The sequence below is a fragment of the Ruegeria sp. BHSA123 genome, from assembly GCF_059613425.1.
In genome coordinates, this window is record NZ_JBXWSL010000018.1 from 1 (window position 1) to 53,574 (window position 53,574).

Here is a 53,574-nt window from a genome sequence, read left to right on the forward strand (position 1 = left end):
TCTCGGTGCATGAAACTGCGGACAGCCTGATCCTGATGCAGGGGGACACGCCGCTTTTGGGGGCTCCGCTGGGCACCAGCAGGAAAAAGCGCAAGAAAGCTGCGCTGAACACCTTTATCGGGGCCGCCGCCAAGGCGTTTGCAGATATCATCACGATGGCCATGGCCGCGCTGGGGGTTTATCAGGCGCTCGGAACCAAGACAGTCACGCGGGCCGGGGCCGGGATTGCTGTCAAATGCAGCGGCCCGATCAGCCGCCACGCCGGTGCAATCGCCAAGGCCGGAACGGCGGGCAGCGATCTGGCCATGATGAAGGCAATGCTGGGCGTCGCCAAGGCGTCCGTCGGGTTCACCAAACTTGCGGGCATCGTTCTGACCGACATGAGCGGCCTTGAAAAAGCCGCTGCGATTGCCACCTGCGTCGGCGGCATGACACTGGCCGTCGCCTCGGCAAGCGGGTCGTTCTGGCTGTCGATGCTGGCGATGGTAACCGCGGTTGCGATGTTCGTGATCGACACCGCCTTGGCGGTCGATACCTACAAAAAGTGGCAGGCAATCTGACCAGAGACATCAAAAGCCATACCGAGCGGCGTCGCGGATGGGCACCGCGGTGCCGTCGCGGCTGTTTGCCTAAGTGCTCATGCTTCTGAGAACTCGTTGATAGAAGGCGCCGTCCGCATCCTCATCTGCACGACTTGCGACCCATTCCAAATCCAAATTCAGTGCCCCTACGGGAACGATCTTCCGCGCGATTTCGGGCGGAGTGGTTTTGTCAGTCCTTCCATTCTTCCAATCGTGAAAGGCTGATGAGTATCGAACAACCGCCCCGCTGGTCGGCAAATCGAGCAACCCGCCCTCGGCAAAGAACATCAACCCGTCACCCATTTCTTCCCCGATGAGTTTGAGCCTGTTTCCCAAACGATGTTTGAGGATGGCCACAAACACTATCGCCGCGGAAAACGTGAATTTATCAACAAGCACAACAACCTGCTTGCTTGCGATTTGCGAGATCGCGTCTATCAAAGGCATAGTCAGAAGAAAATCGCCGCCGGTGTTTCCGCGAACGTCAATCAAAAGCATTCCGTTCGGACGGGCGCGCACGCGTTCCACCGCGGCTGAGACGGCTTTGTGCAGCGTTGTTTCGTTCGGAGCAAAAAAGCTCGGCAACGCTATTGATAGCCCAAGATCTTGCCAGTCCTTTATTTCCGCAAAAGTCTCAGGCACCCAGGTTGGATCATCCTTGCCGTGCTCATTTCTCGGGTAGAGCATCGATCCAGGAACAGTGTTTCCATTTGCCACTTTCAGATTGGTTATCTGCCCATTTTCGTCCTGCACACGGTACTCGGTCGTTCCACCGTTTGACGAAAAACCCAAACGTGCCAAGGCGTACGGCCAAGCCAAAAGAATCGGTCCGATGACTCGCTTCCTTTGGCATGTTCCCGCAAGAAACTGTTCCGCCTTTGCTTCAATCTGGCTCAAAGCTGCGCCGTTGACTGCAATCAGTTCTCCTCGCGGTGCAGTTATCTCTGGAAACGCGCCGACGAGTTGCACAGAACGCCCTACGCTCACGAACCTCAGCGGAAGCACTGTGATTGCATCGTTCGGGATAAGCCTTGTGTGCCCATTGTCGGGAAGTGCCAGTAGACGCATCGCGGACATCAAGAAGGCTTCGGTGGAGCCTTCCAAGGCGTATCGCCGGGTTTCACTAATGCAATTGTCTATCACCGCATATTCGATCTGCTGAAAGCTGGGATCGGTCGGCAAGACAGTTTCTAAAATTTGGTTTAGGTCTTCCGTGAGCGACATGCCTCACGATGCGCATGGCCACTCGTCAATGTCCAGATTGGGCTCACCTTGCCAACCGAGATTGAGTTTACCACTGCAGCTTTGGTCGGTTGGAATACTTGACATTCGTCCACATAAGAAAACGCCCGCCTATTGGGCGGGCGTACAAATCTTACAAACCGGGGTTCAGAACCGGTACAAAACGTAACAATTACGTTTAGCGGCGGATGCCCAGCTTTTTGATCAGGTCCTGGTAGCGCGCCTCTTCCTTGCCCTTCAGGTAGTCCAGCAGCTTACGGCGCTGAGCAACCATTTTCAGCAGACCACGACGACCGTGGTTGTCTTTCTTGTGGGTCTTGAAGTGCTCGGTCAGGGTGTTGATGCGCGAGGTCAGGATAGCAACCTGAACTTCAGGCGAACCGGTGTCGCCTTCTTTGGTTGCGAATTCTTGCATGACGCGTGTTTTTTCAGCGGCAGTGATCGACATCGGGGTCTCCTTTTAAGGTTAGGGTTGATGGCGCAGGCCGGGATGTCGTCCAGCACAGGCCCATGGAGAAGACCGCACCGATTCCGATGCGGATGGGCGCGTATAAGCGCATTTGACCCAAATGGCAAAGGGTTTCTACGGGCTCAGGCCATCTGCCCGTATTGCGCCAACTGGGCTTCGGTGATCAGCTGAATGTCGGCCGCTGTCATCCCTTCGGCACCATATACCTGCGCAACTTCCTGGCCATCTATGAAAACCCTTGTCAGGTTGGCGTTTTCGGCGTCGACCTCAACCTCGATTGCCGGGTCGGTCTCATCCTCCCACGTCACCAGCAGCTTGTCTTCGCCGGGTTGAAAACCCATCACGGTCACCTGATCGTCGCCGGGGTTCAGCACGATATCATCGGCCCCGGCTCCGCCCGTCACCACGTCTTTGCCGCCTGCCAGAATGGTATCGTCACCCGCACCGCCGTTCAGGAAATCCCTTTCGGCGGCACCTTCTTCGATCCCGAAAACAAAGTCGTTTCCGTCCCCGCCAAAGACAGTATCCTCACCTTCGCCACCGTTCAGAACATCATCCCCGAACCCGCCCTGCAACGCATCATCCCCTGCGCCGCCGTCCAGCCTGTCGTCGCCCTGACCGCCAAACAGTTCGTCCTCACCCGCACCGCCATCCAGAGTGTCGTCACCAAAGTGACCGTAAAGGGCGTCATCCCCGTCATCTCCGAACAAAAGGTCGCCATCCGCCTCACCGTGCAGGATGTCATTTCCCTGCCCGCCCGATATTTCATCCGCGCCGTCGCCCCCGTGCAGAACGTCGTTGCCCTTGGCACCGTTTATCGTGTCGTCCCCGCCGTAGCCGTTGATCTGATCGACACCGTCCTGCCCGGTAATCACGTCCGAACCATCGCCACCGGCAATCACGAGATCGCCTTCACATTCCGAGATCACAGTCCCGGTGGAGGGTGCCTCGCCACTGTCCGGCGAAGGTTCGGTGTTAGCGTTTTCCGGGTCTTCGACACCTTCACCGATGACCAGAAACTCACCGGTATCAACCTCAGCCGATGGCTCACCTTCCGGGTTTTCATCCGGCGTGTCGTCCTCTTCGATCAGAAAATCGCTCATCGCGTAAGCAGCGCCGCCGATGGCGGCCAGTCCAAGCAATCCGGCCAGAAACATTGAACCCCTCCGAAAGCATGATGCTCCGAGGGTGGAATATCCCATGTCGCCCGTCACCAGGTCAAAGGTAAACCTTTGAAATGGTTAATCCTTTGTCACCAGACCTCAGGCTGACGCGTGTATGCGATATAAAGCGGATGTTTGGGATGACCGTCTTTGGTCAGGCCCAGATGGAACAGCGATTGGCCGGTGCCTCGCAACAGGGTTTCCACCGCAGGGCCGCGTCCCAGATGCGCGCCGTGCGTACCCCAGGCCGCGATGACCTGATCGGCCCATCGCACACCGTCAAGAATGGCCGCGTCGTTCCCGGGCCCGACCGGATCGGCGGCAGCCCGCATCTTGCGCGGGTCGGTATCGCGCCAGGCAAAGATGTTCGTGACCTGAAACGCGCCGAACCCAAGCGCGCGTGCGCGCCGTTCACAGCGTTCCACCGTCGGGTCGTTCTGCACCTCGGTCGCGGTTGACGGGTTCAGCATCACAAACAGCGCCTTGCGCCCTTCAGGGTCCCAGATGCGGGTCAGGCTATAGCGGTATTTCTCGCAATCGGAATAGATGGCGGTCGAGGGCGCGTCGCCCTTGGTGTGGGAACGGGTGATCATGCCCTTCGCCTAACACGGCTCTCAGTCGACGAACACCCGGCTAGGGTGCAATTCACCGGATTTATAGATGCCCACGGCCACGGCCTTGCCGTCGAACGATGCCCAGGCCTCGTCGCCGTATTCAATGTCTGAGGCCAGCACCATGCCCGGATTGCCATTGCGCAGACGGGTTGCCCCCTCGGCGGTGCATTTCAGCTCGGGCAGGTCGGACAGGCCGGTTTCCAGTGGGTGCAGATATTCGTCCAGCGCGGTTGTTTTCGCCATTTCGTCAATCTGCTCGATGCTTAACCCGTCCTCGGCCTCGAAGGGGCCGGACCAGATGCGGCGCAGTTCCTTGACGTGGGCGTGACAACCCAGCGCCTCGCCCAGATCGCGGGCAATCGAGCGCACATAGCCGCCTTTGCCGCAGGTCATCTCCAGCACCACATGGTCTTCGTCGGGGCGGTCGACAAGGATCAGTTCCTCGACCCAGAGGGGGCGGGCGGTCAGCTCCACGTCCTCACCATCGCGGGCCAGTTTATAGGCGCGCTGGCCGTCGATCTTCACCGCCGAGAATTTGGGCGGCACCTGCATGATGTCACCCAGAAACCGGGTCAGCGCCTGCTTGATATCGTCATCCGAGGGGCGCGTATCGCTTTGCGCGATCACTTCGCCCTCGGCATCGTCCGTGTTGGTGGCCTGCCCCAGGCGCACAGTGAAGGTATAGGCTTTCAACGCATCGGTGATATAGGGAACGGTCTTGGTTGCCTCACCCAAGGCAATTGCCAGAACGCCGGTCGCCTCGGGATCCAGCGTGCCCGCATGGCCCGCCTTTTTGGCATCCATCGCCCAACGCACCTTGTTGACCACGGCGGTCGAGGTCATGCCCGCGGGCTTGTCCACCACCAGCCAGCCGGAAATGTCGCGACCCTTGCGTTTACGTCCCATCATGCACCTTGAATCTTGCTAAGGCGCGCGAGTTAGCGGATCACTCTGCCGCTGTCAATTTGCGGGCATTTCTTCGACCACGCCGACAATTGGCCCCAGCGAGAATCCCAGATCCGAGCGGTTGCTGGCCCGCTCATACATCCGCGAGATATTGCCGTCGAAAAACAGCGCGTTTGGTGTGCCAAGCACATCGCGGAACAGACGCCCGAATTCGTGGAAGGTGACATAATCTTCCGAGATCGCAAACACCGCTCGCGTACCGTCGGAACTGGTGCCGACCCCATTGCGAACATAAAGCGAGGTCGAATCGGGCAGGAAGCGCGGGTGCAGTTCTCCGTCGATCACCAGCATTGGACCGGATTGGGTAGCAAAGCGGCAGGTGGGGGCCTGATCCACGTAATCAAGCGTTTCAAACACATCCGCCCGACCCTTGCGGATGCAGAACACGCCATTGGGCAGCAACCCGAAATTGCCGGGGCCGGGGTTGGCGATCACACGCATCTGTTCCTGCCCGTCCTCGACATAGTGGCCAACGGGTGAACGGTCGTCGTGATACATGCCCGCGTTCATTGCAAAAGCCAGCCGTTTGCCTTCCGGGGCCAGCACTTCGTTGACCGCCGAAAAATGCCCCAATACCTGACCGTCTTCGCCGTTCAGAAACAGCCGCAGGTCTTCGTTGGCGGCATCAACGTTGCAAACCGTATAACGTTTGTCCTCATGGGTCAGCTTTTCACAAGTGACCGCGCCTGCCTGCGCGGCCCAGAGAAGCGTCGCCAATGTGACAAACGTGCGGATCACTCGTCCAGATCGCGGCGCACCGCGTCCTGTTCGAACATACGGCGGGTGTCGTCCAGACGGTCAAACGTGTCATCCAGCCGAAAGCGCAGATCGGGCGCGAATTTCAGGCCGACTTTCTTGCCGACCATGCGCCGCAGCTCACCCTTGTTGCGGGCCAGCAGCTCGATTACGTCCTCCTGCCCTCGGCCGCCAAGGGGCAGCACATAGGCGGTGGCGATCTTCAGATCGGGCGAGGTGCGCACCTCACCCACTGTGATCGACAAGCGGTTCAGGTCGGGGTCATGGACATCTCCGCGCGCCAGAACTTCGGACAGAGTGCGACGGATCAGTTCGCCGACACGCAGCTGCCGTTGGGACGGGCCGGGGCCATCATGGAATTTGTTCTTTGCCATGTCTTCGATCTAAGCCGAAAGCAGAGCTTTGCCAAGCGGGCGCGAACGGGGTAGGAGGCTTTGAGCCGACATTGCCGACCTGAACAAAAAGGACCAGCGCTATGACCCATATTCCGGGGATCGTCATTACAGGGGCTTCGGGCCGTATGGGGCAGATGCTGATCAAGACCGTGACGGACAGCGATCAGGCGCGCCTGGTGGGTGTGGTCGAGCGGAAAGGCCATGACTGGATCGGTCAGGACGTGGGCAAAGCGATGGGCGGCCCCGCGCTGGGCGTGACCGTGACCGACGACCCGTTGGAGGCGTTTGCACAGGCGCAGGCCGTAATCGACTTTACCGCGCCCGAAGCGACTCTGGAATTTGCCGCGCTGGCCGCGCAGGCGCGCTGTGTGCATGTGATCGGCACCACCGGCATGTCCGACGAACAGATCGCAGCTTTGGAACCCGCGTCGCGCCATGCGGTGATCGTTCGGGCCGGAAACATGAGCCTTGGCGTCAACCTTCTGGTGCAATTGACCAAAAAGGTCGCGGCCGCATTGGATGAGGATTTCGATATCGAGATCATCGAAGGTCACCACCATCACAAGGTCGATGCACCTTCGGGCACGGCGCTGATGCTGGGTGAGGCCGCAGCCGAAGGGCGCGGCGTCGAGTTGTCGGATGTGTCCGACCGGGGCCGGGACGGCATCACCGGCGCGCGCAAGCGCGGAGATATCGGCTTTCACGCTATTCGCGGCGGCGACATTGTCGGAGAGCATGATGTCCTGTTCGCCGCCCCCGGAGAACGCATCGTCCTGCGCCATCTGGCCACGGACCGCGCCATCTTTGCCCGCGGCGCGCTGAAGGCGGCCCTGTGGGGGCAGGGCAAGGCGCCGGGTCAGTATGACATGGTGGATGTGTTGGGGTTGTAGGCGCTGCTAAACATACGCGGTCAAATCAACTAATCGAATGAATGCGGTGCTCCAAAAAAGCACCGCAGCAACAAGCGGTGCTTTTCTTACAAGTCCCTGATCTTGTCGGCGCGCAGCGGGCAGGCGAGGTAGACGCCAAATTCCTGACCGATATCAGCGCTGACCCGAGCGTGCACCGCACCCTGCCGGTCGAGGAACCGCTGGTTGTTTTCAACCGGGAATATCCCCTCGTGCCAGATACCGGGATGGATATACAGCCCGCGCGAACCGTCGCACCAGAACGCCACCACCTTTTCCGGCGTCAGGTTGTCGCCGGGCAACGCGGCAGGAATGATGAAGGGTTTGTTGTCGAGCGGCCAGAACATCTGCCCGCCATCCGGGTGATAGTTCATGTGCCACAGCAGCACCTGATCGCGGGGCGCTGTTTGGCGGCTTGTCTGCGCCTGCTGCGGATCGGTTGACCATCCCAGGACATAGTGGCCATTGACCGCTTCGTTCTCGCCGTAAAGCACGTCTCCCTTCCACTCACCGCGAAAGGTGCCTTCGACCCAGCCGCCTTCATCGCCTGTGCCTTCGTCGATCGGCCGCCACCCCTGCTGTGGCCAGCGGGTGATCTCGATCTCGAACTCTTCGGGATCATCGACCAGACATCCATAACCTTTGACCGAGGCGTCCGTTGCGCGGATCAGGGGAACCTCGTGCCAGGGCAACGAGGGTTTGGTGCTGGCTTCAAAGATATATTCCGGGGCGTTCATGCGGCCTCCATGTACTTGTCGACCATACGCTGCACCATCGGCGCAAAATGTGCAAAGTCAGGGGTTTCCATATCCGCGCGTTTTCCGGCCTCATCCAGATAGCGGACCTGAATGATCTCTTTCAGGTTCGGGTTGGCTTCGAACGCGGCAACTTCTTGGGCGCTCATCGGACCACCTTGCAGTTCCAACGTGTGAACCGATGCGGCGGACAAGCGATTGAAGTACTCGGGCTTGGTGGCACACAGATACCGCTTGGCCGCCACGTGATAGCGGCAGCAATCGGTGATGACCGAAGGGAAGAACTGCTCCAGTACCTCGGCGCCTGCGTCCTCATGGTGGCGGTCTTCGGTGTCATCCGGGTGGTAGGTGCCGAACTCGGATGTGAAATGGCCGATGTCATGCAGCAATGCGCCGACGATGATTTCCTCGGGCATCCCGTTCTGCTCGGCAATGGTGGCGCCTTGCAGCATGTGCTGGGCCATGGTGACAGGCTCGCCCAGATATTCTTCACCGCCGCGGCGCGCAAAGATGTCACCGATGAAGGCAACGATATTGTCCCTGTTCAGGGTCGAGAAATCGGGTTTCATTCCGCTGCCTCCGGCTGCGCCATCTCTATCGCCGCCAGTGTGGACAGCAACCCGTCCTTGTCGGCGTAACATCCCTGCAACCAGCGCGATCCGGCTCCGGAATAGCCAAGCCGCGCGTGCAGGACGCGGGTGTTGTCGACGATAAAACTTTCCCCCGGTTCCAGTTTGAAGGAAACGCCCATCTCCGGATCGTCGATGATATTCCCCAATTGGCGATAGGCGGCGTAATAAGCCTCCATCTTGTCAAACGGCACGTCTACGAAGGGGGCAGAAGAGCGGTTGTTGAAGCGGATGCCGATCAGCTCGCCATCCGGCGACAACTCGATCATCGGACGGCGTGACCGCAGGCAGACCCCGTCCGAGCCCTTGTATTCGAACCGCGCCGGATATCCTGCCAGCAGGGCAAAGCCTTCGGGGTTTGCGTCACGCAGTTTTTCGATAGCGCGGAAGCCATCAACAACGATGGAATCCCCGCCTTCAGCCGAGTTTTCCAGACAATAGAGGATTTGCAAGGTCGGCACCGGGTCGCGATAGGGGTTGTCGGTATGCGCCTGAAGGCCAAGCCCGGTATAGGCAAGGTTTGTCGGGTTCACCTCGGTCCGCACCTCGAAATAGGGGCCATAATTGGTTTCGCGGACATAGCCGAATAGGTCAGCGACCTTCAGCAGCGATTCAGGCTCGGTCGGGCCGCCAGTCAGCTTGGCAAAGCCGAACTCGGCCACAGCGGCCAGCCAATTGCGCTTGGCAGCCGGGTTGGCATGGACCTCGTTCCAATCGCCGCTGGGCGCGGCGATGCCACTCTCCCAGGTCGTGATGCCGGCGGCGATGCGACCCAGCGCAATGTCATGATCGCGGTCATAGCCGTTTTCGGCCAACCAGTCCGCCGGGAAGGTAACGGTTTTGCCCTCAGGCTGGAACGTGACTTGCAGGTCGCCCGCGACCACCTCGGCTGAACTGACCGAGATGTCGGCAGGAATATCGCCGATGGTGATCAGGCGCTGACCGTTGCCCGGTGCGCGGGTATCAGCGTCCAGTGCGTTGTCGCGCAGCCAGATGGCGTGGAAACGGGCCTTGGTCCCGGTATCAAACGCGACTGTAACAATCGAGGTGTCGTGGGTGGCGGTGCGCAGCATTGGGGGTCTCCTGTTCGGCGCGGGCTTTGGTTGAGCAGATACGCCGTTCGTGGCATTACGACAATTAATCCTTATTTCGACTGAGGCTTGGAAAAACTAATGGCTAAGAATAAGACCGGATTACCGCCGCTGGATTGGTTGCGCGTGTTCGAAGCCGCCGGGCGGCTTGGCGGGTTCTCGGCCGCGGCGAAAGAGTTCGGGTTGACGCAGGCCGCTGTCAGCCAAAGGATCGGCAATCTTGAGGCGTGGCTGGGCCGGTCCCTGTTTGTGCGCGAGGCGCGCGGCGTGTCGCTGACGGTCGAAGGTGAAAGCTATCTGCCGCTCGTGCAGGACAGCCTGCTGGCGTTGGAACGCAACACCGAGGATCTGTTTGGAAAATCGCCACGCGAACTCAGGGTCGCCGGGTTGTCGTCAAACATTCACGCCCTTGTTGTACCAGCCCTGCCTGTGTTCCGAAATCTGCGCCCCGAGGTGCGGGTGATGACCGACTCGGTTGCGCGCCGGTCGTCGCTGGACGAGGAACGCACCTGGCTGCAAATCCGCTATGGCAGGGGGGTGTGGGCCGGGCGCGACGCGGTATTGATCGCGCGCGAGGTGCTGGTGCCGATGGCCGCGCCGGGTGTTGAATGGGGTGCCCCCCTGATCGATCTGCGCGGTGAACGTCCGGGCTGGCGCGAGTGGGTCCGGAAATGCGGGCATGGAGAAGTCGCGCCATCACATGTCAGTTTCGATTCGATGGAGCACGCCGTTTCGGCGGCAAGGCGCGGAATGGGGATCGTTCTGGGCTCGGTTCCGCTGGCATCCGGTGATCTAAAGGATGGCCGGTTGCGCAGGTTGGAGCTGCCAGAGCTGCAAACCAAGGACGGGTATTGGCTGACATGGCCTGAAGATCGGGCGCAGTCCAGGAAACAGCGCGCCCTGATCGATGATTTTCTGAAGGCCCTGCGCGGTTGAGGGCCTAGAAATCGATGGCGATGCCTTTCTTTTCCCAATCGCCGTAACGGGCGGGGTCCAACCCATCGCGTCCGCCCAGTTCCTTGGGCATTTCCCTGACCTCGGCCCGGGCTTTTTGGCGGCGTTCTTCCGCTTCAGCCAGCGCGCGTTGGGCGGCGGGAGGCAGGTCTTTGCGGTCGTCACTCATGACATCGGGTTCCTTTCCGTGCATAGCCTTGATATACGCCCGCGTCCGCCAATGGCAATGCGGGCACAGGTCACATGAAGGCAGTACCATGACAAACAGCGCGACAGCAGCACGGCGCAGCGCAATCTATCTATTGGATCAGGTTCTGGGCGAAGGCCGCCTGTTGTCTGAATGCCTCGCTGCGGGCGCTTTGGATCGGTTGGGGCCAGAGGATCGCGCGCGTGCCCAGCGGCTGGCGTCGGAAACCCTGCGCGGGCTGGAGCGCGCCGACCGTCTGCTGGACAACCACCTGAACCGAACACCCGCCCTGACCGTACACAACGCGCTGAGGCTGGGTGCGGTCGAACTGTGCAACGGGGAAGCCGCGCATGGGGTGGTGAACTCCATGGTTGAAATCATCAGCCGCTCGCGCAAGCACGGGCGTCTGAAAGGGCTGGTGAATGCTGTTTTGCGCAAGGTCGCGTCCGAGGGTCCCGAGGCATGGCCGAAAATGCGTGTCCCGCGCCTGCCGGAGTGGTTGCGAGAACCTCTGATCGCGGCCTGGGGTGCCGAAGCGGTTGCCGGTATGGAACAGGCGCATTTCGCGGGCGCACCACTGGACCTTACACTGAAGCCGGGGGCAGAAGGCCCCCCGGGCGAAAAGCTGCCCACCGGGTCTGTGCGTATTCAGGATGCGGGTCAGGTCTCGGCCTTGCCGGGGTACAAGGCTGGGGATTGGTGGGTGCAGGACGCGGCAGCCGCGCTGCCGGTGCGTGTTCTGGCACCGATGGCGGGCGAAAAGGTGTTGGACCTTTGCGCGGCTCCGGGCGGCAAAACGATGCAACTTGCTGCGGCGGGGGCGGATGTGATGGCGCTGGATGTATCCGCGGCGCGCACCGAACGCGTGCGCGAAAACCTCGCCCGGACCGGGTTGCAGGCAGAGGTCATCGTGGGTGACGCGCTGGACCATCAGGGTCAGTACGACGCAATTTTGCTGGACGCACCCTGCTCGGCTACGGGTACGATCCGCAGGCATCCTGACTTGCCTTTTGCCAAGGATGGCTCGGAATTTGGCGGACTGATCGATTTGCAGGCGCAGATGCTGGCCCATGCGTGGACGCTGCTGAAACCCGGCGGGCGGCTGGTCTATTGCACCTGTTCGCTCTTGCCGGATGAGGGCGAGGTTCAGATCGAAGACGCGCTGGGCATGTATCCGGACATGCGTGTTGATCGCGCCGCTCTGAACTTACCCGGCATCGAAGACAACTGGATCACTGAGGAAGGCGGCCTGCGTCTGCGGCCCGACTACTGGCCCGATCGCGGGGGTATGGACGGGTTCTATATCGCCTGCCTGAACAAATCCGCCTGAGTGCACGCTTTTCGATGACTTGACGATCGGCGCGGTCTATCGTTGGGTCTCAAGCGCCAGCAGAGCGCAAGGGGCAGAGTAACACGCGCATGTCAAATTCGGACACCATGGCCAGTCGGTGGATGCGGTTGCAGAACCGTTTCTACGCGCGTCTCAGCCAACGGCAAAAGGCAGCTACGGGGTTTGTTGCGCAGCCCCAGCCGCGTACCGTTGGTTCGTTTGCGCGCGGGCGGCAGCTGGTTGCGGGGAATCTCTTGTTCGCCGGCTATCTGGTCGAGGCAGACGATACCGCGTTGTGGGATGTCATTGCCCCCAGCGCCGGCTTTGACGAGGAACGCCATGGTTTTGCATGGCTGGATGATCTGGCCGCTGTCGGTGATATGCGCGCACGGGAAAAAGCGCAGCGCTGGGTTTGGGGCTGGATCGAGACGCATGGCCGCGGGCAGGGCCCGGGCTGGGTGCCTGACCTGACCGGGCGGCGGGTGATGCGCTGGATCAACCATGCGCTTTTTCTGCTGCGCGGGGCAGATGAAAAGCAAAGCAAACTGTTCTTTCGGTCTTTGGCGCAGCAAACATGGTTCCTGTCGAAACGCTGGCAGGCCGCGACGCCCGGGTTGCCGCGTTTCGAGGCGCTGGCCGGTCTTGTGCAAGCCGGATTGGCGCTGGAGGGGTTGGAGCAGATGGCCGATCCGGCCCTGCGGGCTTTGGCTGGTGAGTGTGACCGGCAGGTGGATGCGAAGGGCGGTATTCCAACACGCAACCCGGAAGAGCTGCTTGAGGTGTTCATGCTGCTCAGCTGGACGTCGGCGGCGCTGAGCGATCTTGGACGCGGCACACCTGTCGCGCAGGCCAAGGCGATCAAGCGGATCGCACCGACCTTGCGCAGTCTGCGCCATGCGGATGGCGCGCTGGCGCGGTTTCACGGTGGCGGGCGCGGGGTCGAAGGGCGGCTGGAACAGGCGCTTGCGCAAAGTGGCGTCAAGCACAAGGCGGCGACCGAACTGCCAATGGGCTATGCCCGCCTGGCCGCAGCACGCACCACGGTGATCGTGGATGCCAGCGCGCCGCCCTCCGGAGCGGCCTCATTCAACGCGCACGCATCCACGCTGGCGTTCGAGCTGACCTCGGGGCGTCGCCCTTTGATCGTGAATTGTGGATCGGGGGCCAGTTTCGGGCTGGATTGGCGCCGTGCCGGGCGTGCGACCCCATCTCACTCAACCCTGTGTCTGGACGGGTTCTCGAGCGCGCGGTTGGCCAACCCGTTGCCGGGCCGCGAAAGTCAGGCGCTGGTCGACGCGCCACAGGACGTTCCAGTCGATTTTGAAGATGCGTTCGAAGGCATCCGTTTCATGGCCGGGCATGACGGATATGTCAAAGTCTTCGGGCTGACCCACGCGCGCACATTCGAATTGCGCTTTGACGGGCGTGAGCTGACGGTCGAGGATATTCTGCTGACCGCAACCGACAAGGCCAAGCGTCAGTTCGACAGGGCGTTGGACGCCTCGGGCCTCAAGGGCATTGGCTATGACATCCGTTTTCATCTGCATCCTGACGTTGACGCGGTGCTGGATCTGGGCGGGGCGGCAGTGTCGATGGCGCTCAAAAGCGGCGAGATCTGGGTTTTCCGCCATGATGGCGTGGGAAAATTATCTGTCGAACCAAGTGTTTACCTTGAAAAAGGCCGTTTAAAGCCACGCGCGACAAAACAGATCGTTCTATCTGGCCGCGCAATGGAGTATGCGACGCGCATCCGGTGGACGCTGAGCAAGGCGCAGGATACAGCCTATGCCGTGCGCGATACGCACCGGGACGAGCCCAAGTTTGACTGACGCCAAAAGGACCTTTGGACCCATGACCGACCTTCATCCCGTGCGCCGCGCGTTGCTTTCCGTTTCCGACAAGACCGGGCTGATCGAGCTGGGCAAGGAGCTGTCCGAACGCGGGATCGAACTGTTGTCGACAGGCGGCACCGCCAAGGCGCTGCGCGATGCAGGGCTTGAGGTTCGCGATGTCAGCGAAATCACCGGGTTCCCCGAGATGATGGATGGCCGGGTCAAGACGCTGCACCCGATGGTGCATGGCGGGTTGCTGGCGCTGCGCGACAATGACACCCATGTTGCGGCGATGGAGGAACATGGCATCGGCGCCATCGACCTGCTGGTCGTAAACCTCTACCCGTTCGAGGCAACAGTCGCCAAGGGCGCGGGCTATGACGAATGTATCGAGAATATCGACATCGGCGGCCCGGCGATGATCCGCGCGGCCTCAAAAAACCATGCCTTTGTGAACGTGGTCGTGGATGTCGAGGATTATTCCTCCCTGCTGGATCAGCTGGAAGAAAACTATGGCAAGACATCCTATGGCTTCCGCCAGTGGCTGGCGCAAAAGGCCTATGCCCGAACAGCGGCCTATGACGCCGCTGTTTCGAACTGGATGGCGGATGCGCTGCAACTGGACGCTCCCAAGCGCCGCGCGTTTGCCGGTGAGTTGAAGCAGACCCTGCGGTATGGCGAAAACAGCCACCAGCAGGCAGCGTTCTACACGGACGGCACCAACCGCCCCGGTGTCGCCACCGCCGTACAGCATCAGGGCAAGGAACTGAGCTATAACAACATCAACGACACGGACGCGGCCTTTGAACTGGTGGCCGAGTTTGATCCAGCGACAGGCGCGGCTTGCGCCATCATCAAACACGCCAACCCTTGCGGTGTAGCCACAGGTGCCACCCTTCTCGAGGCGTACAAGGCGGCATTTGACTGCGACCGCACCTCGGCCTTTGGTGGCATTGTTGCGCTGAACCAGCCGTTGGATGCAGAAACAGCGCAAGAGATCACGGGCATCTTCACCGAGGTTGTGATTGCCCCCGGTGCCTCGGACGAGGCCAAGGCGATCTTTGCCGCCAAGAAAAACCTGCGCCTGCTGACGACCGAGGCGCTGCCGGATGTAACCGAAGGTGGCAAAACCGTCCGTCAGGTGGCTGGCGGGCTGTTGGTGCAGGATAAGGATAACGGCTTTATCGGCATGGACGACCTCAAGGTCGTGACCAAGAAAGCCCCGACTGACGCGCAGATGCGTGACCTGTTGTTCGCGTGGAAAGTGGCCAAACACGTCAAATCCAACGCCATCGTCTACGTCAAGGATGGCGCGACCGTGGGTGTTGGCGCGGGGCAGATGAGCCGAGTGGATTCGGCCCTGATCGCGGCCAAGAAAGCCGAACGCATGGCTGAAACGCTGGGCTTGCCGCAGCCGCTGACCATCGGTTCGGCCGTGGCATCGGATGCGTTTTTCCCCTTCCCCGACGGGTTGATGGAAGCCGCCGAAGCGGGCGCGACCTGCGTCATTCAGCCGGGCGGGTCCATGCGCGACGATGAAGTGATTGCCGCAGCCGATGAGGCCGGACTGGCGATGGTCTTCACCGGTATGCGTCATTTCCGTCACTGATGCGGTCACGCCTGCTTCTCTGGGCAGCCTTGGCCGCCTTTGCGATCGACCAGATCAGCAAATATCTGGTCGTTCACGTCCTGCGCGTGGCTGAACGGCCCGACGGTATCGATGTTCTGCCACCGCTGCTGGTGTTCAAATACGGCGAGAATCGAGGCATTAATTTCGGCCTGTTTCAGGGCGACTCTGAGGCCGCACGCTGGTTTCTGATCAGTGTGTCCGTGGTGATCTGTATCGGTGTTCTTGTCTGGCTTGGTCGTTCGACGCGTTCGAAATTCATGTTGCTCTGTGGCGGCCTTCTGATCGGCGGAGCGCTTGCGAATGTGATCGACCGGCTCCTCTATGGGTTTGTACTGGATTTCCTGAACATGTCCTGCTGTGGCATCAACAACCCGTTTGTGTTCAACTTGGCGGATGTGTTCATATTCGCCGGAGCGCTGGGGCTGGTTTTGTTTGACGGCAAAAAGCCCTCGTGACGCGCGGAATGATTTGCGATAAAAGCGCCTGAAACAGGCTGGAGACACCAATGCGGATGCCGCGCGCCATATTTGTTCTGACAGTTGCCGCTGCGGTCGCGGCATGTTCGAATCCCGGACTGCGGGATCTGGCGCCTCCGGGACAGGGCCCGGATGAATTTTCGGTATTGCCAGTCAAGCCGCTGACCCAGCCTCAGGATTACGCGTTTCTGCCGGCACCCACGCCGGGTGGCGGAAACCTGACAGACCCGACCCCCAAAGCCGATTTGGTGGTCGCGCTGGGTGGTAATGCCGCCGCCCTGAACCCCAACGCTGGTGTGCCGTCGTCGGATGCGGCGCTTGTGACGGCGTCCAGCCGTTATGGCGTGTCACCCGATACGCGGCAGGTGGTCGAAGCCGAGGACGCCGCATTCCGCAAACGCCGGGGCCGCTGGACCGGTCTGCGCCTGTTCCCTGTCGACCGCTATAATCAGGTCTACGAACGCCAGTCGATCGATCCGTATTCGGAAACCGAAGCCGCCCGCCGGGCCGGGGTCGAGACTCCAACCTCGCCGCCGAATGAATAATTCTTAACTTTCCGTCATCGGGCTTGAACCCGGGCCGCACCACCGTAGTTTGAATGACAGAAACGAAACGGAGGATGCCCCATGGTTCGGGCCCTTGCCTTGTCGGCTGCCCTGATCGCCACCACACCGGCTTTTGCCGAGGGTGGGAAAGAAGCGGTCACCACATTCACTTTGAACAACGGCATGGATGTCGTCGTGGTCGAAGACCACCGCGCGCCTGTTGTGCAGCACATGGTCTGGTACCGCGCCGGATCGGCGGATGAGCCGATCGGGTCGTCGGGTGTCGCGCATTTTCTTGAACACCTGCTGTTCAAGGGCACAGATACTTTGGCACCGGGCGAATTCTCGGCCACCGTCGCGGCCAATGGCGGCAACGACAACGCGTTCACCTCGTATGATTACACTGCCTATTTCCAGCGCGTCGCCGCCGACCGGCTTGAGCTGATGATGCGCATGGAATCGGACCGGATGCGGAACATTCGCCTGAGCGAAGAAGATATCGTGACCGAGCGCGATGTGATCCTTGAAGAACGCAACCAGCGCACCGAGAATAACCCGCGCGCCCTGTTCGGCGAACAGATGAGCGCAGCACAATACCTCAATCACCGTTATGGCGTGCCGATCATCGGCTGGAAGCACGAGATGGAAGAACTGGAACTGGAAGACGCGCTGTCTTTCTACCAGACCCACTACGCGCCCAATAACGCCATTCTGGTTGTCACCGGAGACGTTGATCCCGCCGAGGTCCGCACTCTGGCCGATCAGTATTACGGTGTGATTCCCGCCAATGCGGATTTGCCGGAACGGGTCCGGTCGCAGGAACCCCCGCAAACCGCCGAACGTCGTCTGACATTCAAGGACCCTCGCGTGGCGCAACCCTATGTCCAGCGCAGTTACCTGGCGCCGGAACGCGATCCGGGCGATCAGGAAAAGGCGGCAGCACTGTTTCTGTTGGCGGAACTTCTAGGGGGCAGCACGACCTCTTACCTGAACGAAAAGCTGCAATTCGATCAGAAAATGGCTGTTTATACCGGGGCGTTCTATCGTGACGTGTCACTGGATGACACGACATTCGATCTGCTGATCGTTCCCGCCGAAGGGGTTTCCCTGCAAGAGGCCGAAGATGCCATGGACCAGGCCGTGGCCGATTTCATTGCCGAAGGTGTCGATGAGGACGATCTGAACCGTATCAAGATGCAGTTGCGGGCCGCGCAGACCTATGCACGGGACAATGTGGACGGGATCGGCAACCGCTATGGGCGCGCCCTGACCAGCGGCCTGACAATACAGGACGTGCAGGCATGGCCTGATATCCTTCAGACCGTGACCGGAGACGAAATCATCGCCGCCGCCCGCGACGTTCTGCAACCCGAGGCGTCGGTCACCGGCTGGCTGATGCGCGATGATGAGGTGACGCAATGAAACGGTTTCTCGCAACGCTGATTACCTGTCTGGTTGCACTGCCCGCTTTGGCCGAGATCGAGATCGAGGAAGTAACCTCGCCCGGCGGGATCACCGCATGGCTGGTCGAGGATCACTCCATCCCTTTCACCGCGCTTGAGCTGCGCTTCCGTGGCGGTACGTCGCTGGACGACCCGGACAAGCGCGGCGCGGTCTATCTGATGAGTGGGTTGATCGAGGAAGGGTCCGGCGAAATGGACGCGCGGACCTATGCGCGCGAGCTTGAGGCGCTGGCCGCATCGTTCCGCTATAACGCCGGTGACGACACGGTTTCGATTTCCGCACGTTTTCTGACCGAAAACCGGGATGAGGTTTCCGACCTGCTGCGTGAGACGATTCACGAACCGCGCTTTGATCAGGACGCGGTTGACCGTGTGCGCGCGCAAATCCTGTCCGGGCTGCGATCAGATCAGACCGACCCGAACGAGATTGCAGGCCGCAACTTTGCCCGGATGGCCTATGGCGATCACCCTTACGGTTCCGAAGGCAAGGGCACGATCGAAAGTGTCTCGGCGCTGACACGGGATGATGTGGTAACGGCGTATGAAAGCGTTTTTGCCAAGGATCGCCTTTATGTGGGGGCCGTCGGCGATATCACGGCCGAAGAACTGGGCGCATTGCTTGACACGTTGCTCGCCGACCTGCCGGAAACGGGCAAGCCCATCCCGGGCAAGGCCAACGTGACCATCCCCGGCGGGATCAGTGTTGTCGAGTTTGACACCCCGCAATCCGTGGCGCTGTTTGGCCATGCCGGAATAGATCGGGACGATCCCGATTTTTTTGCCGCCTATATCCTGAACCACATCCTTGGCGGTGGCGGGTTCGAAAGCCGTCTGATGCAGGAGGTGCGCGAAAAGCGTGGCCTGACTTATGGGGTTGGAACCTATCTTGTGCCCAAGGATCTGGCCTCGGTTTACCTGGGGTCGGTGTCATCGGCCAATGACCGCATTGCCGAGGCGATAGAGGTTATTCGAAACGAATGGGCGCGCGCCGCCACCGAAGGGGTGACGCAGAAGGAACTGGACGATGCCAAAACCTATCTGACCGGCGCTTATCCGCTGCGCTTTGACGGCAACGGACAGATTGCCGGGATCATGGTGGGGATGCAGATGGAGGGATTGCCCATCGACTATATCGCCACCCGCAATGACAAGGTGAACGCGGTCACACTGGAAGACGTGAACCGCGTTGCATCCGAACTGTTGGACCCGGACGGCCTGCATTTCACTGTTGTTGGAAAGCCGGTTGGTCTGGAAACTACCAACTGAACTGCAAGGGGTGAGTTGCGGCTCACCTCTTTTTCATACTCCGCAGCATATCGCCCATCATCTGCCCGAACTTGCCCGATCCGCGCTGATAGAGTGCCCCGTCCACGGCCAGAACCGTGCCGCTGATATAACTGGCCAGATCCGAGCTGAGGAACAGGCAGGCATTGGCCACGTCCTGCGGCTGACCCCAGCGGCCCAACGGCACGTCCCGGCGAAGTTCTTCGTGGGCGTTTTGGGTGGGCGCAAGGCGTCTCGCACCTTCGGTGCCTTCGATGAACCCCGGCACAACCGAATTCACCCTTATCCCCTCGACACCCCATTCCATTGACAAGGTGCGGGTGATCTGGTCGACTCCCGCCTTGGCGGCGCAGACATGGGACTGGCCCTCATACGGCAGATAGGATTGCGGGGCCGAGATATTGATGATGCTGGCACCGGGGCGTTTGAGGAACGGATAGGCCCCCTTCATCACGTGGATCGTGCCCATCAAGTCGATATCGATCACGGTCTTGAACGCGTTGACTGACATTTCGGATGCCAGCGCCGGGAAATTGCCCGCCGCGCCCGAGATCAGCACATCGAAATCCCCGAAGGCGTCATGGAACTGCTTCAGTCCCGCCGCCACAGCGTCGGCATCGCGCACATCAAACGCAGCCCCAATCGAATCCTGTGCGCCCGCGGCCTTCAGCGCAGCGATGGTGTCATCGACCTTTTCCTGCGACCGGCTGGCCACGGCCAGTTTGGCGCCCGAGGCCGCAAAAGCCTCGGCAATGCCGCGATTGATACCGCTGGTTCCGCCAATCACGATGACGGTTTTTCCTGAGAAATCCATTTAGGCCTCCCTTGGCAGGGAGCCCTACTCGCCGTAGGGCACCCAGATGTTTTTCACTTCGGTTGCAGCCTGAAGGAAGCGGCGGGAATGGTCCATGCTCCAATCAAATGCCGTCGCGTTATTGACCCAGGTCCGTTTCAGGTTCCCGGCTGAAACGACCTCGATCTCTTTCGACAGTTCAGTGGACGAGAACGACCAGACAGCGTCGACATTCAGATGCGAGGCCAGCGGTTTCGCCAGCTCGGCATGACTACCGGTCAGGATGTTGACCACACCAGCGGGCACGTCCGAAGTCTCAAGGATCTGGTAGAAATCCGTCGCTGCAAGCGGGTAGGGCTCGCTGGCCACCAGAACCGTCCGGTTGCCCATCGCAATCGCAGGCGCCATAGCCGAGACCAGACCCAGCAGCGGTGCCTCATCCGCGCAAAGCGCGCCGATCACGCCAACGGGTTCCTTCATGGCGATGGCCACGCCCCGGATCGGAACGCCATGCACCTGACCGTCATATTTGTCGGCCCATGCCGCGGCAGTAAACAGGCGCTGGATCGAGACCTCAACTTCTTTCGCGCCGTCTTTCCTGCCGGTCATGGCGTCGATCCGCGCCGCGAATTCATCGGCGCGGGCCGAAAGGTTTTCTCCGATGTAATACAGGATCTGGGCCCGCAGATGGCCGGTGGTCCTGGACCACCCTTTGGCACCTGCCGCAGCCTCGACCGCGTTGCGGACGTCCTTGCGGTTGGCAAGACCCACATGGCCCAGCAGGCCGGACTTGCCCCAAATCGGTTTCGAATAACCACCATCGGGCCGCGCCTGCTTGCCGCCGACATACATCTTGGCGGTGCGGTCGATGGGGTCGACCGGGCCCCCTTCGCCCATGGCTGCCTCGACCTTTGCCAGCTGCTTCGCCTTGCCCTTGGGTTTGGTATAGGCGGCCAGCCCTTCCCAGCCGCCTTCGCGGCCAAAGCCGCTTTCGCGGACCCCACCGAACCCGGCAGCAGCGTCAAACAGATTGGTGGCGTTCACCCAAACCACGCCCGCAACCAGCTTGGGCGCAATATCCAGCGCAAGGTTCACATTCTCGGTCCAGACGGTCGCCGCCAGACCATACCGGGTGTTGTTGGCCAGCTCGACCGCCTCTTCCGGTGTGCGGAAGGTCGAAGACACCAGAACCGGACCAAAGATCTCTTCCTGCATCAACGGGTCCGAGGTCTCGAGCCCCGAGATCAGTGTTGGCGGGTAGTAGCAGCCGTTTGCGGGAAGATCGCAGGCGGCTTGGTGCACACGGCCCGCAGTGTTGCTTTCGACCATTCCTTTGATGGTCTGCAACTGAACCGGGTCTACAACCGCGCCCACGTCGATGCATTTATCCAGCGGATTGCCGACGCGCAGCGTGTCCATCCGGGCGCGCAGCTTGTCGTGGAAACGGTCGGCGATGCCTTCCTGCACCAGCAGGCGCGAGCCCGCACAACAGACCTGACCCTGATTGAACCAGATCGCATCCACCAGCCCTTCGATGGCAGAGTCGATATCGGCGTCATCAAAGACGATGTAAGCGGATTTGCCACCCAGTTCCAATGTCAGTTCCTTGCCTGACCCGGCGGTGGCCTCACGGATGCGACGGCCCACAACGGTCGAGCCGGTAAAGGCAATCTTGTCCACGTCCGAGGCCACGATCATCTCACCCACGGCACCGTCTCCGGTGACGATGTTGACGACACCTTTCGGCAGACCGGCCTGTGTGCAGATATCGGCAAACAACAGCGCCGTCAGCGAGGTATATTCAGCCGGTTTCAGAACCACCGTATTCCCCATCGCCAGCGCAGGCGCGATCTTCCACGCCAACATCAGCAAGGGGAAGTTCCACGGAATGATCTGACCGCACACACCCAGCGCTTCGGCGTCGGGCAGCTCGCTTTCCATCAGCTGCGCCATGCCGGCGTGATAATAGAAATGCCGCTGCGCGAGCGGAATATCGATGTCACGCGATTCCCGGATCGGTTTGCCGTTGTCGAGGCTTTCCAGTACCGCAAACAAACGCGAATGCTTTTGCAGCAGGCGCGCAATTGCATAGAGATACCGCGCACGGCCCGCGCCGCCCAGTTTCTCCCAATTCGGCTGAGCCTTGCGCGCGGCGGCTACAGCGGCGTCCACGTCGGCCTGCTTGGCCTGCGTCAGTTTCGCCAGAACCTCCCCGGTCGCAGGGTTGCGGCTGTCAAACCCTTTGCCAGGCTTGGTGAACGCACCATCGATATAGTGTCCGAACTTGTCGCCTTGATCGACCAGCCAGGCCAGCGCCTCGGCGGCGCTTTCGGGGGCGGGGCCGTATTCCATGGTCTCAAAAATCTCATTGACTGTCATGACTTCATCTTTTCCCAAATACTCACTGTCCAGACATATCCACGGGCTCAGCCCATCGAATGCCTGTAACCAGCCGAATAGGCTCCGGTCACATAGTGTTCCAACTGCCGCTCGATATCGCCCAGCAACGACGAGGCGCCAAAGCGGAACAGATCCGGTTCCAGCCAGCGGTCGCCCAGTTCGTCCTTGATCAGCGACAGATAAACCAGCGCGTCCTTGGCTTTCGAAATACCACCCGCAGGTTTATACCCGACCCGGTATCCGGTGCGGTCATAGTAATCGCGGATCGCGCGGATCATTACCAGCGACACGGGCAGGGTGGCGTTGACGCTTTCCTTGCCTGTCGAGGTCTTGATGAAATCCGCCCCGGCCATCATGCAGACCAGCGAGGCGCGCGCGACATTGCGCAAGCTGCCCAATTCTCCGGTCGCAAGAATGGCTTTGACATGGGCATCGCCACAAGCCACGCGGAACGCCTTCATCTCATCATACAGGGCCTGCCAGTCACCTGACAGCACATGACGGCGCGAGATCACGATGTCGATTTCCTCGGCCCCGGCTTTCACGCTTTCCTCGATCTCGGCCACGCGCAGATGGAACGGGGACAGGCCGGCGGGAAAGCCGGTGGACACAGCAGCGACCGGAATGCCAGTGCCTTTCAAGGCGTCCACAGCGGTTTCGATCATATCGTGATAGACGCAAACCGCCCCTGTCGTGATCGGCGGCATGTCCAGAGCCTGAAGAACCGAAGGCGCAACCGGCTGACGGGCCTTCGCACACAAGCGGCGCACACGGCCCACCGTATCATCGCCCGACAGCGTGGTCAGGTCGATCATCGTGATGGCTTTCAGCAGCCACGCAGCCTGATATTCCTTCTTGACCGAACGGCGGCCCGGCAATGTGGCCGCACGGCGTTCAATCGCGGAAGTATTGGCCTGAACGGCGCGCACCCAGTCCAGATCCAGTTCCATTCCGGGGTTCCGGGGTTCGGTTACTTGCGGCAGATGCGCGGTGCGCACGGGGCTTTCTGAGCTCTGCGTATCCATGGTTACGTCCTTTGGGAGGTTTGCGACAAAATCGCACGGGTGGCTCGGGAATGGAAGGCGTTCCGGCGCAATGATCGAATATTTTTGACCATTTGGACAAATAACAGAGGTTTTCTTGCGAATAATTCTCATTAGCGTTGACTTAGTTGCGAATGGTTCTCATATTTGATCCAACGCGCATCCAAATCGAGGTTGGAAATGATTCGTCGGCATTACCTTGCACTATTGGCTCTGGCCCTTTCGGTGCCAGCCATGGCGTTTGCCGGGGCACCGCTGAAAGTGGTGGCCACAACGGGCATGATTGCAGATGCGGCGCTTCAGGTCGGTGGTGATCTGGTTGAGGTCAGAGGGCTTATGGGCCCCGGCGTTGATCCCCATGCCTATCGCCAGACGCGCAGCGATATTGTGGCGATGACACGAGCAGACCTGGTTCTGTGGCACGGCCTGTATCTCGAAGCGCAAATGGAAGACTTCTTTCATGATCTTGAGCGGAAACGGACCGTTATTGCGGTTGCAGAAGGCGTAGACAAGTCCAGGCTGCGCGCGCACGACAATTATGCCGACAAGTATGATCCGCATCTATGGATGACGCCCGTGCTGTGGCGCGAGGTTGTTGTAGAGGTGCAGCGCGCCCTGACCGAGGCACGCCCCGAAGCAGCCGAGGTTTTTGCTGCGAATGCACAAGCCCATCTGGCCGACATAGACCGTCTGACGGCCTATGCCGAGAAAACCCTGTCCACCGTACCGGATCACAACAAGGTTCTGGTCACCGCCCACGACGCCTTTGGTTATTTCGGTGAAAGTTTCGGGTTCGAGGTTCTGGGCATTCAGGGCATCTCGACCCAATCCGAGGCGGGCCTGAACCGGATCGGAGAGCTGGTTGACCTGTTGGTTGATCGCAGGATCACGGCGGTCTTCGTCGAAAGCTCGGTTTCTGACCGGTCGATCCGCGCGCTGATCGAAGGGGCCGCAGCCAAAGGGCACGAGGTGAAGGTCGGGGGCGAGTTGTTCTCGGATGCCATGGGCGAGGATGGCACCTATGAAGGCACTTATATCGGGATGCTGGACCACAATATCACCGTTATCGCAGGCGCATTGGGCGGAGAAGTTCCCGATCGCGGCATGAACGGCAAACTGTCAGCGGGGTTCTGAGAGATGCTGGGGCTGATCAGCAACGAAGGTGTGACGGTCCAGGAACAAAACCTGGATAACAGCCCTCTGGCTGTGCGGGGGCTGACGGTTTCCTACGGACAGAAACCTGCGGTCTTTTCGGTTGATATGACGGTTACGCCCGGCGCGATGACCGCCATTATCGGGCCAAACGGCGCTGGAAAATCAACGCTGCTCAAGGCGGCGCTGGGCATCGTTACGCCATTGTCGGGGCAGGTGACAGTATTTGGTCAGCCGCTGAATTCGCAACGCGCACGTGTTGCCTATGTTCCCCAGCGTGCCAGTGTGGACTGGGATTTCCCGACACGGGTGATCGACGTGGTTCTGATGGGTCTGTCGCGTGAACTGGGCCTGTTGGGCCGCTTGCGCGCGCGCCACAAGGCCCGTGCGATGGATTGCCTGAACCGTGTCGGAATGCGCGATTTCGCGGATCGCCAGATTGGCCAGCTGTCCGGTGGCCAGCAACAGCGTGTGTTTCTGGCGCGTGCTCTGGCTCAGGATGCTGATCTGTATCTACTGGACGAGCCGTTTGCCGGTGTCGACGCCGCCACCGAAAAAGCCATCATCGCGGTGCTGAAATCACTGAAAGAGGCCAGTAAGACAGTCGTTGTCGTGCATCACGATCTGGCCACCGTGACCGACTATTTCGACCACGTTTTCCTGATCAACACCCGCAAGGTGGCCGAGGGTTCAGTGGCCGAGGCTTTCACTGCGGAAACGCTGCAATCGGCCTATGGTGGCAGGTTGGCAACGGCCCAGATCGATCAGATTTCACGCGCGCTGGGATAACTCATGCTTTGGGATGCTCTGACCCTTCAGCTTGGCTATAACGCCACGCTGGTTGCCATCGGTGCGACATTGCTGGGCGTGTCGGCGGGCGTAACGGGGACATTCCTGTTTCTGCGCAAGCGCGCCCTTGTCAGCGACGCAATCAGCCATGCAACCCTGCCGGGCGTCTGTATCGCTTTCATGGTGCTGGTCGCACTGGGCGGGGACGGGCGTAACCTGCCGGGCCTGCTGGTGGGGTCCGCTATTTCAGCCTGGGTTGGTCTGTTGTGCATGAACTGGCTGACACGGCGTACCCGCCTGGCTGAGGACGCCGCGATCGGTGCGATCCTGTCTGTGTTCTTCGGCTTTGGAATCGTACTGCTGACGGTCATCCAAACCATGGGGGTTGGCCGTCAGGCCGGGCTGGAAGGTTTCCTGTTGGGTTCGACCGCCGGAATGCTGTGGGCCGATGCGGTGATCATCGCACTTGGTGGAGCCTTGACCTTGGCTCTGGTGCTGATCATCCGCCGTCCGATGACCCTTGTCGCATTCGATCCCGAATATGCAGCGGCGCGCGGGTTGCCGGTGCATCGTATCGATCTGGCCATGATGGGGCTGGTCATGGCCGTGACCGTGGTCGGCCTGAAAATCGTCGGCCTGATCCTGATCGTGGCTTTGCTGATCATTCCGGCAGTGACCGCCCGGTTCTGGTCTGACCGCTCGGAACGCGTTGTTCAGTTGGCCGGGCTGGCCGGTGGTCTGGCCGGATATATCGGCGCTGCCATATCCGCATCTGCGCCCAATCTTCCAACCGGCCCGATTATCGTGCTGGTCAGCTTTGCCTTTTTCATCGCCTCCCTCTTCTTCGCCCCGATGCGCGGCGTTCTGGCGGCAGTGCTGCGGCATCTGCGGTTTCAGCGCCGAGTGCATATTCGTCAGGGGCTTCTGGCGATGGCGCAAGGGCAGAAGATCTATGAGCCCCTGACCTTGCGTTTGCTGCGGCGTGCCGGGCTGGTCCGGGCGGATGGCGTGGCGACGGACACCGGCAAGGCCCGCGCGGCCAAAGCCCTGCGGGATGAAAAGCGATGGGAAATCGTGCGTGCCGATCAGGCGCACGAGGCGACAGCTGCGCTCTATGACGGGTTGCGCGATATCGAAACCGTTCTGACACGGGACCAGATTGATGAGATCGACCGCCAGATTGGCGGACCGCAAGGGATACCGGCATGAGTGGTGAAGAATTCGTCCCGCTGTCTCTGACGCCGCTGCTGATCGGAACATTTGCGGCCATCGCCTGTGCCTTGCCCGGCAACTTTCTTGTGTTGCGAAAACAGGCGCTGATCGGCGATGCGATCAGCCATGTAGTGCTGCCGGGTATCGTTGTCGCGTTCCTGCTGACAGGGGCCATATCCACCTGGCCGATGATGTTGGGCGCGGCCGGGGCCGCGGTTCTGGCCGTGGTCCTGATCGAGGCGATTCGCCGACTGGGGCAGATCGAACCCGGGGCCGCCATGGGCGTGGTTTTTACCACCATGTTCGCGGCAGGCGTCCTGCTGCTTGAGCAGACGGATACGTCAACCGTGCATCTGGATGTGGAACATGCGCTTTACGGCAATCTCGAAAGCCTGATCTGGCTGGACGCGACCGGGTGGTCCTCGCTGCTGGACGCTCAGGCCCTTGCCGGATTGCCCCCGGAACTGCCCCGTATTGCGCTGACACTGGTGGGTGTGATGCTGTTTACATGGCTGTTCTGGCGACCGCTGAAAATATCCACCTTTGACGAAGGTTTCGCCCGCACGATTGGTATTCGCACGGGACTTCTGGGCATGGCGCTCGTCATCACTGCGGCTATCGCGGCGGTTGCCGCTTTTGACGCGGTAGGCTCGATCATCGTGATCGCGATGTTTATCTGCCCTCCGGCAGCCGCGCGGATGCTGACCAACCGGCTTGAGGCGCAGATTGGCTGGAGCGTCGTGATCGCTATAACCTCTGCCGTGACAGGGTATGTGCTGGCAGGATACGGGCCCCTGTGGCTGGGCGCAGCGGATGCGGTCAGTGCGGCAGGGATGATCGCAACGATGTCCGGGCTGATCCTGGCGCTGGCGGCCATGTTTGGCCCATGCCGCACACGTGTTGGTGTTCAGACATCAGCCTGAGACGGCATTTTCCTGCCGCAGATGCCCGAGCGTCATCGGCCAAACTCTGCCCAGATGCCGTTAAGGTTAATCTTAAGCAGATTTTTGGGAAGTCTCATGCTAGAGGGCTGCCCATTGACTAGCTGAACACACCACTCACTTTGGTACGCCCGGATGGTACGGAATGGGATTCATTCACAGCTATCCGGGTGCCCCTTTCCGAACAGAAGACATGCTCAAACCGGTGGTAGAATCGTGCGCGGTTGTGCTAGGTCTAGGGGTATGGCGCAGACAAACCCCAATATCAGCGAAAATCGCCCCGTGATCAGACAGCTTGACGATGCTGCGATCAACCGTATTGCGGCGGGTGAAGTGGTGGAACGCCCGGCCTCGGCCGTCAAGGAACTGGTCGAGAATGCACTGGATGCCGGGGCCACGCGTGTAGCCGTCGAAATCGCCGACGGGGGAAAGACGCTGATCCGCGTGACCGACGATGGGTGCGGTATCCCGGCTGAAGATTTGCCGCTTGCCCTGTCGCGCCATGCCACATCAAAGATCGACGGATCGGATCTGCTGAATATCCACACCTTCGGGTTTCGAGGCGAAGCCTTGCCTTCGTTGGGGGCTGTCGGACGCCTGACCATAACCAGCCGTGCGCCGGGTCTGGATGCGGCGCAGATCCATGTCGCGGGTGGCAAGATGGGTTCGGTCAAGCCTGCCGCCCTGCGCGCGGGCACGGTGGTCGAGCTGCGCGATCTGTTCTTCGCCACCCCCGCCCGGCTGAAATTCATGCGCACCGATCGGGCCGAGGCGCAGGCGATCACGGACATGGTGAAGCGGCTGGCGATGGCTGAGCCATCCGTCACATTTACCCTGCGCGATGTCTCGGGCGGTGGCGTAGGCCGCGTGATCTTCCGCGCGGATCGCGAGAATGGCGACCTGTTTGACGCCTTGCACGCCCGTCTTGCCCGTGTGATCGGGCGCGAGTTTGCTGAGAATGCGCTGCGGGTCGATGCCTCGCGCGACGGCCTCAGGCTTTTTGGCTATGCGGCCCTGCCGACCTATTCCCGTGGCGCTGCGGTGGCGCAGTACCTTTTTGTCAACGGGCGTCCCGTGCGCGACAAGATGCTGACCGGCGCTTTACGGGCGGCTTATTTCGATTTCCTAAGCCGGGACCGTCACCCGGCTGCGGCATTGTTCATCGACTGCGACCCGACATTGGTTGACGTGAACGTTCACCCTGCCAAGTCCGAGGTCCGGTTCCGCGATCCCGGCGTTGCGCGCGGGCTTATCGTATCCAGCCTGCGCCACGCATTGGCAGAGGCCGGGCATCGCGCGTCCTCGACCGTGGCCAATGCGACCTTGGGTGCAATGCGACCGGAACCCGCGCAGTCTGCACCAGCGCGGGTCTATCAGATGGATCGCCCGTCGCCTGCAGCGCGCCAGGCTGCGTACCGGGCACAGGCTCCGGGTTTTGCGGAACTGGCGCATGATTACAGCGGCAGCATTGTCGATCCGATCCCGGTTGCACCCGCTTCGCAGGGTCAGGAGCCTGATGCCCAGAATCTTCCACTGGGCGCCGCGCGCGGACAGGTGCATGAAAACTACATCATCGCCCAGACTGCCGATGGAATGGTGATCGTTGATCAGCACGCCGCGCATGAACGGCTGGTCTATGAAAAGCTGAAAACACAGATGGCCAAGACGGGCGTTGCGGCGCAGGCGCTTTTGATCCCTGAGATTGTTGAGTTGTCCGAAGGTGACTGCGCCCGTCTGATGGCTGTCTGTGATGACCTGTCCCGTTTGGGGCTGACCATCGAACCCTTTGGCGGAGGCGCCATTGCCGTGCGCGAAACCCCGGCCATTCTGGGCGAGGTCGATGCGCGCGCGATGATCCTGGATATCCTCGACGAACTGGCCGAACAGGGCGAAAGCCAGATGGTGCAGGCAAGGATCGAGGCGATTCTCAGCCGGGTTGCCTGCCACGGCTCGGTTCGGTCCGGCCGCCGTATGCGGGCCGAGGAAATGAACGCGCTGCTGCGCGAGATGGAGGCGACGCCGCATTCCGGCCAGTGCAATCACGGGCGACCAACATATGTGGAACTGAAGCTAAGCGACATCGAACGCCTGTTCGGGCGCAGTTGATCCATTGGCCACTGCAGGTTAGTAAGAATAAAACAAGAACATTCGAGGCGACATGATCAAGATTGCAGGAACAGAATATGCACTGGATGACCCGGTTGTTCTTATCGTGGGCGGAACAGTTGCGCTGATCCTGCTACTGCTGTTCCTGTCGTTGCGCGCCGCTAATCGCTCGGCCCGGATGGCGGAACCGCTGGCGCGGCAGATGGCGCTTCTGGGTCAGCATGTGCAGCAGCTGGGGCAGGGGCAGGAACAGTTGCGCGGCGGCTTGCAGCATGTTTCGGACACGCAAGCCAACGCGCAGGTACAGGTGATCCAGACGGTCGAGGCACGCTTGTCCTCGGTCCAGCAGCAGATGAATGACCGGCTAGCGGATAACGCGATGAAATCGGCCCGCGCGCTGGCCGAGATGCAGGAACGGATGAAGGAAACCCTGCACGGTTCGTCAAAACAGACGGCGACATCACTGACGCAGCTGCAGGAACGTCTGGCCGCCATCGACAAGGCGCAGGACAATATCACGAAACTTTCGGGCGATGTTCTCAGCCTTCAGGATATCCTGTCGAACAAGCAGCGACGCGGGATGTTTGGTGAGATTCAGCTGAACGATATCGTGTCCAAGGCACTGCCCGCGGACAGCTATTCGCTGCAAGCCACCTTGTCGAACGGCAGGCGCGCGGATTGCCTGGTGCATCTGCCTAACCCGCCTGGCCCGATCGTGATTGACGCGAAATTCCCGCTTGAGGATTTCGAAGCACTTGCCGCCGCGCAGACCAAGGCAGATGTTGAAAGATGCCTGCGGGCTTTTGGCGCTGCCGTGAAAGTGCATATCAAGGCCATTTCCGAGAAATACATCCTCGAAGGGGAAACCGCTGACGGTGCCCTGATGTTCGTCCCGTCCGAAGCGATCTATGCCGAGCTGCACGCCCGCCTGCCCGATGTGGTGCGCGAAGGGTTCTCCGCACGGGTCTGGATCGTCTCTCCCACCACCTGCATGGCCACGCTGAACACGATGCGGGCGATCCTTAAAGATGCGCGCATGCGTGAACAGGCCGGTGCGATCCGCAAAGAACTGGGATTGCTGCACAAGGATGTGGACCGTCTGGGTGACCGCGTTTCAAACCTCGACCGTCACTTCGGTCAGGCGGCCAAGGATATCTCGGAAATCAAGATCAGTGCCGAAAAGGCCGGCCGCCGGGCGCAGCGGTTGGATAATTTCGACTTCGAAGAAATCGCGCCCGATACTGAAACAGAGGTTGTACCTCTGGCGCGTCACGAAGGCTGAGGATCCTGTTGAAAAACTGAACCGGCACCGGGCCGGTTCTGATGGGCCAGCGCCTGCAAGCGTTCAGATACGCAGAAAGGGCTGGAACAGGCGCGGCATCAGCTTGTTGAATTTCAGCGGCGCATCCGTAACCGCCAGACAAATGCAGTCTTCCGAGATATCCGCCACAGGCGTATGTTCAAGATCCTCGTCAGCGATCTCGACATCGCCGCGGGCAAAGCGGTCAACCTCGTCCGAGAAAGCCCCTTGCAGAACCATTGTCAGCTCCATGCCGTTATGGCCATGATCCGGTACGGCGGCACCGGCTGGGATGAACAGCAATCGGGCGGTGGCGTCTTTAGTGGTCGGCAGGATCGCCTGTTTGACGCCCATGCCAATCGGCCTCCAGCGGATGTCCTTGACTGTTCCACCCACGTAATCCTGCAACGGGGCCGGCAGAACTGCACATCCCGGGCGAACGGGCTTGGGCGCCGGAGCACCCTTGGCGATCAAAGCCATCGTGGCCGCCAGAGAGGTTTCGCTCATGCTGACTGCCTCACTCTGCTTGTCAAGAACTTGCCCGCCAACGGCGTCATAGCTTTCTGCGCGCGCACGGCAGTGGTCGCATAGGGACAGATGCGTGGCGACCATCAGATCGAAGGCTTCGGGCAGGTTGCCTGCGGCATAGGCCATCAGCAGGTCATCTATCAGGTGATGTTTGATCAACTTGTTCATCTTACTCATCTCAATTCATCGCGTGGCGCAAGCGATCCAGCGCCAGCCGTATCCGTGACTTGATTGTTCCCAGTGGCAATCCGGTTTGTGACGCTATTTCCCGGTGACTCAGGTCGCCGAAATACGCCTTCTCGATCAGGTCCCGCTGCGCATCCGGTAACGCCTGCAAGGCGGTGCGCAGTTGCGCGGTTTCCTGTTGCAGCGCGATGACGTCATCCTGATCGGGCTCTGCCTCGGGACCCCAACCCAGATCCTCGGGTTCAGGACGGCGTTGCTTGCGCAGCACGTCAATGCGCTTGTTCCGTGCGATGGTGAACACCCACGTGGCCACAGTGGCACGCGTCGGATCGAACAGGTGGGCCTTGTGCCACAAGGTCGCCATCACCTCTTGCGCGCACTCTTCTGCCATGGCGGCATCAGCCCCTGACTTCATCAGAAAGGCCTTGATACGCGGCGCGAAGTGCTGGAACAGATCGGCAAATGCCGCCTGATCCTGCGCATCCCGGATGCGTCTGACGTGGTCCACCCATTCGGCCCTGGTCTCGCGCTTGCCGTTGATGTCGTTCACCCGCCTACCCTTGATGTGTTTGTTGATGCGCCAAGGTTGAGGGGCGGGTGTTTCAACCGCTGGTCCGTCCAAGGTCGCTGTATTGGTCTGGGTAAACATAACCACATTACGGCGCACGCCCCAAGCCGGATCACTTTATCGGGACATTTTGTTCGCGGCGCTGATCCGCCTGTTTGTTCAAGATCAAAGACGCAGGCCGCTGTCGGTGGTTGTGATGGCGTAACAACCGCGAACACGAGGAGTGGAAGAGATGTTGGAAATCTCGGCAAGAAAAGTCGCCCAGGTCGCCATGATGGGCCGCGAACTGAACCGGGCCGAGGGCGAATTGCGGGCGTTCATCGACCGCATGAGCGAAGACGAGCAGGCCGAACTGGTTGCCATCATGTGGATCGGGCGCGAGAGCTTTTTCGCGGAAGATCTGGCCGAGGCCATCGCCACCGCCAAGTCCGAGGCTTCGACCCCCTGTGCAGACTACCTGATCGGAACACCGCACATGTCTGACCACCTTGAGAATGGTCTGGACGCACTGGGAATATCTGCGGAAGACGTAGAAAACGATCTGATGTAGGCCCTTCGGCGGCATCACCCAAATACAGACTTGTGCGTTGGTCGCCAGCGTCGGATACCAAGGCCAACGCGCCTTCCGCTGCGCGGGCACTCCTGTAAGTGAGGAACAGGTAGGGCAGACCGGTCGCGAATAGCTGCACGCGTCATCTCAACAAACTTTAATGATTCCGACTGGCGGCCTTAACGGTGGCCTCCCTTATTTGAAGCTATCACAACCAAGCAACTCAAATATTGGAGGAACCAGCAATGACCCATGCACAGACGATTGACACTCATAAGGGCCTCTTGGACGGCCTCTTTGCCAAATATGCCGACGCAAAAGTTGAACATTTCCGACGCCAGATTTTCTCAAAAACCGTTCGGAAGCTGGAAAAGCTCAGCGACAAGCAGCTGAACGATATCGGCATTCCCCGCGACCAGATCCGTCGGCGCGCTTATCACAGCGTGTATCACAACGCACCCTACCAGCAGTGACCCGAAAGTTTCGCAACCCTTGCGTGAGGTAATCAGTATGTTTGACTTTATCCCCTCGACCAATCAACCGACCCCGGCCGCCAGCGCCTTGTTGCTGTTTGATCGCGCCATGCGCATTCGAGCCATCAGCCCGGATATCGTTCGGGCCGCTCAGCATCTGAACGGCCTGACCGACCATCAGCTGGCAGAGCTTGGCATCAACCGCAGCGATGTCGAAGACACCATCGAGCGCTATATCTGAAGATACCTTCAGAGAAATCCAGACGAGTTTACCATGCCTGAAGAAGAACAATGAAAGCCATTCCAGAAACTCTGGAATGGCTTTTTTCGTGCGATCAGGCCGTATGATCCACGATCTGCAAGTGCTGGGCCAACCTGTCGATCTCGGCCATCCAGCCCTGTACCAGTTTTGGGTCGCTCGGGGCTGCGTGAACGCCTGCCGGGATGGCGCGGTTTAAAACGGCCTCGACGGCAAGTGAAACCGGGATCGATACCAGACGCGCCATTGCTGTGCCGCGCTCATCGCCCCAGGCGTCCATGACATAGGTCTTGTGCCATACAGGAACGCCGTCTTTCTCGGCTTTCAGTCCAACACACAGCACAACGCGGTCGGGCTCACCTTCGTCATAGGCGTTTTCGCTCCAGAACTGGTCAGACATCTCTTTCAGACGCGCATCCCCTTCCGGACCCGACAGGGTTTCGATTTCACGGAACACATCCGACCACGCATCCGCCCAACCGTTTAGGCGCAGGGTGCCGCGGACGAATTCTCTGACTGGCCAGTGATCCTCGAACTGGTACTGCGCCTTGAACGGGATCGAGTCGCGGTTGGGATAGACCTCGAAACTTTCCGGCGTTGGCAGCGGCGCGATATAGCTGCTGATCGCATCCCACGGACGGGCAACGTCCAGCGGGGCATAGTCGCGGATCGACTTCGACGGCGACCGCAGCGCCTTGAGCACACCCAAGGGCGACCAGCTGAACTTGTAGCGGAACGGGTTCGGGATCTTGGGAATGCCACCGCAATACGAAATAAAGCTCAGGTGGTTTTGCGGATCGAACGCATCCGAGGCGCGATAGTCATCGACCAGTGCATGGGCCATCAGGTGGTCGATGCCCGGATCCAGACCAACTTCGTTGACCAGCGCCACACCGGCCTCGCGCGCCTTGTCGTCCAGTGCGCGCATTTCGGGCGCGATATACGATGACGACACGAAATTGGCCTGTTTCGCAATCGCCAGTTCTGCCAGTGGTACGTGCCAGTCGCCCGGCAGCATGGACACGATCACGTCGCCCTTCTCAAGCACACCACCCAGAGCGTCGATGTCGAAGGCGCGAATATCGTTGGTCAGGTCCCCAACCTCGGCCCTGGCTTTTTCGACCGTCCGGTTCCAGACAGTGACCTTGTGACCGCCCTCGATCAGACGGCGCAGGCCGGGGATGGCCGACAGGCCGGTGCCACACCAGTGAATCGTCATCGCTCAGATCCCTTCGATATGTGTTTTGTAAGTTGCTTTTGCCCGACCCCAGACGCCGCTGTCCAGATCGGTCAGGGTCAGAAGCGACGGCAAAAGCTGTGCCGCATAATCTTCCGAACTTTCGACCGGCAGCATCGACGGCAGGTTATCGATGGCCATCACGTCCATCACCGGATCGGTTGCCACGCGCAAAGCTGGCGCGTCCCATGTGGTTGCACGGTCATAGACCGGCACCGGGTTGTAATCACTGTCCGGGTCGCAGGCGACATCGCCGATAGCAGTCAGGTTGCGCGGGGCAGTCAACGCTTCACGCGGAACAAAGACCGGGGTTCCGGGGCGCGCGAAGATGCAGTTCAGGAACAGGTCGTGGTCCAGAATTTCCGGAAACGGTCCGCCGCTGGCGGTTTCCGCCATGTCCCATTTGGTGACGTCGACGCCCATCGCGTCGCACAGGTCTGCGGCCCCCGTACCCACGCGACCCAGTGCACCGATCACGATGGCGCGGGGGCGTGGGGCTCCGGTGGCGTCCAACTCGGCCAGCAATTCAGAGTTCAGAACGTCTTTGCCTGCATACACCCCAACCGGCGGGCATGCCTCGCCCCGTTGCTGTGCCGCCCACGTCTTGAGCGTTACCGCAGCACCGGCATACCCGGCCCAGTAACCAAAGGCGGCAACGCGGCGGCCATCTTCGCTCACCAGATATTCCAGATCATAAAGCGTGCCGCCCCCGGCCTTGAACCGCTCCAGCAGCGCACGACCCGAATGCTGGCCCTTATAGGCATGGCCGAACATGATGTGGCGATGGGGCAGGGGGGCGCCATCTTCGGGCAGTTCCTTGAGGCCAAAGATGATCGCGTCCAGCGGGGCCTCGGGCCACGAATTCTCAGCCGCGATTGCACAGCCAGCGTCCTTGTAGCCATCAATCGGAATGGCGCGGACATGGCTTTCCTCAACCGTCACGCGGATACCTGCGGCGATCAGTGCTGCGGCTCCTTCGGGTGTCAGCCCCACCCGTTCCTCGTTCGGGCGCTGTTCCGCCCTGACCCAGAGATGTGTCATCTTATTTCCTTTTGTCAGAGCATCCCGGCAGCGCGCACCGCCTGAACCGAAGGCCGTGCCTCCATCGCCTCGCGGAAGGCGATGATCCTGGGGAAGGCCGAGACATCGACGCCGTCGCCTTCCAGCCAGCTGCAAACCACATAAAGATAAGCATCGGCCAGAGAGAACGCGTCCCCCAGAACAAACGGCCCGCGCAACCCGTTTGACGAGATATAGTCGCAAGATGCAGTCATCGTTTGCGCGACCTTGTCCGTCATGTCTTTCCAGCTGGACTTCTTGTCGGCCCAGCGATGCCCGCGCAGCTTGTGGGCGTGGTTCACATGCATGGTCGAGGCCAGATAGAACATTACCTCACGCATGCGGGCGGCCATGACCGGATCAGCTGGTACCAACCCGGCCTCGGGTGCCTTGACCGCAATATATTCCAGCAACGCGCCGGTCTCGGTCAGGATGCCGCCATCGACCACCAGCGCCGGAACGCGCCCCTTGGGATTGATCTGCTTGTAGGCCGGTTTTGTCTGTTCCCCATCGGCAAAGTCCAGCTTGATTGCTTCATAGTCCAGTCCGGCCTCTTCCAGAGCAATCGCAACAGCGACCGAGATGGTTCGGGGTGCGTAATAAAGCTGCATCGGGGATCTCCAATCTGCTTCCTACAGGTGGGTCTGCGCAAACTGCCGGTCAGGTGCTTCCAGATGCGGCACCGCATTGAACAGGACCGGGCTCAGCTGCGCGCCAATCGGGTGCAGACGATGCATCGACGTGTTCATGATGGCAAGGGCCACCCGCGCCATCGACGGGATGTCCAACCCCATCGCCTGCCGCACCACCATCGAGATCAACCCGCCCGAGGTCACGACGATGGCCGGTCCGCCCTCGGTCCCGATCTCGTGCAGCGCATCGCGGACGCGGGCTTCAAACGCCTCGAAGGTTTCCGGAGCGTTCTCGATCTTTCCGCTGGCCCAGGCCGCGAAGGTTTTGGGCAAGTGTTCGACAAATCCCTCTCGATCGGTCGGGATTTCGACGCCATGCTGTTCTTCGAATAACTGTGCAAGGGTGAAATACTCGATCTCGTTCAGCCGTGCGTCGTAGACAGGATCGGTCAATCCCATGCTGGTGACCGTCTCGGTGTGGCGGGTCAGGGTGCCACAATAGACGCGTGTATAGTGGCTGCGGGTGTCACGCAGATGCGCGCCCAGCCAGCGGGCCTGTTGATGGCCCAGATCGCTCAGCTTGTCATAGCTTGCTTCGTCGCGCGCTGTCGTGTTTGCCTGCCCGTGGCGCACCAATGTGATATGTGACATGTCGCTCCCTCTTGCGCCGAAGTCTTAGGGCAGGTTCCTTGCCGGGACCAGAGGGGTTTCTTGATCTCGCCGGAAAAACATTCGCAGCTGTCCGGTTTCTGGCTATGGTCGCCCTGACCAACTGCGCCCGGAGGGATTCATGGCCGTCGATCACACGCGTTTTCTGGATGATCTGCACAAGCTGCGTGAATTCGGTGCCTCGGGTGTGGGCAAAGGAGTCATCCGCCCGGCCTATTCAAAAGCGGATATTGCGGCGCGCCAATGGCTGGCGGACCGTATGGCCGACGCAGGTCTGACACCGCATTTCGACCCGGTCGGCAATCTGTTCGGGCTGGCGCCTGGCCGTTCTCTGCTCATGGGGTCGCATTCCGACAGCCAGCCCGAAGGCGGCTGGCTGGACGGCGCGCTCGGCGTGATTGCCGCGCTGGAGATCGCGCGGTCCAGCGACCAGCCGATCTCGGTCGTCAGTTTTCAGGACGAAGAAGGCCGGTTCGGTGTGACCACGGGCTCGGCGGTCTGGTCCGGCGGTCTGCCGCTGGACAAGGCCGATGTGTTGACCGACGGTGCCGGCGTCAGCTTTGGCGAGGCCCGATCTTCCATGGCGAACCTGTCGCAGGGTTTTGTCGATCCCGCGCGGTTCAGTGGCTTTGTCGAGATGCATATCGAACAGGGCCCCTCTCTGGACGCTGCGAACGAGCAGATCGGCGTCGTTACCGATATCGTCGGCATCCGGGACATGTCGGTCACTTTCGAAGGGCAGCAGAATCACGCGGGCACCACGCCAATGCATTTGCGCCGCGATGCGTTTCAGGCGTTGTCACTGTTCAACACGCGCCTCACCGAACGGTTTCGCAACGTGGTGACACCGCAAACCGTCTGGACCATCGGGCGGGTCGACCTTCACCCCAATGCGTCGTCCATCGTGCCGGGTCGGGCGCGGTTCTCGATGCAGTGGCGCGATGGCGATCCGGATCGGCTGTCGCGGATGGAGGAAATCATCCGTACCACAGCGCAGGAAGTAGCCAGCGAACAGGACATGGTATTGACCTACGGCCCTTTGCTTGGGTTGGAACCTGTCACGATGGATCAGACCCTGCGCGCGGCGCTGGAACACGGTGCCGAACAGGTGGCCCCCGGCAGGTGGCGCAGGATGCCGTCGGGCGCGCTGCACGATGCCACAAACGTGTCGCGCCTGATGCCTGTTGCGATGCTGTTCGTGCCGTCAATCAACGGTATAAGCCACGATTTTGCCGAAGATACCGCCGAAAGCGATCTTGTGGCCGGGCTGAGTGTGCTGGATCTCGCAGTGCAGTCACTTGAAGGGCGGGTGCGATAAGGTGCGGGCAAAATACTGTTTTTACAGGCCATTGCGGTTGGTTTGTCTGGTGTTATCGTCGCGCTCGAAACTGTGATCGGCAAACCCTTGCAAAAGCCAAAAGACCAATGTTGCCTAACGGAAAAAAGTTTCCTATAGGAACGCCAAGGATGCATACGCCCGTATACAGACTTGTCCCACAGGCGGTACTCTGGTTCGCAAGTTGACCGGAATCGTTGCAAAATTGATAGCGTGGGGCAGACTGACGGGAATGCGTTCGAAACCGAAAGATACGAAAAGGTATCCAAGATGACCGAGATTAGACGCACGCCGTTGTATGCCTTGCATGTTGAGTTGGGCGGCAAGATGGTTGATTTTGCCGGGTGGGAGATGCCAGTTCAGTATCCGCTGGGGATCATGGGCGAGCATAAGCAGTGCCGCGAGAAGGCGGCGTTGTTTGATGTGTCGCATATGGGTCAGGTGATTTTGCTGGGCGAGAATGTGGGCGAGAAGCTGGAAGCTCTGTGTCCGCAGGCTTATGCGACGCTGAAGGAAGGCAAGGCGCGGTACGGGTTCTTCACCAATGCCGAAGGCGGGATCATGGATGACCTGATCGTGTCGAATGCGGGGGATCATTACTTTGTGGTGGTGAACGCGGCGCTGCGCCATCAGGACATTCCGCATATGCGCGACAATCTCGAAGGTGTCGAAGTGACCGAGATCTTCGACCGCGCGCTGGTGGCCGTGCAAGGTCCCAAGGCCGAGGACGTGGTGGGCGCGCTCTGCCCTGCGGCGCGCGACCTCAAGTTCATGGAAACCACGATTGCTGACATCCTGGGTGTCGAATGCCGCATCTCGCGGCTGGGCTACACGGGTGAGGACGGGTACGAGATCTCGATCCCCGAAGACAAGGCGATCGAGATTACCCGGGCGTTCCTGGCGCATGAGGATTGCGAACCGGCGGGTCTGGGCGCGCGCGACAGCCTGCGGCTGGAGGCGGGTCTGTGCCTGTACGGCAATGACATTGACCAGAGCACCTCGCCGGTCGAGGCCAGCCTTGGCTGGGCGATGCAGAAACGCCGCAAGGAAGAAGGCGGCTTTCCGGGTGCGGAACGTGTGCAGCGCGAACTGGCCGAGGGGCCTGCGCGCAAGCTGGTGGGCATCAAGCCCGACGGCCGCGCGCCCGCGCGTCAGGGGGTCGAGGTGCAATGCCTTGAGGGCAACACCATCGGTCAGATCACCTCGGGCAGCTTTGGCCCCACGGTCGGCGGCCCGGTTGCAATGGGCTATGTGTCCGCGGGCCATGGCGAGCCGGGCGAGAAGGTCAACCTGATCATCCGGGGCAAGGCGCAACCGGCGCAGATCGTGGCGCTGCCCTTCGTCAAACAGAATTACAAGCGTTGAAGTCAGGAGAGAGACACCATGGCAACCTATTATTCCGAAGAGCATGAATGGCTGGCGGTCGAAGGCGACACGGCCACGCTGGGCATCACCAAACACGCGGCCGAGCAGCTGGGTGAGGTGGTCTTTGTCGAGCAGCAGGAAGTGGGCGACGAGTTCGACAAGGACAGCGAGATCGGCGTGATCGAATCCGTCAAGGCCGCCTCCGAGCTTTACGCGCCGGTTGATGGTGAGATTATCGAGGTGAACGAGGCGCTGGCCGACAATCCCGGCGCGCTGAACGACGACCCCGAAGGCGAGGCCTGGATCTACAAGATCAAGATCGCCGATGCCGCGCAGCTGGAAGATCTGATGGACGAAGCCGGCTACAAGGCCTTCATCGGCTAAATCCGGCCCGGAGCCCCAGAGACCGGGGCTCCCCGCTTCATCTTTTTCCAAATACTCCCGCCGGAGGCATCTGCCAGAGCGGCCGGGCGAGACATTCTTTGAGGAGCGCTGCAATGGCCTTCAAACTGACCGACTACGAAGCCTATGACTTCGCCAATCGCCGCCACATCGGCCCGTCGCCCACCGAGATGCGCGACATGCTGCAGGTGATCGGCTTCAAGACGCTGGACCAGCTGATCGACGCCACCGTCCCGCCCGCGATCCGGCAGAAGGAGCCGCTGGACTGGGGCCCGGCGATGACGGAACGCGATGCGCTCTTTCACATGAAGCAGGTGGCGGGCAAGAACAAGGTTCTGACCTCGCTGATCGGTCAGGGCTATTACGGCACCACCACCCCGGCGCCGATCCTGCGCAACATTCTGGAAAACCCGGCCTGGTACACCGCTTACACGCCCTATCAGCCCGAGATCAGCCAGGGCCGGCTAGAAGCGCTGCTGAACTTCCAGACCATGGTCAGCGACCTGACCGGGCTCGATGTGGCCAACGCCTCGCTGCTGGACGAAGCCACTGCCGCGGCAGAAGCCATGGCAATGGCCAAGCGCGGCGGCCGGTCCAAGGCCAATAACGCGGCCTTCTTCGTCGACCGCAACTGCCATCCGCAGACCATCGCGGTCATCAAAACCCGCGCCGAGCCGCTGGGCATCGACGTGCAGGTGGGCGATCCCGATCAGCTGGATGCAGGTGCCGTCTTTGGTGCAATCTTCCAGTATCCGGGCACCCATGGCCATGTGCGCGACTTCACGAACGAGATCGCGGCGCTGCATGAACATAACGCCATCGCCGTTGTCGCCGCCGACATCCTGTCGCTGGCGCTGCTGAAATCCCCCGGCGAGATGGGCGCGGATATCGCCATCGGCTCGACCCAGCGCTTTGGCGTGCCGATGGGTTATGGCGGCCCGCACGCCGCGTATATGGCGACCACCGACAAGCTGAAGCGCTCGATGCCGGGCCGGATCATCGGGGTCAGCATCGACAGCCGCGGCAACAAGGCCTACCGCCTGGCGCTGCAGACCCGCGAGCAGCACATCCGCCGCGAAAAGGCGAACTCGAACGTCTGCACCGCGCAGGCGCTGCTGGCCGTCATTGCTTCGATGTATGCGGTCTATCACGGACCCGACGGCATCAAGGCGATCGCGCAATCGGTGCACCGCAAGACCTCGCGCCTGGCCGCCGGTCTGGAAGAGGCGGGCTTTGCGGTGGAACCCGAAGTGTTCTTCGACACCATCACGGTCGAGGTCGGCCACCTGCAGAACGTGGTGATGGAGGCCGCCGTGGCCCGTGGCGTCAACCTGCGCAAGGTCGGCGAGACCCGCGTGGGCATCAGCCTGGACGAACAGACCCGCCCCGAAACCATCGAGGCGGTCTGGGGTGCCTTCGGCATCGACCGCAAGGATGACAGCTCGAACAAGCAATACCGCCTGCCGGATTACGCGCTGCGCGAAAGCGAGTACCTGACCCACCCGATCTTCCACAAGAACCGGGCCGAGGCCGAGATCACCCGCTATATGCGCCGTCTGGCCGACCGCGATCTGGCGCTGGACCGGGCGATGATCCCGCTGGGCTCGTGCACCATGAAGCTGAACGCCACGATCGAGATGATCCCGGTCACCTGGCCCGAGTTCGGCAACCTGCATCCCTTCGTGCCCGAAGATCAGGCGCGGGGCTATCACGAGATGATTGCGGACCTGAACGACAAGCTGTGCCAGATCACCGGCTATGACGCAATCAGCCAGCAGCCCAACTCGGGCGCGCAGGGCGAATATGCGGGCCTTCTGACCATCCGCAACTATCACTTCGCCCGTGGCGAAGGGCAGCGCAATGTCTGCCTGATCCCGACCTCGGCCCATGGCACCAACCCGGCTTCGGCGCAGATGGTGGGCTGGCAGGTTGTGCCGGTGAAATCGGATGACAAGGGCAACATCGATCTGAATGACTTCCGCGAAAAGGCGGAAAAGCATTCGGACCATCTGGCCGCCTGCATGATCACCTACCCCTCGACCCATGGCGTGTTCGAGACCACCGTGCAGGAGGTCTGCCAGATCACCCATGATCACGGCGGTCAGGTCTATATCGACGGCGCCAACATGAACGCCATGGTCGGCCTGTCGCGCCCCGGTGACATTGGCGGCGATGTCAGCCACCTGAACCTGCACAAGACCTTCTGCATCCCGCATGGCGGTGGCGGCCCCGGCATGGGTCCGATCGGCGTCAAGGCGCATCTGGCCGAGCATCTGCCGGGCCACCCGGAATATGGCACCGCCGTGGGCCCGGTCTCGGCGGCCCCCTTCGGCTCGCCCTCGATCCTTCCCGTCTCATGGGCCTATGTGCTGCTGATGGGCGGTGCGGGGCTGACGCAGGCCACCAAGGTGGCGATCCTGAACGCCAACTACATCGCGGCGCGGCTCAAGGACGCCTATCCGATCCTCTACACATCGGAAACGGGCCGGGTGGCGCATGAATGCATCCTCGACACAAGGCCGCTGGACGAGGCGGCGCATGTCACCGTCGACGATGTGGCCAAGCGTCTGGTCGATTCAGGCTTCCACGCCCCCACGATGAGCTGGCCGGTGGCCGGAACCCTGATGGTCGAGCCCACCGAATCCGAACCCAAGGACGAGCTGGACCGTTTCTGCGACGCCATGCTCTCGATCCGCTCGGAAGCGCAGGACATCATCGACGGCAAGATCGACGCGGAAAACAACCCGCTGAAAAACGCCCCTCACACGGTGCGTGATCTGGTCGGCGACTGGGACCGCCCCTACACCCGCGAACAGGCCTGCTTCCCTCCGGGCTCCATGGGCGTCGACAAATACTGGTCCCCCGTCAACCGCGTCGACAACGCATACGGCGACCGAAACCTCGTCTGCACATGCCCACCCATGGACGCATACGAAGACGCCGCAGAGTAACACAACCCTACCCCGCCGAAACATCGGCGGGGTTTTTCGCCAATCGGAAACGCGTGTTCTGATTTGTGCCCGTTTCAGATGTCGTTTTTACCCGGTAAAGCGTCTTTTCTGCTTGCTGCAGGTGCGAAGGCCCCCTAGGTCTGTCCGTGGGACACCCCTCCCCAACGAGGGGCGTGTATCTGGAAGGGTAATACACATGACGATCGAACAACCGGCGACGCGGCCGGCAAATCCGCGTTTTTCTTCGGGCCCCTGTGCCAAACCCCCCACATTTGACCTGACAAAACTGGCTGATGCCGCATTGGGCCGGTCGCACCGCGCCGCTGTCGGCAAGGATAAGCTGAAGGCGGCCATCGAAGGCACGCGCGAGATTCTGGGCATTCCGGCGGATTACCGCATTGGCATCGTTCCCGCCTCGGACACCGGCGCGGTTGAAATGGCGCTGTGGTCTTTGCTGGGTGCGCGCAAGGTCGAGATGCTGGCCTGGGAAAGCTTTGGGTCCGGCTGGGTGACCGATGTGGTCAAGCAGCTGAAGATCGACGCCGAGGTGAAGACCGCGGATTACGGGCAGATCGTTGATCTGGCCTCGGTCGATTTCGCAAATGACGTGGTGTTCACGTGGAACGGCACAACCTCGGGTGTACGGGTACCCAATGGCGACTGGATTGCCGATGACCGCCAGGGCCTGACGATCTGCGATGCAACCTCGGCGGCCTTTGCGATGGATCTGCCCTGGGACAAGCTGGATGTAACAACCTTCAGCTGGCAGAAAGTGCTGGGCGGCGAAGCAGCCCACGGGATGCTGATCCTCAGCCCGCGTGCTGTTGAACGGCTGGAAAGCTATACCCCCGCATGGCCGCTGCCCAAGATTTTCCGCCTGACCAAGGGCGGCAAGCTGATCGAAGGCATCTTTACCGGGGCAACGATCAACACGCCGTCAATGCTGGCGGTCGAAGATTATCTGTTTGCACTGGACTGGGCCCGCTCGGTGGGCGGATTGCAGGGGCTGATCGCGCGTGCGGATGCCAATGCGGGTGCGGTACACGCGTTCTGCGACCAGAACGGCTGGATCGCAAACCTGGCAGAGGATGAGGCGACACGGTCGAACACTTCGGTCTGCCTGAAGTTCACCGACGCGCGTATTCAGGACGGTGCAGCCTTTGCCAAGGCGGTCGCCAAGCGACTTGAGGCCGAGAATATCGCACTTGATATCGGCGCTTATCGCGACGCGCCTGCGGGCCTGCGCATCTGGTGCGGCGGTACGGTTGAAACCTCGGATATTCAGGCGATGCTGCCCTGGCTGGCATGGGCCTTTGCGACCGAGATCAAAGCGCAGGCGCAGGCTGCCTGAGTTTCATGTGCCGGGCTGAAGCCCGGCCTACCCCATCACTGATGTAAGGCGGGCGTCAGCCCGCTACCCCCTGAAGAATTCAAAGGACCAACCAAAATGGCTCCCAAAGTACTCGTATCCGACAATCTCAGCGAAACCGCAGTGCAGATTTTCCGCGACCGTGGCATTGACGTGGATTTCATGCCCGAGCTGGGCAAAGACAAAGACAAGCTTGCCGAGGTGATCGGTCAATATGATGGCCTCGCCATCCGTTCGGCAACCAAGGTTACACCGACCCTTCTGGAAAAAGCCGACAGGCTGAAGGTCATCGGCCGCGCCGGGATCGGCACCGACAATGTCGACAAAGAGGCAGCCTCGAAAAAAGGGGTGATCGTGATGAACACACCCTTCGGCAACATGATCACCACCGCCGAACACGCCATCGCGATGATGTTCGCCGTGGCGCGGCAAATCCCCGAGGCCAGCACCTCGACCCATGCGGGCAAGTGGGAAAAGTCCAAGTTCATGGGGATCGAGCTGACCAACAAGACACTGGGCGTGATCGGTGCCGGTAACATTGGTGGCATCGTGTGCGAACGTGCGTTGGGCCTGAAGATGAAAGTCATCGCTTATGATCCTTATCTGGGCGAAGAGAAAGCGTCCAAGATGGGCGTCGAAAAGGTCGAGCTGGACGAACTGCTGGCGCGCGCCGATTTCATCACCCTGCATGTGCCGCTGACCGATCAGACCCGCAACATCCTGAGCCGCGAAAATCTGGCCAAAACCAAAAAGGGTGTACGGATCATCAACTGTGCCCGTGGCGGTCTGGTCGATGAAGTGGCTCTGGCCGAGATGCTGCAATCCGGTCATGTTGCCGGAGCGGCCTTTGACGTGTTCAGCGAGGAACCCGCCAAGGATAACGCGCTGTTCAACCTGCCCAACGTGGTCTGCACGCCCCATCTGGGCGCGGCGACCACCGAGGCGCAGGAGAACGTGGCCTTGCAGGTGGCTGAACAGATTTCGAACTACCTGCTGACGGGCGCGGTCGAGAACGCGCTGAACATGCCCAGCGTGACAGCGGAAGAAGCCAAGCTGATGGGGCCGTGGATCAAGCTGGCAGGTCATCTGGGCAGCTTCATCGGCCAGATGACGGATGAACCGGTCAAGGCGATCAACATCCTCTATGACGGTGTGGCCGCTGAAATGAACCTGGCTGCGCTGAACTGTTCGGTGGTCGCGGGGATCATGAAAAAGTTCAACCCCGAGGTGAACATGGTCTCGGCCCCTGTGGTCGCGAAAGAACGCGGGATCAAAATCTCGACCACCAATCAGGATAAGTCAGGTGTTTTTGATGGCTATATCAAGGTCACGGTCGTAACGGACAAACGTGAACGGTCGATCGCGGGTACGGTGTTCAGCGATGGCAAGCCGCGCTTCATCCAGATCAAAGGCATCAATATCGATGCCGAGGTCGGCGCTCATATGCTGTACACCACCAACGAAGACGTGCCCGGCATCATCGGCACGCTGGGTCAGACCATGGGTGAGAACAACGTTAACATCGCCAATTTTACCCTCGGCCGCACAGAGGCTGGCGGCGAAGCGATTGCGTTGCTCTATGTCGACGAACCGGTCCCGGCCGAAGCACGGGCAAAGCTTGCCGAAACAGGTCTGTTCACGCAGATCAAACCGCTGGAATTCGACGTCGCCTGATCGCGGCTGTTGAGTTTAAGAAACAGTTCAGGACCCGGTTATGCGAATACCCGGGTCCTTTCTTCTCTGATTTCGCAATCTGAGTCACAAGCGAGCTGACTCATACCGCCGGAGGATTCTATGACTTTGCCAGTCTATGCCATTGGTGATCTGCACGGGCAGGTGGCCGAACTGGACCGCGCGCTGTCTCTGATCCAAAGCGATGGCGGCCCCGATGCTCAGATCGTGTTTCTTGGTGATTACGTGGATCGCGGCCCTGACAGTCGCGGGCTGATTGACCGCCTGATTGCCGGGCGTGATGCTGGCCGGAACTGGATCACTCTGTTGGGCAATCACGACCGCATGTTTGCCTGGTTCATGGAGGACACTCCGCGCCACGATCCGCATTTGTTGGTGGGATACCACTGGCTGCATGACAGGTTGGGCGGGGTCGACACCCTGCGCAGCTATGGGGTGGAATTCGAAGGTCAGATCCGCCTTGAAAACCTGCACCGTATGGCTAAGACAGCCGTGCCGAAGTCGCACCTGACCTTCCTGCGCGATCTGGTGGTGATGCATCAGACGCCCGAGATTGTCTTTGTTCATGCGGGTATCCGTCCGGGTGTGCCGCTGAATGAACAGCAGGCAAGTGATCTGATCTGGATCAGACAGGACTTCCACGACTACCACGGCCCGCATCCCAAACTGATCGTTCATGGTCACACGCCTGTGGATCAGGCGACGCCTTATGGCAACCGGATCAATCTGGACACGGGGGCCGGATACGGACGCCCGACGGGCGTCGCCGTATTCGAGGGACAGAATTGCTGGGAACTGACCGAACAGGGTCGAACACTGTTGACGCCCTGACCGTCCCGCATGGGTATGACACTGGAGATTGGAATATGTACGTCGCCACTTTGCTGACCAACCCGGTTGCACCCTCGCTGGACCGTGCCCTGCCTGAATCGCTGCGCAACGCGTGGGGCGGTGGAGATGTCCTGTGGCTCAGCCCGGACGAGGCGGTCGAGTTTGAGCTGAGTGACATGCCCGCCAATCGCTGGGACGTTTGGGCTGATCTGCAAGGCATGGGCGTGGACCTGATTGTGCAGCCCGCACAGGGGAGGCGCAAAAAGATGCTGTTGGCCGATATGGACAGCACCATGATCCAGCAGGAATGCATTGACGAACTGGCGGATGAGGCTGGCGTCGGCGAAAGGGTCAAGGACATCACCGCCCGCGCCATGAACGGAGAGCTGGATTTCGAAGGTGCTCTGATCGAACGGGTTGGTCTGCTGAAGGATCTGGATGAAAGCGTCATTGGCAAAGTCCTGCGCGAACGGATCACCCTGATGCCCGGCGGACAGGCGTTGCTGGCAACAATGCGAGCCAACGGTGCCTATGCTGCAATGGTGTCCGGTGGCTTTACTGCCTTCACCGCGCGGGTGGCAGAGCTGCTGGGGTTCGATGAAAACCGCGCCAACACTCTGCTGGCCGCAGATGGCAAACTGACGGGCGATGTGGCGCGTCCCATATTGGGGCGGCAAGCCAAGATCGAGGCGCTTGAGCAGATTTCCACGCGTCTTGGGTTGTCCGAAAATGACGTGATCGCCGTGGGCGACGGGGCCAATGATCTGGGCATGCTGGAGCGGGCCGGAACCGGGGTTGCCCTTCACGCCAAGCCGTCGGTGGCCGCGAAATGTGACGTGCGGGTGAATCACGGCGATCTGACGGCACTGCTTTACCTGCAAGGGTACAGTCGCTTGGATTTTGCCGAATCCTGACAGGGCTTTTCATTATTTAACATTTGTGTTAAATAGAGGTTATGAGCACGCTTCTGACCACCTTTTCCGCTTTGTCCGATGCCACCCGGTTCTCGATTGTCGAGCAGCTGATGGAGCAGGGCGAACTGCCCGCCGGTGACCTGATCGAAGGGCGCGGAATGTCCGGTGCTGCGATTTCGCGCCATCTGAAAGTGTTGCGCGAGGCAGGGTTGGTGCAGCAGCGCGTGCGGGGCACCCAACGGATGTACTCCATCCGGTCCGACGGGCTGCGGATGATTGCCGACTGGACGATCTCCAAACGGCAATTCTGGGAAAGCAGCCTCGATCGCCTCAGTGATATTATCGAAAGGGAGAAGTCATGGCCGACCTGAAACTGGAACGGGACTTCCCCGTCAGCCCAGAGGATCTGTTTGTATGGATCAGCGACGGCAGCCGGTTGTTGCAATGGTGGGGGCCCGAAGGGATGCACGTGCCTGAGCACAATCTGGATTTCTCGCGCACCGGCCCGTGGTATTCGGTCATGGAAAACGGCGAGGGTCAGCAAAACAAGGTCTCGGGCCACGTCACGCATGTCGACCCGCCAAACTCGGTGGGGTTTACCTGGGGCTGGCATGACGATCAGGATCAGCGCGGGGCCGAAAGCCACGTTTCCTTCACAGTCACAGCGACGGGCGCAGGGTCACGCTTGGTTTTGGACCACCGCGAACTGGCCGATGCCGAAGCAGCCGCGAACCACAATCAGGGCTGGACGTCTTCGCTGCGCAAACTCGAAGCGAAGTGCAAATAAGGTTTCATCAGGGAGGAGCGATATGCCCCAATATTTGTTTGTCTATCACGGGGGACACACCCCGACCGACCCCGCCGAGATCGAGGCGACCATGGCCGCTTGGGGCGCATGGTTTCAGGGTATGGCCGAAGCGTTAGAGATCCCCGGCAACCCGGTCGGACAGTCCTATACGGTCAGCAGCAGCGGGGTTGTCGACAATGGCGGCGCAAACCCGGCCTCGGGCTTTACCGTGATCAAGGCCGACAGTATCGAAGCCGCGACCGAGATGGCCAAGGGCTGTCCTATGGTCGTCAATGGCTCGGGCTCGGTCGAGGTGGCCGAGGTGCACGAGATCGAGATGTAGGGGCCTTAGCCGGGGAAACCCGGCGCAGGTTTGATCACGCCGCATTCCAGCCCCCGGCGGCTGTATTGCGTGGCGTTCATGAACTTGCGGGTGGCCGGGTGATCGGCCTCCAGCACACCAAGGCTCACCAGAATAGCGGCGATGGCGCATTCGCTGGCCCGCGTGGTGCCATCGGTGATCTTCAGCGCAACGCCCATGCGTTTTTTCGGGATGATGGCCACAAACACCGCCTCGGCCCCGGTCTTGATGGCAACACGCCCGTTCATGGCGCGCATCAGTTCGGTGCAGGCACGTGTCTCACCGGCTACCAGTTGCGGGTGTTTTACCATTGCCGCCACCAATTGCACCGCCGCCTCGCTGGAACGGTCGGACCGATCCGAGGCGCTGGAGAACCATGCCATCGACCGGGCCAGCCCGGCCAGCGACACGGCGAAATTCGGGGCGGAACAGCCGTCAATACCGTAACCGGGGCTGGTTTCGCCTGACGTCTCTTCGATGGCAGACAAGCAGGCCTGCTGCACCGGGTGATCGATTTCCAGATATTCCGGTCCTGCGCCCATATGCTGACCCAGTGTCAGGAAACCACAATGCTTGCCGGAACAGTTGTTGTGGATCTGGCACGGGGTGTCATCCGCCAGGATCAGCCGATCCCGCGCGGCAGTGTCCGCTGGCTCCTGTGGCCCGCAGCGCAAGTCGTGCTCGCTCAGCCCCAGATGATCAAGCCACGCTGTTACGCGGTCGGTATGGATCGCAGCCCCATTGTGTGACGCGCAGGCCAATGCAAGATGTTCGCTGTTCAATCCGTATTTTGCAGCGGCTCCCGACGTGACCAGCGGAAGCGCCTGAATCATCTTGGCGGATGAGCGCGGATAGATAACCGCCTGCGGGTCGCCCCAGCTGCGCACGATCTGGCCGGTGTCGTCGCAGATGACCGCGTGGCCCAGATGCAGGCTTTCCAGCAAGTTGCCACGCCACAGTTCTGTCATTGCTACGGGCTGCGTCATCTGGACCTCCGAAATTAATGCGCAAAATTCTGCCAATCGCCCTTTCGCCTGTGGCGAAACCTGCGTTAGTGTGTGTATGTCGGCAATCATCGGAATGCGCAACGGAATAGACGGGCCGGAAGGGTTCGCAGCCATGTCCGATGGATTTGAGGTATCGGTCGAGCTAGGAGGCTGGACAAATGGGATCAATGCTCGTTCGTACGATTGCGGGCCTGTGTGTGGCAGGCATCGCCGCGACTTCTGCAATCGCCCAGCAGGCGACAAGCACAAACCGGGTTGCTGCAAAAACGGACTGGAGCGTTTTTGTCGAAGATGATCCCACCGAATGCTGGAGCGTTTCGGCCCCCAAGGAAACCGTGAACACCCGGGGCGGGCGCGTCGTATCCGTGCGGCGCAGCGACATCCTGTTGTTTGTGTTCTATCGGCCCAATGCCGAGGTCAAAGGACAAGTGACCTTTACCGGCGGCTATCCGTTTGCACCGGGATCGACAGTGAACCTGAATGTCGACGGGTCCGAGTTTGAACTGTTCACCGAAGGTGAGTGGGCCTGGCCTGCGTCAGATGCAGATGACGCCAAGATCGTCACCGCGCTGAAACGCGGAACCGAGGCTGTTCTGACTGCCCGGTCCGAACGCGGCACGCAAACCAAGGACACCTTCTCGCTGCTGGGCTTTACCGCAGCAATCGAAGACGCCGAAAAGCGCTGCACCAAGTAAGCACCCCGACCTAAGCAAATGGTCGCGTCATTGGCGGCGCTTTTCTTATGTGGACTTCCGTCAAGTGGGTCAGTCCATGCTGCGATTGCTCAATCCGCCCTCAAATGGCAGGATTGAGCCCAACCTGTGAATTCGAATTCTTCGCCGCGAGCGCACGCAGCGTGAAAATCGCCGCACGTGCTCGGTTCATGGCACTGCGCGGCGGCGGAGATAGCTGCCATTCAGCCATGGTGCAGAGAAACTTTGGTTGGCGAGGATCAAGTTGCGGGACAAAGCTGCCATTTCGCTACGACTGAGTGCATTTCAACTTTCTCGCGGTTTGCAGACATTCGTTTTAAGTTGCCTCGCGTCGCACGAGCTCAGCCTGCGCCGTCCGCATTTCGGATCAAAGCGGCCAGCCGATAGAAGCCGTGGACGAATTTCGAGTATGGTAGCGTGAGGAACAATGTCAGCACCAAAGCAAGGTGGAGCGTGAGGAGATAGGGTTCGAGACCCGAATCTGAAGCGACATATAACAACAGACCAGACGTGCTGACAGCAAAGAGCAACAGGACGAATGCCATGTCGCCGCCGCGCACACGGGCATCGGACAATCTCCCATCGGCCCGCAATTTGAGCGATGCCATACAGAGGGTGCCTGCGCTTAGCATGAGACCGCCAGGTATTCCGAAGAGTTTTGGCAAACTAAACAACCCATAGGGTGCAGGCATATCAAAAACATAATGCAGTACTGTGCCAGAAGAGGTCGATGCAAAGCACAGCAAAAATCCCCACATCGTTAATTGATGCGCGATGCGGCGGGCATTGCTGAACCGGTCCTCATCTTCGAAATTACAGCCTTGCCCCTGCCCACCTGCCAGATTGCGCATGCTTGCCACGTCCCGCATCGCGCGGTTTAGGTCGCACAGCCTGATCCGCCCGCCCTCTACATGCGTCCAATACCGGCGTAGCGACACAAACGTAGCAAGAAAAGGCAACACAAAGGCGGGCGCAAAAACGGCGACCATCAAGGAATGGCTCATGTAGGCATAAAAACCGGCTCCATCGTTGGTCTTTTGCAAGGTCCCAGTGGCAAAAATCAAAGCAAACAGGCACAGAACAACCAAAGCGCCAATGGCAACACCGTGCCGGTCATAGGCCCGCGCAAACCCTGAAGGCCATGCGAACTCCTTCCAACTGTCGGTACGCACCTCTGCCAATATGCGCGGCAGGTTTATCGCAAACTCATGCGGTTCGGTGTATTGGCAGGCGTAGTAACAGCCACGGCAATTGTGGCACAGGTTGGCCAGTTGGGTGATGTCTCCATCGGCGAACTCGGTTTGGCGGGTGATCGCCGGGAACACGGCGCAGTAACCCTCGCAATAGCGGCACGCATTGCAAATCTCGATCTGCCGGCGGGCCTCTTGCCTTGTTTCAGCTGACATGCGCTGCGGCCTCCCTGCCTGCGATACGGCCAAAGACCGTGCCAATGGTCATCCCGAACCCGGCCAGATAGCCCTCGCCAAGGATCGACCCTGCCATGATTTCACCCGCCGCCCAGACGTTGGGCAGCGGCGCGCCGTTCGCCTGCACCCGCGCGGTTTCATCGACCTGAAGCCCGAGATAGGTGAACGTCACGCCGGGCCGCAGTTCATAGGCATAAAACGGAGGCTCGACCAAAGGACGCGCCCAATTGGTTTTGGGCGGTGTGAGGCCTTGGGTGGCCAGGCCGTCCAATTCCTGCGGACTGAAAGGCCCGTCGCCGCAGGCCGCATTGAACGCCTCGATGGTGCGCAGCGCCTGTTCTGGCAGGCCAAGCTTGATCCGCAAGGCATCAAGCGTCTCTGCCTTGATGGGCGGAAAAACCGACGGCATGAACAGATCGCGCGCGCGTGCATCAATGATGGAATAGGCCACCTGATCGGGCTGCGCCGCCACCAGCCGCCCCCAGATCGCGTAGCGTTTCGGCCAGACGTCTTCGCCCTCGTCATAAAACCGCTGACCGTCCTTGTTCAGAACCACTGAAAACGGCACACAATCTAGCCGCGTGACGATCCCGCCGTCAAACTTCGGTGCGCGCCCGTCAATGGCCACCGCATGACACTGGGTCGGATCGCCCACACTGCCCGCCCCCTGATCCAGGATGTCGCGCCAAACGACGCCGCGATTATAAGGCGTACCGCGGATCAGGAAGTTGCGGGCCGCAGGGCCCCAGGCTTCGGCCAGCCAGTCCAGATCGGCCTGAAACCCGCCGGAGGCAATCACCAATGCACGGCCTTGGATGTGCGTGCCGTCCTTCAACTCAACATGGGCAAACGCACCCTCGGCCATCCCCACATGCACCACCTCGGCCTCATAGCGCACCTCGACGCCCAGATCCTGCGCCCTCCGGTAGTAGGCATTCACCAGCGCTTTGCCGCCGCCCAGAAAGAACGCATTGGTCCGCCCAAGGCTCAGTGTGCCAGACAGCGAAGGCTGAAACCGCACCCCGTGCGCCTCCATCCAGGGAAGGCAGTCCTGCGAGGTTCGAATAACCATCCGCGCGAGTGCCTCATCGGTGTTCCCATTGGTCACGCGCATCAGATCGTCAAAATACTCGTCCTCCCCGAGCGTGTTGCACAAATCGTTTCCGATGCGTAGCTGGTCCTTTGATTTGACTGCGGGATGCTGTGATGCCTTTCAAATTCAATGCGTCGCGGCGGGATAAGTTTGCGAAGG

General features: G+C 60.5%; 54 protein-coding genes. 31 read left to right on the plus strand and 23 right to left on the minus strand.

Annotated features, from left to right (window positions below):
- A partial coding sequence (locus AC2FNC_RS11385; RefSeq protein WP_496715385.1) for a hypothetical protein occupies positions 1-560 on the plus strand: 560 nt, incomplete at its 5' end.
- A 69-nt stretch (positions 561-629) separates the two neighbouring features.
- Here AC2FNC_RS11385 and AC2FNC_RS11390 read toward each other — a convergent pair.
- The 7 genes from AC2FNC_RS11390 to rbfA all read right to left on the minus strand — a co-directional run bounded on the left by AC2FNC_RS11390 (position 630) and on the right by rbfA (position 6,165).
- Positions 630-1,805: a S41 family peptidase gene (locus tag AC2FNC_RS11390; protein WP_496715386.1), complete on the minus strand. Its 1,176-nt coding sequence runs from the start codon at positions 1,803-1,805 to the stop codon at positions 630-632.
- A gap of 196 nt (positions 1,806-2,001) precedes the next feature.
- Positions 2,002-2,271, minus strand: a complete 270-nt coding sequence (gene rpsO / locus AC2FNC_RS11395; RefSeq protein WP_480474255.1) for a 30S ribosomal protein S15 — start codon at positions 2,269-2,271, stop codon at positions 2,002-2,004.
- A gap of 143 nt (positions 2,272-2,414) precedes the next feature.
- Positions 2,415-3,449, minus strand: coding sequence for a calcium-binding protein (locus tag AC2FNC_RS11400; RefSeq protein WP_480474253.1), 1,035 nt, complete (start codon positions 3,447-3,449; stop codon positions 2,415-2,417).
- A 95-nt stretch (positions 3,450-3,544) separates the two neighbouring features.
- On the minus strand, positions 3,545-4,048 hold the full coding sequence (locus tag AC2FNC_RS11405) for a DUF1643 domain-containing protein (protein WP_480517980.1): 504 nt from the start codon (positions 4,046-4,048) through the stop codon (positions 3,545-3,547).
- Positions 4,049-4,069: 21 nt separating this feature from the next.
- Positions 4,070-4,975 carry a tRNA pseudouridine(55) synthase TruB gene (truB, locus tag AC2FNC_RS11410; protein WP_480494047.1) on the minus strand — a complete coding sequence of 302 codons (906 nt, stop codon included), beginning with the start codon at positions 4,973-4,975 and terminating at the stop codon, positions 4,070-4,072.
- A gap of 54 nt (positions 4,976-5,029) precedes the next feature.
- The gene (locus AC2FNC_RS11415; RefSeq protein ID WP_480474249.1) at positions 5,030-5,773 is read right to left on the minus strand and encodes a phosphodiester glycosidase family protein; all 744 of its coding nucleotides are present in this window, start codon (positions 5,771-5,773) and stop codon (positions 5,030-5,032) included.
- Positions 5,770-6,165 carry a 30S ribosome-binding factor RbfA gene (rbfA, locus tag AC2FNC_RS11420; RefSeq protein WP_480474247.1) on the minus strand — a complete coding sequence of 132 codons (396 nt, stop codon included), beginning with the start codon at positions 6,163-6,165 and terminating at the stop codon, positions 5,770-5,772. Before rbfA ends, AC2FNC_RS11415 begins: the two co-directional genes overlap by 4 nt.
- Before the next feature lie 101 nt (positions 6,166-6,266).
- On the opposite strand from rbfA, the gene dapB reads away from it, so the two are divergent.
- The gene (dapB, locus tag AC2FNC_RS11425) at positions 6,267-7,076 is read left to right on the plus strand and encodes a 4-hydroxy-tetrahydrodipicolinate reductase (RefSeq protein ID WP_480517976.1); all 810 of its coding nucleotides are present in this window, start codon (positions 6,267-6,269) and stop codon (positions 7,074-7,076) included.
- A gap of 86 nt (positions 7,077-7,162) precedes the next feature.
- On the opposite strand, the gene AC2FNC_RS11430 is transcribed toward dapB, so the two are convergent.
- From AC2FNC_RS11430 to tmpA, 3 genes are read right to left on the minus strand one after another with little or no spacing between them, the layout of a single operon-like run.
- On the minus strand, positions 7,163-7,831 hold the full coding sequence (locus AC2FNC_RS11430; protein WP_480474243.1) for an ureidoglycolate lyase: 669 nt from the start codon (positions 7,829-7,831) through the stop codon (positions 7,163-7,165).
- Positions 7,828-8,418, minus strand: a complete 591-nt coding sequence (gene tmpB, locus AC2FNC_RS11435; protein ID WP_496715388.1) for a (R)-1-hydroxy-2-trimethylaminoethylphosphonate oxygenase — start codon at positions 8,416-8,418, stop codon at positions 7,828-7,830. The genes AC2FNC_RS11430 and tmpB overlap by 4 nt, the downstream gene beginning before the upstream one ends.
- Positions 8,415-9,551, minus strand: a complete 1,137-nt coding sequence (tmpA, locus tag AC2FNC_RS11440; protein WP_496715390.1) for a 2-trimethylaminoethylphosphonate dioxygenase — start codon at positions 9,549-9,551, stop codon at positions 8,415-8,417. Before tmpA ends, tmpB begins: the two co-directional genes overlap by 4 nt.
- A gap of 99 nt (positions 9,552-9,650) precedes the next feature.
- Here tmpA and AC2FNC_RS11445 point away from each other — a divergent pair, with 99 nt between their 5' ends.
- Positions 9,651-10,505 carry a LysR family transcriptional regulator gene (locus tag AC2FNC_RS11445; RefSeq protein WP_480474239.1) on the plus strand — a complete coding sequence of 285 codons (855 nt, stop codon included), beginning with the start codon at positions 9,651-9,653 and terminating at the stop codon, positions 10,503-10,505.
- 4 nt (positions 10,506-10,509) lie between these two features.
- Here the strand turns inward: AC2FNC_RS11445 and AC2FNC_RS11450 are convergent, their stop codons facing one another.
- A complete protein-coding gene (locus tag AC2FNC_RS11450; RefSeq protein WP_480605489.1) occupies positions 10,510-10,692 on the minus strand; it encodes a DUF1674 domain-containing protein in 183 nt (60 codons plus the stop codon).
- An 88-nt stretch (positions 10,693-10,780) separates the two neighbouring features.
- Here AC2FNC_RS11450 and AC2FNC_RS11455 point away from each other — a divergent pair, with 88 nt between their 5' ends.
- The 7 genes from AC2FNC_RS11455 (at position 10,781) to AC2FNC_RS11485 (ending at position 19,252) form a co-directional block, all read left to right on the plus strand.
- The gene (locus AC2FNC_RS11455) at positions 10,781-12,040 is read left to right on the plus strand and encodes an RsmB/NOP family class I SAM-dependent RNA methyltransferase (protein ID WP_496715391.1); all 1,260 of its coding nucleotides are present in this window, start codon (positions 10,781-10,783) and stop codon (positions 12,038-12,040) included.
- A gap of 89 nt (positions 12,041-12,129) precedes the next feature.
- On the plus strand, positions 12,130-13,869 hold the full coding sequence (locus AC2FNC_RS11460) for a heparinase II/III family protein (RefSeq protein WP_480554413.1): 1,740 nt from the start codon (positions 12,130-12,132) through the stop codon (positions 13,867-13,869).
- A gap of 22 nt (positions 13,870-13,891) precedes the next feature.
- On the plus strand, positions 13,892-15,481 hold the full coding sequence (gene purH / locus AC2FNC_RS11465) for a bifunctional phosphoribosylaminoimidazolecarboxamide formyltransferase/IMP cyclohydrolase (RefSeq protein ID WP_480554414.1): 1,590 nt from the start codon (positions 13,892-13,894) through the stop codon (positions 15,479-15,481).
- Entirely contained in the window at positions 15,481-15,957 is a 477-nt protein-coding gene (lspA, locus tag AC2FNC_RS11470; RefSeq protein WP_480474233.1) for a signal peptidase II, read from the plus strand. Before purH ends, lspA begins: the two co-directional genes overlap by 1 nt.
- A 50-nt stretch (positions 15,958-16,007) precedes the next feature.
- A complete protein-coding gene (locus tag AC2FNC_RS11475; RefSeq protein ID WP_480474232.1) occupies positions 16,008-16,523 on the plus strand; it encodes a DUF3035 domain-containing protein in 516 nt (171 codons plus the stop codon).
- Positions 16,524-16,604: 81 nt separating this feature from the next.
- Positions 16,605-17,945 (plus strand): M16 family metallopeptidase, encoded by a 1,341-nt coding sequence (locus AC2FNC_RS11480; protein WP_496715393.1) that lies wholly within the window; start codon positions 16,605-16,607, stop codon positions 17,943-17,945.
- Positions 17,942-19,252, plus strand: coding sequence for a M16 family metallopeptidase (locus AC2FNC_RS11485; protein ID WP_480624881.1), 1,311 nt, complete (start codon positions 17,942-17,944; stop codon positions 19,250-19,252). Before AC2FNC_RS11480 ends, AC2FNC_RS11485 begins: the two co-directional genes overlap by 4 nt.
- Before the next feature lie 22 nt (positions 19,253-19,274).
- Here the strand turns inward: AC2FNC_RS11485 and AC2FNC_RS11490 are convergent, their stop codons facing one another.
- From AC2FNC_RS11490 to deoC, 3 genes are read right to left on the minus strand one after another with little or no spacing between them, the layout of a single operon-like run.
- Positions 19,275-20,084 carry an SDR family oxidoreductase gene (locus AC2FNC_RS11490; protein WP_480554417.1) on the minus strand — a complete coding sequence of 270 codons (810 nt, stop codon included), beginning with the start codon at positions 20,082-20,084 and terminating at the stop codon, positions 19,275-19,277.
- Positions 20,085-20,108: 24 nt separating this feature from the next.
- Positions 20,109-22,442: an aldehyde dehydrogenase family protein gene (locus tag AC2FNC_RS11495; protein WP_496715394.1), complete on the minus strand. Its 2,334-nt coding sequence runs from the start codon at positions 22,440-22,442 to the stop codon at positions 20,109-20,111.
- A gap of 47 nt (positions 22,443-22,489) precedes the next feature.
- Complete coding sequence (deoC, locus tag AC2FNC_RS11500) at positions 22,490-23,488, minus strand: deoxyribose-phosphate aldolase (protein ID WP_480474226.1); 999 nt, start codon at positions 23,486-23,488, stop codon at positions 22,490-22,492.
- Positions 23,489-23,686: 198 nt separating this feature from the next.
- On the opposite strand from deoC, the gene AC2FNC_RS11505 reads away from it, so the two are divergent.
- The 6 genes from AC2FNC_RS11505 (at position 23,687) to AC2FNC_RS11530 (ending at position 30,988) form a co-directional block, all read left to right on the plus strand.
- Complete coding sequence (locus AC2FNC_RS11505; protein ID WP_496715395.1) at positions 23,687-24,640, plus strand: metal ABC transporter solute-binding protein, Zn/Mn family; 954 nt, start codon at positions 23,687-23,689, stop codon at positions 24,638-24,640.
- Between the two features lie 3 nt (positions 24,641-24,643).
- Complete coding sequence (locus AC2FNC_RS11510) at positions 24,644-25,447, plus strand: metal ABC transporter ATP-binding protein (RefSeq protein WP_480474224.1); 804 nt, start codon at positions 24,644-24,646, stop codon at positions 25,445-25,447.
- Positions 25,448-25,450: 3 nt separating this feature from the next.
- Positions 25,451-26,656 carry a metal ABC transporter permease gene (locus tag AC2FNC_RS11515; protein ID WP_496715396.1) on the plus strand — a complete coding sequence of 402 codons (1,206 nt, stop codon included), beginning with the start codon at positions 25,451-25,453 and terminating at the stop codon, positions 26,654-26,656.
- Positions 26,653-27,582: a metal ABC transporter permease gene (locus AC2FNC_RS11520; protein WP_480474222.1), complete on the plus strand. Its 930-nt coding sequence runs from the start codon at positions 26,653-26,655 to the stop codon at positions 27,580-27,582. Before AC2FNC_RS11515 ends, AC2FNC_RS11520 begins: the two co-directional genes overlap by 4 nt.
- A 261-nt stretch (positions 27,583-27,843) precedes the next feature.
- Positions 27,844-29,706, plus strand: coding sequence for a DNA mismatch repair endonuclease MutL (mutL, locus tag AC2FNC_RS11525; RefSeq protein ID WP_480493930.1), 1,863 nt, complete (start codon positions 27,844-27,846; stop codon positions 29,704-29,706).
- 52 nt (positions 29,707-29,758) lie between these two features.
- Entirely contained in the window at positions 29,759-30,988 is a 1,230-nt protein-coding gene (locus AC2FNC_RS11530) for a DNA recombination protein RmuC (RefSeq protein ID WP_480517951.1), read from the plus strand.
- Between the two features lie 63 nt (positions 30,989-31,051).
- Here AC2FNC_RS11530 and AC2FNC_RS11535 read toward each other — a convergent pair whose 3' ends face one another.
- Both AC2FNC_RS11535 and AC2FNC_RS11540 read right to left on the minus strand, forming a co-directional pair.
- Positions 31,052-31,702, minus strand: a complete 651-nt coding sequence (locus AC2FNC_RS11535; RefSeq protein WP_480554421.1) for a ChrR family anti-sigma-E factor — start codon at positions 31,700-31,702, stop codon at positions 31,052-31,054.
- Between the two features lie 10 nt (positions 31,703-31,712).
- Positions 31,713-32,369 (minus strand): sigma-70 family RNA polymerase sigma factor, encoded by a 657-nt coding sequence (locus tag AC2FNC_RS11540; RefSeq protein ID WP_480517947.1) that lies wholly within the window; start codon positions 32,367-32,369, stop codon positions 31,713-31,715.
- Positions 32,370-32,520: 151 nt separating this feature from the next.
- Between AC2FNC_RS11540 and AC2FNC_RS11545 the strand changes: the two genes are divergently transcribed.
- From AC2FNC_RS11545 to AC2FNC_RS11555, 3 genes are all read left to right on the plus strand, one after another.
- The gene (locus AC2FNC_RS11545; protein ID WP_209505065.1) at positions 32,521-32,838 is read left to right on the plus strand and encodes a DUF3775 domain-containing protein; all 318 of its coding nucleotides are present in this window, start codon (positions 32,521-32,523) and stop codon (positions 32,836-32,838) included.
- A 245-nt stretch (positions 32,839-33,083) separates the two neighbouring features.
- The gene (locus AC2FNC_RS11550; protein ID WP_480474217.1) at positions 33,084-33,311 is read left to right on the plus strand and encodes a DUF1127 domain-containing protein; all 228 of its coding nucleotides are present in this window, start codon (positions 33,084-33,086) and stop codon (positions 33,309-33,311) included.
- 37 nt (positions 33,312-33,348) lie between these two features.
- Positions 33,349-33,552, plus strand: coding sequence for a DUF1127 domain-containing protein (locus tag AC2FNC_RS11555; protein WP_480474216.1), 204 nt, complete (start codon positions 33,349-33,351; stop codon positions 33,550-33,552).
- 94 nt (positions 33,553-33,646) lie between these two features.
- Here the strand turns inward: AC2FNC_RS11555 and AC2FNC_RS11560 are convergent, their stop codons facing one another.
- From AC2FNC_RS11560 to AC2FNC_RS11575, 4 genes are read right to left on the minus strand one after another with little or no spacing between them, the layout of a single operon-like run.
- Positions 33,647-34,789 (minus strand): saccharopine dehydrogenase family protein, encoded by a 1,143-nt coding sequence (locus AC2FNC_RS11560; protein ID WP_480554422.1) that lies wholly within the window; start codon positions 34,787-34,789, stop codon positions 33,647-33,649.
- 3 nt (positions 34,790-34,792) lie between these two features.
- Positions 34,793-35,848: a saccharopine dehydrogenase gene (locus tag AC2FNC_RS11565; protein ID WP_496715399.1), complete on the minus strand. Its 1,056-nt coding sequence runs from the start codon at positions 35,846-35,848 to the stop codon at positions 34,793-34,795.
- 14 nt (positions 35,849-35,862) lie between these two features.
- Positions 35,863-36,477, minus strand: a complete 615-nt coding sequence (locus AC2FNC_RS11570; protein ID WP_480624885.1) for a glutathione S-transferase family protein — start codon at positions 36,475-36,477, stop codon at positions 35,863-35,865.
- Positions 36,478-36,498: 21 nt separating this feature from the next.
- Positions 36,499-37,149, minus strand: a complete 651-nt coding sequence (locus AC2FNC_RS11575) for a histidine phosphatase family protein (RefSeq protein WP_496715400.1) — start codon at positions 37,147-37,149, stop codon at positions 36,499-36,501.
- Positions 37,150-37,288: 139 nt separating this feature from the next.
- Between AC2FNC_RS11575 and AC2FNC_RS11580 the strand changes: the two genes are divergently transcribed.
- From AC2FNC_RS11580 to AC2FNC_RS11630, 11 genes are all read left to right on the plus strand, one after another.
- Positions 37,289-38,485: a Zn-dependent hydrolase gene (locus AC2FNC_RS11580; protein ID WP_480517939.1), complete on the plus strand. Its 1,197-nt coding sequence runs from the start codon at positions 37,289-37,291 to the stop codon at positions 38,483-38,485.
- 288 nt (positions 38,486-38,773) lie between these two features.
- Entirely contained in the window at positions 38,774-39,868 is a 1,095-nt protein-coding gene (gene gcvT, locus AC2FNC_RS11585) for a glycine cleavage system aminomethyltransferase GcvT (RefSeq protein ID WP_496715402.1), read from the plus strand.
- Between the two features lie 18 nt (positions 39,869-39,886).
- The gene (gcvH, locus tag AC2FNC_RS11590; protein WP_480474211.1) at positions 39,887-40,252 is read left to right on the plus strand and encodes a glycine cleavage system protein GcvH; all 366 of its coding nucleotides are present in this window, start codon (positions 39,887-39,889) and stop codon (positions 40,250-40,252) included.
- A gap of 113 nt (positions 40,253-40,365) precedes the next feature.
- A complete protein-coding gene (gene gcvP / locus AC2FNC_RS11595) occupies positions 40,366-43,221 on the plus strand; it encodes an aminomethyl-transferring glycine dehydrogenase (RefSeq protein ID WP_480493921.1) in 2,856 nt (951 codons plus the stop codon).
- A 196-nt stretch (positions 43,222-43,417) separates the two neighbouring features.
- Positions 43,418-44,572 (plus strand): phosphoserine transaminase, encoded by a 1,155-nt coding sequence (locus tag AC2FNC_RS11600; protein WP_480474210.1) that lies wholly within the window; start codon positions 43,418-43,420, stop codon positions 44,570-44,572.
- A gap of 96 nt (positions 44,573-44,668) precedes the next feature.
- Positions 44,669-46,264, plus strand: a complete 1,596-nt coding sequence (gene serA, locus AC2FNC_RS11605; RefSeq protein ID WP_480493919.1) for a phosphoglycerate dehydrogenase — start codon at positions 44,669-44,671, stop codon at positions 46,262-46,264.
- A gap of 120 nt (positions 46,265-46,384) precedes the next feature.
- The gene (locus tag AC2FNC_RS11610) at positions 46,385-47,113 is read left to right on the plus strand and encodes a metallophosphoesterase family protein (protein ID WP_496715404.1); all 729 of its coding nucleotides are present in this window, start codon (positions 46,385-46,387) and stop codon (positions 47,111-47,113) included.
- A gap of 35 nt (positions 47,114-47,148) precedes the next feature.
- A complete protein-coding gene (gene serB / locus AC2FNC_RS11615; protein WP_496715406.1) occupies positions 47,149-48,027 on the plus strand; it encodes a phosphoserine phosphatase SerB in 879 nt (292 codons plus the stop codon).
- Between the two features lie 41 nt (positions 48,028-48,068).
- Positions 48,069-48,398 carry an ArsR/SmtB family transcription factor gene (locus AC2FNC_RS11620; RefSeq protein ID WP_480493917.1) on the plus strand — a complete coding sequence of 110 codons (330 nt, stop codon included), beginning with the start codon at positions 48,069-48,071 and terminating at the stop codon, positions 48,396-48,398.
- Positions 48,386-48,814, plus strand: a complete 429-nt coding sequence (locus AC2FNC_RS11625; RefSeq protein ID WP_496715407.1) for an SRPBCC family protein — start codon at positions 48,386-48,388, stop codon at positions 48,812-48,814. The genes AC2FNC_RS11620 and AC2FNC_RS11625 overlap by 13 nt, the downstream gene beginning before the upstream one ends.
- A 22-nt stretch (positions 48,815-48,836) precedes the next feature.
- On the plus strand, positions 48,837-49,157 hold the full coding sequence (locus AC2FNC_RS11630; RefSeq protein WP_267364302.1) for a YciI family protein: 321 nt from the start codon (positions 48,837-48,839) through the stop codon (positions 49,155-49,157).
- 5 nt (positions 49,158-49,162) lie between these two features.
- Here the strand turns inward: AC2FNC_RS11630 and AC2FNC_RS11635 are convergent, their stop codons facing one another.
- A complete protein-coding gene (locus AC2FNC_RS11635; protein WP_496715408.1) occupies positions 49,163-50,161 on the minus strand; it encodes an asparaginase in 999 nt (332 codons plus the stop codon).
- Between the two features lie 179 nt (positions 50,162-50,340).
- On the opposite strand from AC2FNC_RS11635, the gene AC2FNC_RS11640 reads away from it, so the two are divergent.
- Complete coding sequence (locus AC2FNC_RS11640; protein WP_480474205.1) at positions 50,341-50,877, plus strand: invasion associated locus B family protein; 537 nt, start codon at positions 50,341-50,343, stop codon at positions 50,875-50,877.
- A 359-nt stretch (positions 50,878-51,236) separates the two neighbouring features.
- Here the strand turns inward: AC2FNC_RS11640 and tcuB are convergent, their stop codons facing one another.
- Positions 51,237-52,301 carry a tricarballylate utilization 4Fe-4S protein TcuB gene (gene tcuB / locus AC2FNC_RS11645; RefSeq protein ID WP_496715410.1) on the minus strand — a complete coding sequence of 355 codons (1,065 nt, stop codon included), beginning with the start codon at positions 52,299-52,301 and terminating at the stop codon, positions 51,237-51,239.
- Entirely contained in the window at positions 52,291-53,436 is a 1,146-nt protein-coding gene (gene tcuA / locus AC2FNC_RS11650; protein WP_496715411.1) for an FAD-dependent tricarballylate dehydrogenase TcuA, read from the minus strand. Before tcuA ends, tcuB begins: the two co-directional genes overlap by 11 nt.
- Positions 53,437-53,574: the final 138 nt, after the last annotated feature.

Excerpts from the sequence above, each read along its gene's own strand:
- AC2FNC_RS11390 (WP_496715386.1), bottom strand. The coding sequence starts at position 1,805 with ATGTCGCTCACGGAAGACCTAAACCAAATTTTAGAAACTGTCTTGCCG.
- rpsO (WP_480474255.1), bottom strand. The coding sequence starts at position 2,271 with ATGTCGATCACTGCCGCTGAAAAAACACGCGTCATGCAAGAATTCGCA.
- AC2FNC_RS11400 (WP_480474253.1), bottom strand. The coding sequence starts at position 3,449 with ATGTTTCTGGCCGGATTGCTTGGACTGGCCGCCATCGGCGGCGCTGCT.
- AC2FNC_RS11405 (WP_480517980.1), bottom strand. The coding sequence starts at position 4,048 with ATGATCACCCGTTCCCACACCAAGGGCGACGCGCCCTCGACCGCCATC.
- truB (WP_480494047.1), bottom strand. The coding sequence starts at position 4,975 with ATGGGACGTAAACGCAAGGGTCGCGACATTTCCGGCTGGCTGGTGGTG.
- rbfA (WP_480474247.1), bottom strand. The coding sequence starts at position 6,165 with ATGGCAAAGAACAAATTCCATGATGGCCCCGGCCCGTCCCAACGGCAG.
- dapB (WP_480517976.1), top strand. The coding sequence starts at position 6,267 with ATGACCCATATTCCGGGGATCGTCATTACAGGGGCTTCGGGCCGTATG.
- AC2FNC_RS11430 (WP_480474243.1), bottom strand. The coding sequence starts at position 7,831 with ATGAACGCCCCGGAATATATCTTTGAAGCCAGCACCAAACCCTCGTTG.
- tmpB (WP_496715388.1), bottom strand. The coding sequence starts at position 8,418 with ATGAAACCCGATTTCTCGACCCTGAACAGGGACAATATCGTTGCCTTC.
- tmpA (WP_496715390.1), bottom strand. The coding sequence starts at position 9,551 with ATGCTGCGCACCGCCACCCACGACACCTCGATTGTTACAGTCGCGTTT.
- AC2FNC_RS11445 (WP_480474239.1), top strand. The coding sequence starts at position 9,651 with ATGGCTAAGAATAAGACCGGATTACCGCCGCTGGATTGGTTGCGCGTG.
- AC2FNC_RS11450 (WP_480605489.1), bottom strand. The coding sequence starts at position 10,692 with ATGAGTGACGACCGCAAAGACCTGCCTCCCGCCGCCCAACGCGCGCTG.
- AC2FNC_RS11455 (WP_496715391.1), top strand. The coding sequence starts at position 10,781 with ATGACAAACAGCGCGACAGCAGCACGGCGCAGCGCAATCTATCTATTG.
- AC2FNC_RS11460 (WP_480554413.1), top strand. The coding sequence starts at position 12,130 with ATGTCAAATTCGGACACCATGGCCAGTCGGTGGATGCGGTTGCAGAAC.
- purH (WP_480554414.1), top strand. The coding sequence starts at position 13,892 with ATGACCGACCTTCATCCCGTGCGCCGCGCGTTGCTTTCCGTTTCCGAC.
- lspA (WP_480474233.1), top strand. The coding sequence starts at position 15,481 with ATGCGGTCACGCCTGCTTCTCTGGGCAGCCTTGGCCGCCTTTGCGATC.
- AC2FNC_RS11475 (WP_480474232.1), top strand. The coding sequence starts at position 16,008 with ATGCGGATGCCGCGCGCCATATTTGTTCTGACAGTTGCCGCTGCGGTC.
- AC2FNC_RS11480 (WP_496715393.1), top strand. The coding sequence starts at position 16,605 with ATGGTTCGGGCCCTTGCCTTGTCGGCTGCCCTGATCGCCACCACACCG.
- AC2FNC_RS11485 (WP_480624881.1), top strand. The coding sequence starts at position 17,942 with ATGAAACGGTTTCTCGCAACGCTGATTACCTGTCTGGTTGCACTGCCC.
- AC2FNC_RS11490 (WP_480554417.1), bottom strand. The coding sequence starts at position 20,084 with ATGGATTTCTCAGGAAAAACCGTCATCGTGATTGGCGGAACCAGCGGT.
- AC2FNC_RS11495 (WP_496715394.1), bottom strand. The coding sequence starts at position 22,442 with ATGACAGTCAATGAGATTTTTGAGACCATGGAATACGGCCCCGCCCCC.
- deoC (WP_480474226.1), bottom strand. The coding sequence starts at position 23,488 with ATGGATACGCAGAGCTCAGAAAGCCCCGTGCGCACCGCGCATCTGCCG.
- AC2FNC_RS11505 (WP_496715395.1), top strand. The coding sequence starts at position 23,687 with ATGATTCGTCGGCATTACCTTGCACTATTGGCTCTGGCCCTTTCGGTG.
- AC2FNC_RS11510 (WP_480474224.1), top strand. The coding sequence starts at position 24,644 with ATGCTGGGGCTGATCAGCAACGAAGGTGTGACGGTCCAGGAACAAAAC.
- AC2FNC_RS11515 (WP_496715396.1), top strand. The coding sequence starts at position 25,451 with ATGCTTTGGGATGCTCTGACCCTTCAGCTTGGCTATAACGCCACGCTG.
- AC2FNC_RS11520 (WP_480474222.1), top strand. The coding sequence starts at position 26,653 with ATGAGTGGTGAAGAATTCGTCCCGCTGTCTCTGACGCCGCTGCTGATC.
- mutL (WP_480493930.1), top strand. The coding sequence starts at position 27,844 with ATGGCGCAGACAAACCCCAATATCAGCGAAAATCGCCCCGTGATCAGA.
- AC2FNC_RS11530 (WP_480517951.1), top strand. The coding sequence starts at position 29,759 with ATGATCAAGATTGCAGGAACAGAATATGCACTGGATGACCCGGTTGTT.
- AC2FNC_RS11535 (WP_480554421.1), bottom strand. The coding sequence starts at position 31,702 with ATGAACAAGTTGATCAAACATCACCTGATAGATGACCTGCTGATGGCC.
- AC2FNC_RS11540 (WP_480517947.1), bottom strand. The coding sequence starts at position 32,369 with ATGTTTACCCAGACCAATACAGCGACCTTGGACGGACCAGCGGTTGAA.
- AC2FNC_RS11545 (WP_209505065.1), top strand. The coding sequence starts at position 32,521 with ATGTTGGAAATCTCGGCAAGAAAAGTCGCCCAGGTCGCCATGATGGGC.
- AC2FNC_RS11550 (WP_480474217.1), top strand. The coding sequence starts at position 33,084 with ATGACCCATGCACAGACGATTGACACTCATAAGGGCCTCTTGGACGGC.
- AC2FNC_RS11555 (WP_480474216.1), top strand. The coding sequence starts at position 33,349 with ATGTTTGACTTTATCCCCTCGACCAATCAACCGACCCCGGCCGCCAGC.
- AC2FNC_RS11560 (WP_480554422.1), bottom strand. The coding sequence starts at position 34,789 with ATGACGATTCACTGGTGTGGCACCGGCCTGTCGGCCATCCCCGGCCTG.
- AC2FNC_RS11565 (WP_496715399.1), bottom strand. The coding sequence starts at position 35,848 with ATGACACATCTCTGGGTCAGGGCGGAACAGCGCCCGAACGAGGAACGG.
- AC2FNC_RS11570 (WP_480624885.1), bottom strand. The coding sequence starts at position 36,477 with ATGCAGCTTTATTACGCACCCCGAACCATCTCGGTCGCTGTTGCGATT.
- AC2FNC_RS11575 (WP_496715400.1), bottom strand. The coding sequence starts at position 37,149 with ATGTCACATATCACATTGGTGCGCCACGGGCAGGCAAACACGACAGCG.
- AC2FNC_RS11580 (WP_480517939.1), top strand. The coding sequence starts at position 37,289 with ATGGCCGTCGATCACACGCGTTTTCTGGATGATCTGCACAAGCTGCGT.
- gcvT (WP_496715402.1), top strand. The coding sequence starts at position 38,774 with ATGACCGAGATTAGACGCACGCCGTTGTATGCCTTGCATGTTGAGTTG.
- gcvH (WP_480474211.1), top strand. The coding sequence starts at position 39,887 with ATGGCAACCTATTATTCCGAAGAGCATGAATGGCTGGCGGTCGAAGGC.
- gcvP (WP_480493921.1), top strand. The coding sequence starts at position 40,366 with ATGGCCTTCAAACTGACCGACTACGAAGCCTATGACTTCGCCAATCGC.
- AC2FNC_RS11600 (WP_480474210.1), top strand. The coding sequence starts at position 43,418 with ATGACGATCGAACAACCGGCGACGCGGCCGGCAAATCCGCGTTTTTCT.
- serA (WP_480493919.1), top strand. The coding sequence starts at position 44,669 with ATGGCTCCCAAAGTACTCGTATCCGACAATCTCAGCGAAACCGCAGTG.
- AC2FNC_RS11610 (WP_496715404.1), top strand. The coding sequence starts at position 46,385 with ATGACTTTGCCAGTCTATGCCATTGGTGATCTGCACGGGCAGGTGGCC.
- serB (WP_496715406.1), top strand. The coding sequence starts at position 47,149 with ATGTACGTCGCCACTTTGCTGACCAACCCGGTTGCACCCTCGCTGGAC.
- AC2FNC_RS11620 (WP_480493917.1), top strand. The coding sequence starts at position 48,069 with ATGAGCACGCTTCTGACCACCTTTTCCGCTTTGTCCGATGCCACCCGG.
- AC2FNC_RS11625 (WP_496715407.1), top strand. The coding sequence starts at position 48,386 with ATGGCCGACCTGAAACTGGAACGGGACTTCCCCGTCAGCCCAGAGGAT.
- AC2FNC_RS11630 (WP_267364302.1), top strand. The coding sequence starts at position 48,837 with ATGCCCCAATATTTGTTTGTCTATCACGGGGGACACACCCCGACCGAC.
- AC2FNC_RS11635 (WP_496715408.1), bottom strand. The coding sequence starts at position 50,161 with ATGACGCAGCCCGTAGCAATGACAGAACTGTGGCGTGGCAACTTGCTG.
- AC2FNC_RS11640 (WP_480474205.1), top strand. The coding sequence starts at position 50,341 with ATGGGATCAATGCTCGTTCGTACGATTGCGGGCCTGTGTGTGGCAGGC.
- tcuB (WP_496715410.1), bottom strand. The coding sequence starts at position 52,301 with ATGTCAGCTGAAACAAGGCAAGAGGCCCGCCGGCAGATCGAGATTTGC.
- tcuA (WP_496715411.1), bottom strand. The coding sequence starts at position 53,436 with ATGCGCGTGACCAATGGGAACACCGATGAGGCACTCGCGCGGATGGTT.